Source organism: Nocardioides nanhaiensis (assembly GCF_039542785.1).
Taxonomy (GTDB): Bacteria; Actinomycetota; Actinomycetes; order Propionibacteriales; family Nocardioidaceae; genus Nocardioides; species Nocardioides nanhaiensis.
Map to the genome: position 1 here is coordinate 225092 of NZ_BAABIM010000005.1, position 47206 is coordinate 272297.

Here is a 47206-nt window from a genome sequence, read left to right on the forward strand (position 1 = left end):
GCCGCTCCGACGGCGACGATCTCGCCGACCGCCTCGTCGGCGTTGAGCAACCGTCCCTCGGGCGAGAGACGGGCGGGTGGGCAGACCGAGCCGTCGGGTGCGCGGACCTCGCACGGGGTACCCGGGCCGGGAACCCCCAGGGCACCGGGCGGCGTCTCGGCGGTGCGGCGGATGGAGCAGACACCCTCGGAGGAGCCGTAGGACTCCACGACGGGGCAGCCGTAGCGACGGGTGAACTCGCCCTGGTCGCGGGCCGAGGCCTCGGTGCCGAAGACGAAGCGCAGCCGGGTGGAGGCCTCGCGGGGGTCCTCGGGTTGCGCCAGCACGTAGGCCAGCGAGCGGCCGACGTAGTTGGCGTAGGTGGCGCCGGTGGAGAGCAGGTCCTCGAGGAACCCCGAGGCCGAGAAGCGGCGCCGCAGCGCCCAGGTGGCACCCGCAGGCAGGCACGGACCCCAGGACGCCATGAGCGCGTTGCCGTGGAACATCGGCATCGCGTTGTAGGCGACGTCGTCGCGCTCGAGACGCAGCGGGGTGAGCTGGCACAGGACCGCGAAGCGCCCCGTGGAGCACACCACGGCCTTGGGGGCGCCGGTCGAGCCCGAGGTGAACAGCAGCATCAGCGTGGTCGTGGGGTCGAGCGCCGCGGCCGACGGCGCGACGGGTGCGTGGGCGTGGGTGGCCAGGGCGGTGGCGTGCTCACCCTCCCCGGTCTCGCTGTCGTCGCCGTCCAACATCACCACTCGGCGCGCGCCGTGGTCGACGCCGTCCAGCGCCAGAGAGTGCGAGGGGTCGACCAGCAGCAGGTCGACGTCGGTGGCTCGCAGGTCCGCGGCCAGGCCGGCGCCCCTCCGCGTGGGGTTGACCCCGACGAGGGTGGCTCCGCTCAGGGCGGCGCCCACCAGCAGGAACAGGTACTCCGGCGTGTTGTCGCTCAGCACCCCGACGTGCCAGGGGCGTTCCGAGCGCGGTTCGGTGCGCTGGCGCTCGGCGGTGAGCCACGCGGCCCGCACCGCACCCTGGGCCACCACCTCGCGCCAGGACCAGGTGCGCTCCTCGAAGAGCAGACCGGGAGCGTCGTCCTCGGCGCGGGCGAGCAGCAACGACGCCGTCGTCGCGTGCTCGGGCGCTGGCGTGGTGGGCTGCGCGTCCATCGCCCCTGCCTACCACCCACGGACTGCCACCGACCAGGGGTGCAGGTGGCAGGATGCGCGGGTGGCGGAGCTGACCTTCTGGACCGGGAGCATGGACTCGGGCAAGTCGACGCTGGCCCTGCAGACCAACCACAACCACGCTGCACGCGGCCGCGTCGGTCGCATCTTCACTTCCCACGACCGCGCCGGCGAGGCCGTCGTCTCCTCCCGCCTGGGCCTGACCCACGACGCCGAGGAGGTGCACGACGGCCTGGACTTCTGGCGCTACGCCGTCGACGCCCTGACCCGCGGCGCCCGCATCGACTACCTGATCTGCGACGAGGCGCAGTTCTACACCGCCGAGCAGGTCGACCAGCTGGCCAAGGTGGTCGACGAGCTGCAGATCGACGTGTTCTGCTTCGGCATCCTCACCGACTTCCGCACCCGCCTGTTCCCCGGGTCGGCCCGGCTGGTGGAGCTCGCCGACCGCACCGAGGTGCTCCAGGTCGAGGCGCTGTGCTGGTGCGGCAAGCGTGCCACCCACAACGCGCGCACCGAGGACGGCGTCATGGTCACCGAGGGCGAGGTGATCGTGGTGGGCGATGTCGACGACCACGCAGGTCCGCCCGCCGAGGTGGCCTACGAGGTCCTGTGCCGCCAGCACCACCGGCGCAGGCTGACCGCCGCGCGGGCGCACGCCGTCAGCCTGGCGCCCGACCCGCTGCCCTTCGGCTGACGCCGGGTCGCTTGGCAGGATGGGGGCCATGGCCTCCCCGCTCATCTCCACCGCCGAGCTCGACGAGCTGCTCGGGCAGCGCGATGCCGTCACCGTGCTCGACGTGCGGTGGCGCATGGGCGGGCCCCCGGGAGCGGAGGCGCACGCGGCCGGTCACGTGCCGGGCGCTGCCTACGTCGACCTCGAGCGCGACCTGGCCGCCCCCGCCGCCTCACCGGTCGACGAGCGCGGGCGCCACCCGCTGCCGACCCTGGAGGCCTTCGGCGCCGCGATGCGCCGGGCCGGCGTGCGTGCCGACCGGCCGGTCGTGGTCTACGACGACTGGCAGGGCCGCGCGGCGGCGCGCGCCTGGTGGCTGCTGCGCCACCACGGGCACGACCGCGTGCGGGTGCTCGACGGCGGGTGGTCGGCGTGGGTGGCCGACGGCGGCGCGGTGCAGACCGGCGCGGTGCTGGTGCCGCCGGGCGACTTCGAGCCCGGACCGGGGCGTCTGCCCGTGGTCGATGCCCAGGCGGCCACCGCCGTCGACGTGCTGGTGGACGCCCGCGAGCCCGAGCGGTACCGCGGCGATCACGAGCCCGCGGACCCGGTGGCCGGTCGGGTGCCGGGTGCGGTCAACCTGCCCACCTCGGTGAACCTGCGCGCCGACGGCCGCTTCCGCAGCCCGGTCGAGCTGGCGGCGCTCTACGCCGTCGAGGGCGTGACCCCCGAGGAGTCCGTCGCCGCCTACTGCGGCTCCGGCGTCACCGCCACCCACGACCTGCTGGCCATGGAGCTGATCGGCGTCACCGCGGCCCTCTACGCGCCCAGCTTCAGCGGGTGGGTCTCCGATCCCGAGCGCCCGGTCGAGCGGGGCTGATCACCCGGTGAACGAGTCCCACTACCGGTGATCGAGTAGCGCCGTCCCGAGGAACGAGGGACGGGGCGTACCGAGATCCCTGTCGGCCGGGCGCCCTCCGGTGAGGGGCCTGCTCGGTCTTGTTCTCGCGCATGCGGGGGTCTCGGTACGCCGGGTCGCGGGTTCGTTCCTCACCCGCGCCGGCTACTCGACCTTCGCGAACGACGTGACGCCGCTCGTTCCTCGCGGCGTCACTGTTCGCTCACCAGTGGACGCCCTTGAAGAGCCGGGCGAGCATGATCTGCTCGCTCTCGCGCGCACCCGCCTCGCCGGAGCCGACGGCGCCCTTGGCGGCTGCGGAGTCGGGGAAGACGTGGTAGGCCATGTTGAGCACCCGGAAGGCTGCCTTGGGGGCCACCGTGTGGGCGATGGCGCCGGCGTTGCCCAGCAGGGTGTTGATCTCGTGCGGCTTGTCGACGATGCCGCGGATCACCGAGTCGGCGGCCTGCGCCGGTGAGATGGTGGGGAACTTGTCGTAGAGCTTGGTGGGCGCGATCATCGGCGTCCGCACCAGCGGCATGTGGATGTTGGTGAAGGTGATGCCGTTGCCGACGACCTCGGAGGCCACCACGTTGCTCCACGAGTCGAGTGCCGACTTGGAGGCCACGTAGGCCGAGAACCGGGGCGGGTTGGTCTGGACGCCGATCGAGGAGATGTTGACGATGTGGCCGGACTTCTGGCGGTGCATCGCGGGCATCAGCCCCATCACCAGCCGGATGGCGCCGAAGTAGTTGAGCTGCATCGTGCGCTCGAAGTCGTGGAAGCGGTCCTGCGAGAGCCGCAGCGAGCGCCGGATGGAGCGCCCGGCGTTGTTGACGACGACGTCGACCGAGGGCAGGTCGTGGGTCAGCTGCTCGCAGAGCGCGTCGATGGCCTCGAGGTCGGAGAGGTCGCAGGCGTAGACGTGCGCCCTGCCACCGCGCAGCTCGATCGTCGCCTTGGTCTCCTCCAGCTTGTCCTTGCCGCGCGCCACCAGCACGGGCACGCCGCCCGCCTGCGCCACCTTCAGGGCGGTGACCTGGCCGATGCCGGAGGAGGCTCCGGTGATGACGACGTGCTTGCCCGAGAGCGCTGCTCTGATCTTGGGGTCGCGACCGGTGCTCTCGTCGAGGTTCTCCTCCCAGTAGCCCCACAGCGTGCGGGCGTAGGACTCCAGGTCGGGCACGGCGACGCCGGAGCCGACCAGTGCCCGCTCGGTGCGTCGGGAGTCGAACACCGGGCGGAAACCGGTGTGGGCCAGCACCTCTGCGGGGATGCCGGCCCGGCCGACGGTCTGGTCGAGCAGCGCCTGCACGGCGCGGTTGCGCAGCAGACCCTGGGCGAGGTTGCCCGGGCGCAGCTGGCGCGGCAGCAGGGCCAGGGGGCCGCGTGAGCCGAGGTCCACGGGCACCGCGAAGCGAGGTGCGCCGGCAGCGGCGCAGAGCGCGTTGACGACGTCGACCGTGGGCTGGGGCTCGGGGTTGACGAGGTGGAAGGCCTCGCCGTCGCGGTTGGCCAGGTGCGCGATGTGGTCCATCGCTTGCACCACGTAGTCCACCGGCACCACGTTGGTCTGCCCCAGGTCGACCCCCACCAGCGGCAGCCACCCCGGCAGCACGTCGCGCATGGCCTTGAGCAGCGGAAAGAAGTAGTAGGGACCGTCGACCTTGTCCATGGCGCCGGTCTCGGAGTGCCCCACGACGATCGCGGGCCGGTAGACGCGCCACGGCACCTGCGTCTGGTCGCGGACCAGCTGCTCGGACTCGAACTTGGTGCGGTGGTAGGGCGAGGGCAGGGTCTGCCCCTCGTCGAACATCGACTCGTCGAACATCCCGCGGAACTCGCCTGCGACCGCCACCGAGGAGACGTGGTGCAGGATGCCCGCTCCCAGGGCACCGGCGAGGTCGATGGCGTGGCGGGTGCCCGCGACGTTCATCGCGTCGTTCGTGGCGTCGTCGGCCGTCATGTCGTAGACGGCGGCCACGTGGAAGAAGTGGTCGACCGACCCGGCGTGCTCGGAGACCCACGCGGGGTCGACGCCGAGCGCCGGCTCGGTGAGGTCGCCGGTGACCAGGTGCACCCGCTCGGCGTCCGCACCCCAGCGACGGCGCAGGGTCTCCATCCGACCTCGGGACCCCTCGCGGACGAGCACGTGCACCTCGCCGGTGCGCTCGGCCAGCAGGTGCTCGACGAGGTGGCGGCCGATGAAACCTGTGGCGCCGGTCACGAAGTAGGACATGGGCGGAGCCTACGGCGTCCGCGGCCTCCGCGGCAGGCTCAGCCGGGGCAGATCAGACAGGCAGGTCAGGCAGGTCAGCGGTCGCCGCCGCCGAACATGATCTCGTCCCAGCTCGGCACCGAGGCCCGCCCGCGCTTCTTCTGCACCGGACGGCGGGGCGGCTCCTCCGCCGCGGGCTCGTCCTCGGTGGCGTCGCGATCGTCGTCGCGGTCCGCGGTCGGGACGGGCTGACCGGCGGGTGTCGCGGCGCTGCCGGCCGGCCCGAGGTCGAGGGCCGGCTGCTCCTCGGCGTCGGCGTCGACGCGCTCCGGGGCTGGGTCGGGGTCGGCGAGGATCTCGAGCACGTCGTCGCCGAGCTCCTCACCGGGCGTGACGTCGCTGCCCAGCGGTACCTCGTCGGCGACGGCGGCGAGCCTGCGGCGTCGCGCCGAGAGGTCGTCGTGCGCGGGTGCGGTCGCGACGGCACCGGCGGGCTCGGTGACCGTCTCGCCCACGAGCCAGCGGGCGTCGTCGTCCTCGAGGGTGACGAAGTTGCCGGGGACGTCGTAGCTGAAGGTGGCGATGCCCTGGCGCTCCGGGGTGGCGTAGCCGCCGATGAGGGTCCACCGCCCGTCCTCGCGACGCCAGGCGTCCCAGTCGACACCGCCGGGGTCGACGTCGCGGGCACGCAGGTGCGCGGAGACGGCCTCGCCGAGGGTGCGGGCACCCTCGCCGCCGCGGCGCAGCGAGGAGGCCATGGCGCGCTGGGCGACGTGCTCGCGCTCCGCCAGGACCGGGCCCGCGTAGACCATGATCTTCTCCACCGACGAGCCCGCGGCCTGGGCGAGTGCCTCGGCCGACTCGCCGGCGCGGATGCGGGCCTGGATGTCGCGGGGGCGCAGTGCGCTGTCCATGGGGTGCTCCTGGGGGCCGGGACGTGACGACCCACCGGCGGGGACGCCGAGGGCTGAGCGCAGGGCAGGGGTGACCGGGAGCGTGTGCTCGCGGCCCTCCTCGTCGACCAGGCGGAGCTCGCGGCCGTCGTCGCTCGCCCCGGCGAGCGTGAGGTGGGCCATCGTGAGCTCTCTGCGGTCGGTTGGGTGCTGGAGGGTGGTGCCTGCGGTTCTGCCCGACCCTACGCCAGCCGCAGGCCGGGGGAGCGGCACCGCGCGGGGCGAGCCCGCGGACCCCGGGTCGCCGACCGCGGATAGCCTGCGGCGGTGCCCACGCTCCTGGTGACCCTCGACCTCGTGGGCATCTTCGTCTTCGCCGTGGCCGGCGCGCTCGTGGCGGTCCGCAAGGAGCTCGACCTCTTCGGCGTGCTGGTGCTCGCGGGCGTGACCGGCCTGGGCGGAGGGTTCCTGCGTGACGTGCTGATCGGCGCCGTGCCACCTGCCGCGCTCGCCGACTGGCGCTACCTGCTGGTGCCGGTGACCGCCGGGCTGCTCACCTTCGTCTTCCATCCCGCGGTAGGGCGACGCGAGCGCGCCATCGACGTGGCCGACGCCTTCGGGCTCTCGCTGTTCTGCGTCGTGGGGGCCCTGAAGGCGGTCGAGTACGGCCTGGGCCCGCTGCCGGCGGCGCTGCTGGGCATGATCACCGCGATCGGCGGGGGCATGACGCGCGACGTGCTCGTGGGCCGGGTGCCGGTGGTCTTCCGCGGCGAGCTGTACGCGACGCCGGCGCTGGCCGGTGCCGCCGTGGCCGTGCTGGCCGAGCGGGTGGACTCCGCGGCCACCGAGGGGGCGCTGGCGGGTGCCGCGGTGTGCCTGGTGTGGCGGCTGCTCGCGATCCGTCGCCAGTGGCGGGCGCCGATGCCGCGGGGCCCCGCCAGCGTGTGACCGGGCGGGTGTCGGGCGGGTGTCGGGCGGGGTCGTGCTGCCGGGTGCCCTCGGGGGGTACCTGACCGCCAGGCCGCCGCGTCACCACCCCCCTACGTGCGGGGCTGCCGCCGCTGGTGGAGTCCCCTCCGTCACCCCCCTGACGCGGAGGGGGCTCCCTGGGTGCCGGACGACGCGGCGCTCTCCTCGTCGAGGCGCAGCACCGCGGCGAGCTGGGCCAGCAGCTCCTTCTCGCGGGTGCGACGGTCGACGTGCCACGCCCCGGCGCGCCGGGTGGGCTCGGGCGGGGGGAGGGGGATACCCGGCGTCATGGGCTAACTCCAACGGCGAAGGCAGCGGGGGGGCAGGCGAGGGAGGGTGCGGCGGAGCGGGTGGAACGGGGGGACTGGGAGAGCGGTGGAGGCCTACCGGGAGTCCGATCGCGCTTCCCCCCTCGGCGCTCCGGACTCCCGGCGTGGATCGTAACGTTGCACAAACCCTCCACGTCACGAACGGCGCGAGCTGGACCAGACCGGTTCGTTGTGGTCGACCCGTCCTCAATAGACCCGACGGGCGCAGCCGGCCTGCTCGGCGCGCGGGCTCAGCGGGTGACGAGGGTCGGCGCCGGAGCCTCGGCGAGGCCGAGGTGCTCGCGCAGGGTCGTGCCCGCGTAGGACTCGCGGAACAGCCCGCGGCGGCGCAGCTCGGGCACCACCAGGTCGACGAAGTCGTTGAACGTGCCGGGCGACTGGGCGCAGGAGAGCATCCAGCCGTCCGCCTCGCCGCCCCGGAACCCGTCCTCGATCTGGTCGGCGACGTCGGAGGCGGTGCCCACGAACTGGGGGAGCATGACGCCCTGGGCGTACAGCTTGCCCACGTCGCGCAGGGTCAGGCTGTCGCGGTCCGAGAGTCGCTTGGCGAGGTCGAAGAGCCCCTGGCTGCCGCCGACGCTGACCTGCTCGAGCGGGATGTCGAGGTCGTACTGGGAGAAGTCGTGGTCGGTGTGCACCGAGAGCGTCATGAGTCCCGAGATCGGGTCGGCCAGCTCGTTGTGGAAGGCCTGCTTCTCGCGCGCGATCGAGGCGGTCTCGGCGACGAAGGGGACGAAGGCCGGCAGGATCTTCACGTGGTCGGGGTTGCGCCCGGCGTCGCTGGCGCGGCTCTTGACGTCGTCGTAGTAGGCGCGACGGCCCTCGGGCGTCGGGTCGATCTCGAAGATCGCCTCGGCCCAGCGGGCGGCGAAGTCCTTGCCCTTGCCCGAGGACCCCGCCTGGATGAAGACCGGTCGCCCTTGGGGGGAGCGCGGCGTCGGCAGCGGGCCGCGCGTCTTGTAGAAGAGCCCGTCGTGGTCCGCGGCGTGGATCTTGGCCGGGTCGGCGAACACCCCGGACTCCTTGTCCTGCACGAGCGCGTCGGCGTCCCAGCTGTCCCAGAGCTTGATGGCGGCCTCGACGAACTCCTGCGCACGGTCGTAGCGCAGGTCGTGGTCGAGGGCCTGCTCGAGCCCGAAGTTGCGCGCCTCGCCCGAGCTCAGGGAGGTGACGATGTTCCAGGCCACGCGCCCCTGGCTGAGGTGGTCGAGCGTCGCGAAGATGCGCGCGAGCTCGAAGGGATGGAAGTAGGTGGTGCTCTTGGTGATCGCGACGCCGAGGTTCCGCGTGACCGCCGCGATGCTGGTGGCGACCAGGCTCGGGTCCAGCGTCGCGCTGGCCTGGGTGCCGCGCCGGACGGCTTCCCGGTAGTCCCCGCCGTAGTTGGTGGGCACCGCCAGCAGGTCGGCGAAGAAGACGAAGTCGAAGGTGCCGCGCTCCAGGATGCGACCGATCCGGTGGTAGTACTCGGGCGCCAGGAAGTCGGGGTCGGAGGCGGGGTGGCGCCAGGCGGCGTGCGAGTGGGTCACCTGGCTGGCGATCATGAAGCCGCCGAGGTGGAGCTGTCGGGTCATGTGTTCCTCCTGCTGGGGAGTGGACTCTGTTAATCAGTAACTTGACCAAAGTACTACAGATAAGTCGCCACCGGGTCTGCGGACCGTCGGTGGCGCGTGGAACGATGCCCACCGTTCCGGGAGGGCACCGGAGCGCCGAGGCCGCAGTCCGGACGTCAGGGAGGGGTGTCGCGATGAGTGAGGTCGCCGGTGAGCTGGCGCGCGTCAAGGACGCCTTCGCCCAGCCCACCCTCACCCTCCTGCACCAGCGTCAGGCGCCGGTCGTGATCAGCGTCTTCCGGGCCGCCTTCGGGCGCAGCAACACCCCCATCCCCACCGCACGGCTGCACGCCCAGGTGGAGGACCACCTCGCGCAGGTGCGCCTGGCCGGTGAGCCCGAGGGCGACCTGCCCAGCGGCAGCGGGCGCGACCTGTGCCAGCGCTGGATGCGCGGCCAGTGGCTGGTCCGCTCGCTCGACGACGCCGGTCACGAGGTGTACGCGCTCACCTCGCACGCCCAGCAGGCGCTCGAGCTGGTCAAGAACCTCACCCGCGACCGCGCGACGCTCAGCGAGCACCGCATCGCCACGATCCTCTCCACCGTCCGGCGCTTCAACGCCGAGGCCAACCCCGACCGGTCGGCCCGGGTGGGCATCCTCAACGCCGAGATCGCCCGCCTGCAGGCCGAGCGCGACCGGCTGGTCGACGGCGCCGAGATGGTGAGCGCCACCGAGGACTACATGCTCGAGGGCTTCACCGAGCTGCTCTCCCTGATCTCGGCACTGCCCAGTGACTTCGCCCGGGTCGAGGAGCGCTTCGCCCAGATCCGCGCGGAGGTGCTGGCCTCCTTCCGGGCCGAGGACCGCCCCGCCGGCGAGGTGATCGACGACTACCTCGACCGCGCCGACGCGTTGCTGACCGCCACCCACGAGGGCCGCGCGTTCGAGGGTGCGTTCGCGCTGCTGCGCGACGACGGCCTGGTCACCCAGCTGCGCGAGGACCTCACGGCGCTGCTCGAGCACCCGGTCTCGGACCGGATCCTGGGCGAGGCCGACCGGGGTGAGCTGCGCGGCACCGTGCGCCTGGTGCGCGACGGCCTGGACCGGGTGCTCACCCAGCGCTCGCGGGTCACCGCCACGCTCAAGGAGTACATCGTCAGCCACGACGCCGTGCGCGACCGCGAGCTCGAGCAGGTGTTGCGCCAGGTCGAGTCCGAGCTGATGGCCTGGATGGCCACCACGGGTCCGCGCGCCACCCACGACGTCGCGCTGCTGCCGGCCCGCGTCGGCGTCGAGCACCTGCGCGAGCGGTTCCACGACCCGGCCGACGACACCCCGCCCGAGCCCATCGCGACGACCTCCGGCGAGGCCGCGCCGGGGCTCTCGCTCGCCGAGCTCAAGGCGCAGGGCGGCCCTCAGCTCACGCCGCTGCGGCGCCGGCTCGAGGAGGCGCTGCACTCCTTGCACCCGGCCGCCTCCCTGGGCGAGCTCTTCGAGAGACTCGAGCCCTCGCTGCGCCGTCCGGTGGAGATCTTCGGGCTGCTGCACCTGGCCGCGCAGCACGGCTGGGACGCCGCGGGCGAGGCCGAGCAGTGGCGCGCCGTGCGCCCCGACGGCTCGCGCCGCACCTTCGCGGTGCCGCGCACCGACCTGCCCGACCCCGACCTGGACCTGACCGGCCAGCACCACCCGGAGCACGCATGAGCACCGACACCGACCACACCGACCTGCTCGACGACGGGCTCGACGACGGGCTCGACGACGGGCTGGGCACGCACCCCGACGAGGACGACCTCGCCCCGCTCGACGAGCGCTCGGTCTCGCTGTTCGAGGGCGACGAGGGCGGGCTCGAGCACGCCCAGCGGGTCGCGCTGGTGGCGCTGCTCAAGCAACGCTTCATCTCCGCGCGCACCCACCCGCGGGACTGGCAGGTGCTGGTGGAGCACGAGCGGGTCCTGCGCTCACGCCTCAACGACCTCTTCCTCGAGCTGCAGGTCGACCGCGTCCGCGAGGTGGCCTGGAAGCGCCAGGCCACCTCCGAGACCGGCGCCCGGTTCCCGACGCTGCTCTACGACGCCGCGTGGTCGCGCGAGGAGACGCTCGTGCTCGTCCACCTGCGCGACCGGCTGCGCGCCGGGCTGGCCAGCGGCGACGCCCGCGTCTTCGTCGACCGCGACGACATCCTCGACCACGTGCAGAGCTTCCGCCCCGCGCACGCCACCGACGAGGCTGGCGACGAGAAGCGGGCGCGCAACGCGGTGGCCGGGGTCATCAAGGCGGGGTTGCTGATCGGTGCGCCGCAGGACGACCGCTACGAGATCAGCGAGGCCGTGGAGCCGCTGCTGCCGCTGGAGGTGCTCGCCGAGCTGCTCGAGGCGCTGCGCCGCGCCAACGGGGCCGAGCCCGCGGAGGCGGCGCCGGCGGCGGAGGCCGACCTGTTCGAGGAGCCCGCCGACCAGCCCGAGCCGCAGGAGGCCCGATGAGCATCGACCTCGAGACCGAGCTGGACGCCGAGACCGGCGAGGGTCTCTTCGACCGCGCCGAGGTCGCCACCCCGGCCGACGGCACCGTCCAGTGGCGCGCGAGCCTGATGCAGCTGGTCAACTGGGGCGGCTTCGGCGGTCTCACCGCGGTGCCGCTGGGTGGCGACGCCACGATGATCAGCGGTGCCTCCGGCGTCGGCAAGAGCACCATCCTCGATGCCTACACGGCGCTGATGATGCCCTCGGACACCAAGTTCAACGGCGCCTCCAACGACGCCGTCGCGGGCCGGGCTCGCGGCGTGGGGCAGCGCAACCTGCTCAGCTACCTGCGGGGTGCGGTCGACGTCGTCGACGACCCCCGCACCGGCCGCCCGGTCGAGAAGCTGCTGCGCGGCAAGGGCGCCGACACCTGGGGGGCGGTGGCGATGACCTTCGTCAACGACCTCGGCGGTCGCTTCACCGCGCTGCGCACCTACTACGTGCCGCGGCGGGCCGCCCGCTCCAGCGAGGTGCAGATGCAGCTGGTCACCCACGAGGGTGCCCTCGACCTGGCCGTCCTCGAGGTCGCGGTCCCCGAGCGCTTCCACGCCACGACGCTCAAGAAGCTCTTCCCGGGGGTGCGGGTGCATCGCACCTACGCCGAGTTCTCCGCGGTCCTGCACGCCCGACTGGGCATCGGTGCCAACGGCGACGGCGCCAAGGCGCTGCGACTGCTCGCACGCATCCAGGCCGGCAACCAGGTGCGCAGCGTCGACGAGCTGTACAAGGACATGGTCCTGGAGCGACCGGCCACCTACGGGGCCGCCGACCGCGCCATCGAGCACTTCGACGACCTCGACGCCGCCTACGCCGCGATGCGCACCGAGGAGGCCAAGCTGCAGCTGCTCGAGCCGATCACCGCGCTGCACGAGCGCCGCGTCCGTGCGGGGGACCGCCTGGCCGAGCTCGACGCGTTCGGCGTCACCGCCACCGGCGACACCCCGCTGCGGCTGTGGCTGCTGCGTCACCACCTGCGGCTGCTCGCCGCCGCCACCGAGCGCAACCGGCAGGGCCGGGCGGCGACCTCCGAGCAGCTGGTGGCGGCCCGGGCGGAGGAGACCCGCGGTGCCGCCGACCTCGAGGCCGCCAAGGAGGCGCACCGCGCGGCCGGCGGCGGCGACCTGCAGGCGCTCGCCGCCCAGGTCGAGCACGAGCGGGTGCGGCGCGAGCAGCGTGCCGCCCGCCTGGCCGAGCTGGAGGAGCGGGTCTACCCCATCGTCGGCCTCACCGAGACCGACGCTCCCGACCTGGAGTCGGCGCTGGAGTCCGCGGCGGCCTTCGCGCTGCTGCAGGAGACCGCCCGCGAGCGGCTGGCCGCGGGCGAGGCCGAGCAGGCCGCCCTGCGCACCGAGCGCGACGAGGTGCGCGACCGGCTGGTGCCGTTGAAGAACCGGCAGGGCGAGCTGCGCCGCGAGCGCGAGTCGCTCGAGCACCGCGCGGGCCGGGTGCCCGCGCACCTGCACGAGATGCGCGCCCTGGTCGCGCAGGCCAGCGGCCTCGGTGTCGAGGAGCTGCCGTTCGTGGCCGAGCTGATCGACCTGCCTCCCGCCGAGGCGCAGTGGCGCACCGCCGTGGAGACCGTTCTCGGCGCCACCGCCCGGGTGCTGCTGGTGCCGGCCCACCGGCTCGGTGAGTTCTCACGCGCCATCGACGGCCTGCGGCTGCCGGGGCGGATCACCTTCCAGGGAGCCGAGCTCGACCTGCCCGACGCCGGCGCGCAGGACCCCGACCGGGTGGCCGGCAAGCTGCTGCACCAGGAGTCCCCGTTCCGCGGCTGGGTGCAGCGGCACGTGGCCGAGTCCTCCCGCAACGCGCTCTGCGTGCCCGACGCCGCCGGCCTGGAGGGACCGGGCCTGCGCGTCACGCAGGCCGGCCAGACCCGGCACGGGCGGCGCGGCACCCACGGCCGCTCCGACCAGCGCAACATCATCGGCTTCTCCAACGAGGAGGCGATCGCCGAGATCGACGAGCAGCTGGTGGCCCTCGAGCAGCAGCTCCAGCAGGTCGACGCCGCCCTGGCCGAGCTGGACCGTCGCGCCCGGGTGGGCGACCTGCGCCGCCAGGCGCACGACGCCATCGCCCTGGTGCGCTTCGACGACGTCGACGTGGTGGGCAGTGACCGCCGCATCGCCGACCTCGAGCAGCGCCGCAGCGACATCCTCACCTCCGACGACCGGCTGCAGGCCCTGCAGGCCCAGATCGACGGTCTCGAGCAGCAGCTCGACGCCACACGGACTCGTCGGTTCGGGCTCGAGCAGGAGCAGCGCCGGCTGGGCCAGGAGCACCTCGAGCTCGTGGACTCCGAGGACCTCGTGCAGGACCGGCTGGAGGCGATGGAGCGCGCGGGCAGAGCAGTGCTCACACCCGAGCAGGACACCGCGCTGCGCGCCGAGCTGGCGGCTGCCGTTGAGCCGGCCGACCCCGACGACCTCGACCGCTTCACCGAGCACTCGCACCGGCTCGCCGAGCGCCTGCGCGGGGCCGTCGGCGAGGCCGAGGCCGAGATCCGTCGCGCCGAGGACGAGCTGGCCGGCATCTTCCGGATGTACAAGTTCCAGTGGGACTCGCCCAACCTGGGCGCCACCGCCGACTCCTACGCCGACTACGCCCGCATCCTGGAGGAGATCCGCGGCACCGGGCTGGCCGGGCGCCGCTCGGAGTGGCGGCGCCGCCTCACCGAGTGGAGCGGGCAGGACCTCGTGCCGCTGGTGGGCGCCATGGCCGCCTCGGTCGAGGAGATCGAGGACCGCCTGGAGCCGATCAACGCCATCCTGCGTCGTCTGGAGTTCGGCGCCACCGGCGACCGGCTCCGGATCCGCCTGCGGCGGCTCGCCCCGGCGCACGTGCAGGTGTTCATGCGCGACCTGCGCGCACTCTCCGCCGGCACCACCGCCGAGCTCGCCGAGGCCGAGCTGGAGCAGCGCTTCGAGCAGCTGAGCCGGTTCATGGCCCAGCTGCGCTCACCCGCCCAGGGTGGTGAGGCGCTCAGCGACCGCGACCGGCTGCTCGACGTGCGCCGGCACGTGGAGATCAGCGCCGAGCGCTACGACCACCTCACCGGTGAGCTGCGGGCCACCTACCGCACGCTCGGCGAGAAGAGCGGCGGAGAGAGCCAGGAGCTGGTGGCGTTCATCGTCGGCTCCGCGCTGCGGTTCCGCCTCGGCGACGAGATGCGCTCGCGGCCCCGCTTCGCCCCGGTCTTCCTCGACGAGGGCTTCGTCAAGGCCGACTCCGAGTTCGCGGGTCGTGCCGTGCAGGCCTGGCGGGGGCTGGGCTTCCAGCTGGTGGTGGGCGTGCCGCTCGACAAGGTGACCGGCCTCGAGCCGCACATGGACGAGCTGCTCGCCATCACCAAGGACGCCGCCACCCACCAGGCGTGGATCACGCCGATCCGCGACGCCGAGCCGGCGCGGGCAGCCGGGCCCGCCTGAACGGGACACCGCCGTGCTGAGCCCCGAGGAGGCCCGGGCGCAGGTGCGTCGTCGGCTGGAGGCGCGCTGGCACAGGCTGCTGACCAAGGCGGAGCCCTGGTCGCCGCAGGTGCCCCTGGGCTCCTCGGGCCTGCGGGGGCGCACGCTGGCCGCGCAGTGGCCACAGGTGCACGCCTGGGCCCTGCGCTGGGTCGACGCCGAGCGGGCGTTGCCGCCGGGTGTGCGCCTGGTGCGGCGCGAGGACGTCCGGGTGCACGGCACCGTCCAACCGCTCCCGGCGCTCCTGGAGGTGGCCGACCTCGACGCCGCCGCCGCGCTCGCGGGGGAGGAGTGGCCGGCACGGTTGCGGGCCGCGCAGGCACGGCTCGCCCTGCTGCGCGCACAGCTGCCCGCGTTGCGTGACCGCCCGTGCGAGCCCGCGGACCTGGCCTCGCTGCTGCGGGCGCTCGAGCGGCGCGACGACCTGCACGTGGCACGGCTGCTGCGCGCCGCGCACTGGCTGACCCTCCACCCCACCTCGGGGATCTCCGCGCGCCAGGTGCCGGTCGAGGGGCTGGGCACCAAGTGGCTCGAGCTGCACGCCGGCGACCTGCGGCGCCTGCTCGGCCGCGAGGAGCTCGGGCTGGTGCACACCCGGCCGCGTCGCGTGCACCTCACCTACCTCGACCCCGGGCACCGTGCGGCAGGGCGCCGCCGGCACGACGTCGTCACCGAAGGCGACGTCGAGACGCTCGCCTACCGGCCCCGGGTCGTGGTGGTGTGCGAGAACCGCGAGAACGCCCAGGGGTTCGCACCCGTGCCCGGTGGGGTGGCCGTGGAGGGTGACGGCAACGGCCCGGGCCTGCTCGCCGACCTGGCGTGGGTGCGCGAGGCTCGACCGCTCTGGTACTGGGGCGACCTGGACGCCCGCGGGTTCGAGATCCTGCACGGCTACCGTGCCGCCGGCCTGCCGGCACGGTCGTTGCTGATGGACCTCGCCACGTTCGAGCGCTGGCAGCACCTCGGGGTGAGCCACGACGAGCGCGGCGCCGAGATCCGGCCGCGCACCGCGCGTGACCTGCCTCTGCTCGAGACGCCCGAGCGCGGGCTGTACCGCGGGTTGTGCTCGCCCGACTGGAACCGGCCGCGGCGTCTGGAGCAGGAGTACGTGCAGGTCGCCGAAGCCGCGGCGCTCGTCCTCTCCTCACTCGACGCGCTGGAGCAGTAGCACCCCGTCGCGCACGTGGGCGGTGTGACCCGCGTGCTCGCCGTCGGGGGCGGCCGCCTCGCGCTCGCGCACCTCGTCGAGGACGACCCGCCACCGCGCGTCGTCGTCGAAGCCGAGGCCGGCGACGTCCTCCCGCGGCATGTGCGGGTGCTCGTGACCCTCGCGCCAGGCCCACGGCGGCACGTCGTCCTGGCTCTCCATGACGTGCGAGACCAGCAGCAGGTGCCCGCCGGGGCGCAGCCGTGCGGCGGCGCGCTGCAGCACCTCGGCTCTTGGGAACTCGAAGGGGGCGTGGAAGAACGAGGCGGTCACCAGGTCGAGGTCGGGGAGGTCGTCGGCGGTGGGCTGCCAGCGGGCGAGGTCGCGCGCCAGCCAGCGCACCCGATCCCCGACGCCGCGCGCCTGCGCCGCCGCAGCGCCGCGCTCGACGGCGGCCTCGGCGATGTCGACGGCGGTCACGCGCCATCCCCGCTCGGCCAGCCAGACGGCGTCGCCGCCCTCGCCGCAGCCCAGCTCCAGCACCTCGCCGGGCTCGAGCGTGGACACCACGGACGCCGTGGCGGCATTGACCCGCCCCGACCACACCTGCTCGTGGCGTGCGTAGTGCCCGTCCCAGAACTCGGTGGCCGCACGCTGCTGCGCGTCGTCGAGGTCCTCGCCGACCAGCGCGCCGTTGACGGCGGAGCCGGTGAGGACGCCGGCCGCGCTCGACATGGGCACGTTGGCCATCGGGTTGACGAGGTTGCCGATGCCCCACACGCGCGGGTGGCTGGTGCGCCCCATCTGGTCGACCTGCACGAACTCGCCCACCGGGGTGGCCGAGCGCTCGAGCCCCAGGTCGGCGAGGAAGCCGTCGTGGGGCTCCATCGGCGCACCGACGAAGAGCGCGTCGAGCGCCACCTCGGTGCCGTCGTCGAGCCGGACACCGCGCAGCTCCTCGTCGTCGCCCAGGACCTCGGACACCGGGGTGTCGACGACCTCGACGGCAGCAGCGCGCAGCCGTTGCTGCACCGCCGGCGCCAGCGGCCCGAGCGCGCCGGTGAAGACGGTGAGGCGCGGCGTCCACTGGGTCAGCAGCTCGGCCTGGTGCAGGCCGACCTCCAGCAGGAGCAGGAGCCCGAGACGCTGCTCGCGGACCTCCCAGCCGTGGCAGTAGGGGCAGTGCAGCACGTGCCGGCCCCAGTGCTGCTGCAGACCGGGCAGGTCAGGCAGCAGGTCGCGGGCGCCGGTGGCCGCCACGAGGTGCCGGGCGGACAGGCGCTCGCCGTCCTCGGTGCGCACCTCGACGGTGCGACCCGCGTCGGCCACCGAGGCCGCACGGGCGTGGCGCACCTCGACGCCGTAGCGCGCCACCTCCTCCAGGCCGCGCGTGCGCAGCTCGTGCGGCGGGATCCCGTCGTGGCCCAGGACGGTGTGCATGTGGGCGGCGAACCGGTTGCGGGGCGTGTCGTCGTCGAGGACGAGGACGCGACGGCGGGAGCGTCCCAGGGTGAGGGCCGCGCTCAGGCCGGCGGGGCCGCCGCCGGCGACGATGACGTCGTACGTGGTGTTCTCCATGCGTCCACTGTGCGCGTCGTTCGCTGATGTGGCAAACTATCTTGCGGAAATGGCAAACAGATGACGTGGAGGAGCGGCATGGACGAGCTCGACCAGGTGGGACCGCGACTGCGTGCGGCCCGCCACGCGCGCGGGATGACGCTGGAGCAGCTGGCCGAGCTGGCGCAGATCTCGCCGAGCACCCTCTCGCGGCTCGAGAGCGGCAAGCGCCAGGCCAGCCTGGAGCTGCTGGTGCCACTGACCCGCAGGCTCGGCATCCGCGTCGACGACCTGCTGCCGCAGGAGGTGCCGGACCCCCGCGTCCGGAGGCCGGTGATCCACCGCGACGGCATGGTGATCGTGCCGCTCGCGCCCGAGGGCGCCTCGGTCGGCACCTACAAGATCACCTACCCGCCGCGCAGCGAGGCGCCGGAGCCCCGCGTGCACGACGGCTTCGAGTGGCTCTACGTGCTCAGCGGCAAGCTGCGGCTGGTGCTGGGCGAGCGAGAGCTGGTGCTGACCCGCGGCGAGGCGGCGGAGTTCGACACCCGTACCCCGCACAGCCTCTCGGCCGCCGGCGGCAAGCCGGCCCAGGTGATCAGCATCTTCAACCACGAGGGTGCCCGCCTCCACGTGCACGAGGCCGAGTAGCAGCGCCCGGGGTAACGGGGAGGCATGGAGCTCGAGGGTGCACGCACGCTGGTCGTCGGCGCAGGTGGCGGGGTGGGGGCACCGCTGAGCCGGGCCCTGGTGGAGGCCGGTGCCCGCGTCGTCGGCACCGGCCGCGACCCCGGGTCGCTGGACGAGCGGGTGCCGGGACTCGAGGCGGTGCTGGCGCTCGACCTGCTCGACGTCACCGCCGCGCGTGCCGCGGTGGACGAGGCGGCAGAGCGTCTGGGCGGGCTCGACGTGGTCGTGGTCGCCAGCGGCATCGCCGGGTTCGGCGCCGTCGAGGAGCTCGACGACGCCGTGGCCGAGCAGCTGGTCGCCGTCGACCTGCTCGGACCGATGACGGTGTGCAGCGCCGCGCTGGCGCACCTGGCCGACCCCGGCCAGCTCGTCGTGCTCAGCGCGATCCTGGCCGACCAGCCGATGGCGGGCATGGCCGCCTACAGCGCCACCAAGGCGGGGCTGAGCGGCTTCCTCCAGGCGCTGCGCAAGGAGGTGCGGCGCCGCCACGTGGGCGTGCTCGACGTGCGGCCCCCGCACATGGAGACCGGTCTGGCCGACCGCGCGATCGCCGGTGAGCCGCCGCGGATGCCCGCTGGGTACGACGTCGACGCGTTCGTCGAGCTGGTGCTGCGCGGCATGCGGGAGGACTCCTCCGAGCTGGTCTGGGACCCGCGGGAGAAGGGGCTCGTCCTGCGCTGACCGTGCGCCGGGTGAGTCACCTCACGACGCTGGAGCCGCGTCGGCGGAACACCCGGCGTGCTCACGGTGCTGTGCCTCGTATGCGAGCCATCAGCTACGACCAGTACGGCACCCCCGACGACGTCCTCACCGTGGGCGAGCTCCCCGATCCCAAGGTGGGTCCGGGCGAGGCCCTCGTGGAGGTGCGCTCCGTCGGGATCAACCCCGTGGACTGGAAGCTCGTCGGTGGTGGGCTCGACCCGCTCATGGAGGTGCGCTTCCCGGTGGTCCCGGGGTGGGACGTCTCCGGCGTGGTGCGCGCCGTCGGGCCCGACACGCCGGAGGTGGCCGTCGGCGACGAGGTGCTGGCCTACGCGCGCAAGGACTGGGTGCAGGCGGGCACGCTCGCCGAGCTGGTCACGGTGCCGGCCAGGGCCCTGGCCCGCAAGCCCGCCGAGGTCGACTTCGACCGTGCCGCGGCGCTGCCCCTGGTGGGGCTGACCGCCGCCCGCACGCTGATCGACCACCTGCACGTGGGGGAGGGCGATGTCGTGCTGGTGCACAACGCCGCCGGCGGCGTCGGTCGCCTCGGCGTCCAGATCGCCCGCGAGCTGGGCGCCGCCCGGGTCATCGGCACGGCGTCCGAGGCCAACCACGACCGTCTGCGCGAGCTGGGTGCCGAGCCCGTCACCTACGGCGAGGGCCTCGCCGAGCGCGTGCGGGGGCTGGCGCCCGAGGGCGTCGACGCCGTCGCGGACTTCGTGGGTGGCGTCTGGGAGGTCACGCAGGCGGTGCTGCGCGAGGGCGGTCGTCACGCGTCGATCGCCGACCACGGCGAGCCCGCGGTCGCCGACCACATCGTGTGGGTGCGACCGGACGGCGAGCGCCTGGCGTGGCTGGCCGGGCTGGCGGCCGACGGCCGGCTGGAGATCGACGTCGCCGGCGTGCACGAGGGCCTGGAGTCGGTGCCCGCCGCCTTCGCCGAGAACGAGCGCGGGCACGGTGGCGGCAAGCTCGTGGTGCGGGTCAGCACCGACTGACAGCACCGACTGACCTGTCGCGGCGTCCGGGGCGCTGTGCCATCGTGACGACGTGACCGCGATCGAGCTGCGCGACGTCGTCAAGACCTTCGGCGCGGTGCGCGCCCTGGACGGGCTCGACCTGGTCGTGGAGCCCGGTGAGGTGCACGCGTTCCTCGGCCCGAACGGCGCGGGCAGGTCGACGACGATCCGGGTGCTGCCGGGGCGCGCTGCGCGCCGACTCCGGCAGCGCACGCCTGCTCGGCGGCGACCCGTGGCACCAGGCGCCCGAGCTGCACCGGCGGATGGCCTACGTGCCGGGTGACGTCGCGCTGTGGCCGAACCTCACCGGTGGCGAGGTGATCGACGTGCTGGGGAGGATGCGCGGAGGCCTGGATCCCGCACGCCGCACCGAGATGCTCGAGCGCTTCGAGCTCGACCCGCGCAAGCGCTCACGCACCTACTCCAAGGGCAACCGGCAGGAGGTCGCGCTCGTGGCCGCCCTCGCGGCCCGCGCGGAGCTCTACCTGTTCGACGAGCCCACCTCCGGCCTCGACCCCTTGATGGAGGCGGAGTTCCAACGGGCCGTGCAGGAGCTGCGGGCCGAGGGCGCCACCGTGCTCCTGAGCTCGCACATCCTGGCCGAGGCCGAGGCGCTCGCCGACCGGGTGAGCATCATCCGAGCCGGCCGGGTGGTGCAGACGGGCTCGCTGACCGACCTGCGACAGCTCATCCGCACCACGGTGGTGGCCGAGACCGACCGGCCGGCCGACAGGCTGCACGAGGTTCCCGGCGTCCACGACCCTCAGGTCGACGAGCGCCGGGTGGTCTTCGAGGTCGACTCCCACCACCTGCAGGCCGCTCTGACGGCGCTGACGGCGCTCGGGGTCCGCTCGCTGACCGCCCACCCGCCGACCCTGGAGGAGCTGTTCCTGCGCCACTACGGCGACCGCGTCGCGGACCCGGCGTCGTGAGCGGGCAGACCGGCGTGCTGACCGGCACGTGGCCGCTGCCGCGGCTCTCCCTGCGACGCGACCGGCTGAGCCTTCCCGCCTGGCTGGTGGGTCTGGGTGGGCTCATCGTGGCCAGCGCCACCGCCGTGCCCGCGGTCTACGACACCCCGGAGAAGATCGCCGGCTACGCGCGGTCGGTGGGCAGCAGCCCGGTCAGCTACCTGATGTCGGGGCGCCAGGCCGGGCTCGACACGCTCGGCGGCGTCGTCGCCAACGAGATCTCGCAGGTGGCGCAGCTCGGCGTCGCCCTGATGGTGGCCTTCCTCGTCGTGCGGCACACCCGGGCCGAGGAGGAGAGCGGACGCGCCGAGCTGCTCCGCTCCACCGCGCTCGGTCGCCACTCGGCCGCCGTGGTGGCGATCGTGCTGGCGAGCACGGCGGCCGTGCTGCTCGGTGCCGTGACGACGCTGGCCATGCTCGCCGTCGAGGTCGACGCCGTGGGTGCGCTCACCTACGGCACGGGCCTGGCGCTGCAGGGAGCGGTCTACGCTGCGGTGGCGCTGCTGGTCGCACAGCTGGCCTCCTCGGCCCGCGGTGCCCTGGGGCTGGCGGGCGCCGCCGTCGGCGTGGGGTACCTGGTGCGGGGTCTCGGCGCGCTGCAGGACACGGCGCTGGTCTGGTCCTCGCCCTTCGGGTGGGCGCAGGGGCTGGACGCGTTCGGCCGTGAGCGCTGGTGGCCGGCGCTGCTGCTGGTCGGTGCGACGGCGGGGCTGCTGGCCCTCGCGGGGTGGCTGACGGCGCACCGCGACCACGGTGGCGGCCTGCTGGCGGCGCGCCCCGGTCCCGAGCGCGCCGCCGATCGGCTGGGCAGCCCGCTCGGCCTGGCCCTGCGTGCGCAGCGCGGCCTGCTGCTGGGCTGGGGAGCAGGTCTGGCCACGCTGGGCCTGCTCTACGGCGCCGTCCTGCCGACGCTGCCCGACCTCGTCGCCTCCAACCCCGAGATCGCCGACGTGTTCGGCGGCGCCGCCGGCGCCGAGCAGGCGCTCGTGCTGGCGTTCCTGCGCTACGTCCACGTCTTCCTGGCGCTGCTGGTGGCGGCCGCCGCCGTCGCCTCCGCCCTGCGCCTGCGTGCCGAGGAGGAGTCGGGGCGGCTCGAGCTGCTGCTCGCCACCCCGGCCCGCCGTCCGCAGGTGCTGCTGGCGGCGGTCACGGTGGCGGCGCTGGCCGTCGTCGTGCTGAGCGCCCTGGCGGGGTTGGGCCTCGGTGTGGGCGAGCTGGCAGCCACTCCCGGAGCCGGGGTCGCCGACCTCGGCACCCGGGTGGTCGACCAGCTGGCCTACGGGCCGGCGGCGGCTGTGCTCGCCGGCCTCGCCGTCGCCGTCGTCGGGCTGCAGCCCCGCTGGTCGGTGCTCGCGTGGGCGGCGCTCGCGCTCGTGGGCACCCAGGTGCTGCTCGGCGAGACCCTGCGGCTGCCGGACTCGGTGTCGGCGGCCTCGCCATTCGAGCACCTGCCGGGTCTGCCGGTGGAGCCGTTCACGGTGGCGCCCGGCGCCGTCGAGCTCGGAGTGGCAGCCGCGCTGGTGGTGCTGGGGCTGGTCGGCCTGCGCCGTCGCGACGTCGGGGGCTGAACCCGTGCGGTGCCGGGTCGAGGTGTCTCAGCGAGGGAGCAGCAGGTGGAGGGGGTGGCCGTCGGGGTCGGCGAGGACCCGACGACCTGACGCCGCGCCGCCGTCGCGCGGGGACGCGCCGAGCCCGACGAGCCGCCGCACCTCGGCCTCGCCGTCTTCGCCGGGCACCAGCCGCAGGTCGTAGCGCACCCGGTCCGCAGGTCCGGCCGGCCCCAGGGGCGGACCGCCCCAGGTGAGCTTGGTGCCGCCGCCAGGGGACTGGATCGCGGTCTCCTCGTCCTGGTCCCACACCAGCGGCCAGCCGAGCGCGGCCGCCCAGAAGTACCCGCACGCCTGGGAGCCGTCACCCGCGACGGCGCCCACCGGCCCGCACCCGGCCAGGAAGCGGTTGCCGGGCTCGATGACGCACAGCTCGTTGCCCTCGGGGTCGGCCAGCACGACGTGGCCCTCCTCGCCGGTCTGGCCGACGTCGTGGTGCCGCCCGCCGAGGGCGAGCGCGCGCTCGACCCGCGCCTCCTGGTCCTCGAGGGAGGTGCTCGTGAGGTCGAGGTGCATCGGGTTGGGCAGGGTCCGCTCCGCCATCGAGGGTTCGAGGCGCAGGGCGAGCCCGGCCGGGTCCTCGCCACGCACGGTCACGCGGCCCTCGTCGTCGACCTCCCGGCCGCGCCACCCCAGCAGCCCGCCCCAGAAGTCCGCCAGTGCCTCGGGGTCGCGGGCGAGCAGCACCAGCGCGTCGAGCGTGCTGGCCATGGCGTCTCCCGTGGGTCGGTGTCGACCCCGGTCTACCAGGGGAGCGAGACCCGCCGCCAGCGGGTTCCCGTGCTCAGGTGGGCAGGGCCCGCTGCAGGTCGGCACGCAGGAGTCGGCGTCCGGCCACCAGCCGCAGCACCACGGCGGCGGTCACCGCCTGCGCGGCGAGCAGGCCCACCAGCACGAGCAGCTGGGCGGAGGCGGCGTCGGTGGCCGACCCGCCGCCCAGCAGGACGCCGACGAAGGCGCCCGGCAGGGTCACGAGACCCACGGTGCGGGTCTGGTCGAGTCCGGGCACCAGGCCCTCGGCGGCGTGGGGCTGGAGCACCAACCCGGTCGCCTCCGCGGGGGTCAGACCGACCGCCAGCGCCGCCTCGTACTGCGGGCGCTGCAGCTCCAGCTCCTGGGCGGCGCGTCGGCCGGTGAGGGTGGCGGCGGCCATCGCGCCACCGATGACGATGCCGGCGTAGGGCAGCACTCCGACGGGGTTCAGCGGGAGCACCCCCAGCGCGAGCGTCACCGCGAGCACCGGAGCGACCCCGGCAGCGATCGCGAGCACCGCCCACGGTGCCTGGGCCGTCGACACCCCCAGCCGTCGCGCCGAGGTCGCCGCCGCGACCAGCAGCATGACCAGCACGAACAGGCTGGCCAGGACCAGGGAGCGCAGGACGGCACCGACGACCAGCGCGACCACGGCCAGCTGCAGCGTCGCGCGCGCGGCCGCCGTCACCTGCGCGCGGGTGACGCCCAACCCGGCGAACGCCGAGACGCCCGCCGCGATCGCGGCCAGGACGACGAGCGCGACCGCGGTCGCGACGTCGAGCTGAGGGGCGACCGCCAGCAGGCGGACGGGTGCGGGGTCGGTCACGTGCTCATCGTGGCGCGCCTCGTGCCGCCGGGCGAGGAGCCTCGCCCGGCGGCACGCTGACCAGCTCAGCCGATGGCGGCGGCCATCTCGTTCGGCTCGTGGCCGAGGTCGACGCTCGCGGTGACCTCACCGGTGGTCAGGTCGACGGCGTGCACCTGCTGGCGCGCCGGGTCGGCGACGTAGGCGACCTCGCCCTGCACGCTCAGCGCGGGGTGCGGGTTCTGCCAGTCGTCCGGGCCCTCCCAGGGCTCGACGACGGGGAAGGACTCGCCCACCTCACCGTTGGCCGGGTCCATCACGTGGATCGCGCCGTCGGTGCCCAGCAGGTAGGCCAGGTCGTCGGGCCCGCGCACGACGCCGCGCCAGGTGTACTCCACGCCCTCGGGCAGCGACACCGGCTCGAAGGTGCCGGCCTCGGTGTCGATGAGCGCCACCTGGTCGAGCAGGTAGCCCTCGGCGTCGGGGTCGGTCTTGTAGTCGCCGACGACGAGCGGGCTGGTCTCGGAGACGTAGGCGTTGCCCATCCGGCCGAACTCGTCGGGGGCCTGCAGCTTCTGGAACTCGCCGTCGCGGTAGAGCAGCGCGCCGTCCTCGCAGCCGAAGACCACCGCCTCGCCTGCCGCCGTGCCCTCGCCGTGGATGCCGGGGCACTCCTCGTTGCGGGTGACCTCGGTCCACTCCTCGCCCTCGGCCCCGGGCTCCAGCGCCACTGCCCCGGAGCGGGTCTCCTCGTCGCCGAGGGTGGTCAGCAGGGTGCCGTCCTCGAGCACGATCGAGACGCCGTGGTGGGCCTCGGGGGCCGTCCAGGTGGTGCCCTCGGGGAGCTCGCCGTCGCTCTCGAGCAGCGCGTCGGTGTCGAGGATGGTGGTCTCGCTGGTGCCGTCGGCGTAGAGCACGGTCTGCCCGGCGTGGCGCACCACGTGGCCGGCGGCCTCGGCGTCCACGACGGTGTCGGTGAGCTCGGGCTCGGCGGTGTCGAGCACCTGGAAGCCCGCGGTGGTGGTGAGGAGCAGGTGGCGGCCGTCGCCCACGGCGTTGAGGCGGGTGAACTCCTCGGTGTCGAACTTCTCGAGCACCTCGAGGGTCTCGCCGTCGAGCACGGCGACGCCGTCCTCGTAGGTCACCGCCACCCGGGGGGTCTCCGGCGTCGCCGACGCCGCGGTGGTCTCCTCGGCGCTGCCGGACTCCTCGTCGGTGGAGCCGCCGCAGGCGCTGAGCACCAGGGCGAGCCCGGCCGCCGCCGTCGTGGCTCGGAGCGTGCGTGTGTGTCGTCGTTCCATGCTGTTCCTCTGTCCTTCTGTTGGGTGGCGCTCCTCCTCGCTAGGAGGAGAGGCCGCTGGTGATGCGCTCGGTGTTGACCCGCTGCATCTGCAGGTAGGTCTCGGCGCCGCCGCCGGAGGCGGTCAGCGACTCGGTGAACAGCGGCACGACGTCGACCTCGACGCCGGCCTCGTCGGCGAGCACCTGGATCAACCGGTCCGGCTGGGAGGACTCGGCGAAGATCACGGGCACTCCCGCGGAGCGGACGGCGCCGGCCAGGTCGTCGAGGTCCGCGGCGCTGGGGGAGGCCAGCGTGGTGCCACCGGGGATGACCGCGCCGACGACGCGGAAACCGAAGCGCTCGGCCAGGTAGCCGAACACGTGGTGGTTGGTCACGAGGCTGCGTCGGTCCTCGGGGATGTCGTCGAAGGCGGCCACCATCTCGGCGTCGAGCTGCTGGAGCTCGGCGCGGTAGCTCGCGGCCTGCTGCTGCACGACGTCGGCGTCGAGCCCCTCGACGCGTGCGAGGACCGGCGTGAGCGCGTCGACGACGTCGACGACCCGCACTGGGTCGGTCCAGAAGTGCGGGTCGGGAGCCCCACCCTGCTCGACGCCGTACTCCAGGACGTCGACGTGGTCGCCGGCCGCGAAGGTCTGGACGTCGGTGTCGGCCGCCGCGTCGAGGTGCTGCTGCAGTCCCTCCTCGAGCCCGAGGCCGTTGGAGACCACCAGGTCGGCCTGGCGCATCTCGGCCGCCTCGCGCGCGGAGATCTCGAAGGAGTGCGGGTCGGCGTCCGCGCGCATCAGCACCGTCACCTGTGCCTCCTCGCCCACGAGGTTGCGCACGACGTCGCCGAGGATGTTGGTGGTCACCACGACGTGGGGACGGTCGTCGTCGGCCGAGGCGGTGCAGCCGGTGAGGGCCAGCGCGACGCCGAGGGCCAGCGCGAGCACCGCCGCGGCACGGCGGCTCATCGGCCGGTCTCCGCGACGAAGGCCGGGCTGGTGGGCGTGGTCAGCTCGCGAGCCACGCGGGCGGAGTCGGCGTAGTCGATCTCGAGCACCACGCCCTCGGCAGGCGCGTTGACGTAGGCCCGGCCGTCGTCGACGACCAGGCTCACGCCGTCACGGTGCTCGGGATCGCGCAGGCTCGGTGCCAGCAGGGGTGGGGTCGCGGCGAGCTGGCGGCCGGCGGCGCCGTCGTGGACGCGCACCCGCCCGGTGCGGTCGAGGGCGACGACGTGCTGGTCCTCGTCGTCGACGGCCACGACCTGCAGCAGTGGCTCCTGCGTGCGGTGCAGCTGCCAGGAGCGCTCACGGGTGTCGAGCAGCCAGAAGCCCTCGCGCCCGGCCAGGGCCGCCACCGTCGGGCGGTGCTTGCGTCCGTCGAAGGCGGTGGCGGGGGGAGCAGAGGCGCCGTCGGGGTAGGGGATCTGCTCCACGGCGGGGTCGTCGCCGTCGTCCGCAGCGGCTGTCCAGAGCAGTGCTCCGTCGGCGCAGCCGACCACCAGGCCGACCGTCGTGGTGATGCTGCCGCTCGCGGCGGGGCACGGGGTGCGGGTGCCGTCGACCGTGCTGCCGTCGGCGTCCACGAGCTCGACGTGCGTCACCGCGCCCGAGGCGTCGGGCACCGTGACGACGGCGCCGTCGTCGAGCGGGGCCACCAGGCCGTCGTGGGGCGGCAGGGTGAGCCGGAAGCGCTCGACGAGCTCTCCGTCCGCGAGGGCGGTGTTGTCGAGGAGCACGGCTTCGCCGCTGCGCGGGAAGAGCACGCCGGTGCTGCCCGCGGTCGCGAGCGGGCCGGTCGCCACGGTGGCCGGTCCGTCGCCGGGCACGGTGCCCAGCAGCCGCGGCTCGGCGCGGTAGTAGTGGGAGTGGTCCCCGTGGTCCCAGGTCCACACGCCGCTGTCGACGACCTCGACGCCCTCGTCCACGGTCGCCAGCACGTAGCGACCGTCGGTCGCGATCGCAGACGGTGCGGCGAGATCGCCGAGGGTGGAGGTCTCCTCGCTCAGCAGGTCGAGGGTGCCGACGCCGCCGTCGGTGTCGATGCTGAGCAGGTGCAGCTGGGGCTCGGCGACCTCCTGGGCGCCTGCGACGGCGCCGTGGTCGTCTCCGGTGGGTTCGGATCCCGTGGGGGAGGGGCGGCGTTCCTCGGCGGTCGAGCACGCGCTCGCGAGCAGCAGCGTCGTGACGGCGAGGACGTAGGTGCGGGTGCGCATCAGGAGACTCCGGTGGTCGAGGGGAGGGGGCGTGCGTCGCGCTCGGGCACCGGCGTCCGGGCCGTGGCCGAGGCGGGCCGTCGCGCGCGGGCGACGACCCGGCTCAGCACGGCGGAGGCGGCGGCGAGCATCACGGCGGTGTAGGCGATCGAGGACCCGGCGGCGGTGCCGGCGTGCCACGAGACGAGCAGTCCGCCGTAGACGGCCAGCACTCCCAGCGCCGCCGCGAGCGCCATGGTGGTGGGGATGCGCGTCGTCCACTGGCCGGCGGCCACGGCCGGTGCGAGCAGCAGGCCGATCACCAGCAGGGAGCCGACCGCCTGGTAGGAGGCGATGACGGCGAGGGTCACGAGCCCGACCAGCACGGCCTGCGCCAGGCCCGGTCGCAGGCCGAGGGTCTGGGCGATGCGCGGGTCGAAGGCCGCGGCCACGAAGGCGCGGTGGAAGGCCACCGTGACCACCAGCGTCACCACGAGCGCCACCGCGAGCATCACGAGGTCACCGGCCTGCAGGGCGAGGACGTCGCCGAAGAGCATCACCGTGGCGTCGGTGGCGAAGCTGCCGGAGTGGGAGACGATGATGACGCCGAGCGAGAGCATGGCGACGAACAGCAGGCCGATCGCGGTGTCGTAGGAGAGCCGGCCGCGGCGGTGCAGCAGGCCGATCGTCGCGCTCATGACCACGGCGCTCGCGGCGCCGCCGAGCAGGACGGGCGCTCCGGTCAGCGTGGCGAGCGCGACGCCGGGCAGCATGCCGTGCCCGATCGCCTCGCCCAGGAACGCCATGCCGCGGATGACGACCCAGGTGCCGACCACGCCGCAGACGACGGCGACCAGCGATCCGCCCAGGAGGGCGCGCTGCATGAAGTCGACGGTGAAGGGATCCGAGAGGGAAGGCACGGCGAGGACCGTACGGGTAATTGAGAACGATTACCAATTGCTATAGTCGCCGGCATGTCCAGGAGCCCTGATGCCGTGCTGGCACGCCACGTCTGCTTCGCGCACGGTGCCCAGGACGTCCTGCACGACGTCTCGGCGTCGGTGCCGCAGGGTGCGGTGACGGCCGTCGTCGGGCCCAACGGCGCCGGCAAGTCCACGCTGGTGGAGATCCTGGCCGGCGTGCGCGAACCCCGGAGCGGCACGGTCGAGCGGCGCGGTCGCGTCGCCCTGGTGGTGCAGCGGCCCAGCGTCCCCGACACGTTGCCGGTCACCGTCGCCGACGTGGTGGCGATGGGCACGTGGCCGCGACGTCGTCCGCGCGCCGAGGTACGCCGCGCCGTCGCCGAGACCGTGGCCCGCGTCGGGCTCGCGGGCTTCGAGCGTCGTCCGTTCGCCGAGCTCTCCGGCGGTGAACGTCAGAGAGCACTGCTCGCGCAGGGTCTCGTGCAGCGCGCCGACGTGCTCCTGCTCGACGAGCCCGCCGCCGGGCTCGACGCCGTCAGTCGTGACACCACACGGCGTCTGCTGGCCGAGGAGGCGCGGCGCGGTGTCGCTGTCGCGTGCGTGACCCACGACGACGAGAGCCTGCGGGCCGCGGACCGGGTCATCCGGCTCGACGGCGGGCGGGTCGTCGGCTGACGATGACCGGAGCGGCTGGGCCCGCGCGGACGGGGAGCCGGTGACCGCACCCGCCGGCCCGCCGCTTGGAGACGACGATCTCGGGGGAGGCGTCGTCGACGAACTGGTGGTCCGGACCGTGCGCACGTGACGCTGAGCTCGTTGGGTGCGCGGGGCCGGGCCGTCGCCGTGCCATGCTGGCCCGGCCGGGCGGTCGTCGCGATCGTCATGTCCACCTCGCCCCCCCCCCCACGAAGGGATGGCCCGCATGGCCGAGCCGCATCCGGACCAGGAGACGCAGCCGACAGGGGCGAGTCGTCTGACGCGCACGGTGCGCGGGGTGGGAGGCGGCGTGGGCTGCCTGCTGTTCCTGGCGCTGGCGGCGGTCGCCGTCGTCGGCGCGCTGGGCGCCTTCCTCGACGAACCCGCTCTGTGGATCGCCTTCGTGGCGCTCGTCGTCGCGGTGGCGGCTCTCAGAGCCGGCAGGAGATGATCACCGCATGACCGATCTCTTCGGGGACGACACGTTGTTCCTGCAGCGCGAGGGGTCGAACTACGTCATCGAGGGTGACTCCGGGCTGGTCGCGCGTCTTGATGAGCGCCCTCTGGAGACGAAGCAGGGGTTCCGGCACGTGCTGCGCAGCCTGGCCAACCGGCAAGCCACACCGCATGCCGTGCTCCGGATCAGCGACGCGGACGGTGCTCACCGCTTCGACCTCGAGGCCGCGCCCGGCGACCGGACGAACGCGCACCTGACGGTCAGCCGGCCAGGAGGTGATCCGGTCGGCAGCGTCGTCGCCTCCGGGGGCATGTTCACGGTCTTCCCGGTATTCGTGCTTCGGGACCCGACAGGAGCACCTCTGGGACGCCTCACGACTCGGGGAGCGCCATGCGCCTACGACGTGGCGGAGCGGGAGATGGCCCGAGTCACCTTCGGCAGCACGAGGCCGGTGATGGGAAAGCTCGTCTGCGAGGTGGAATTCGTCGGTCCCGTGCCCGAGCTGTCGCGGGTGCTCGTCGTAGCCGCACTGATCGGCTGGGAGCGGTCCCGGTGAGCGCGATCGGCACGAGCGGAGCGGGACACGTGCGCGACGCCGTGATCGTCGGCGCGGGCTTCGGCGGCATGGGCGCTGCCATCCAGCTCCACCGGTCCGGTCTGCAGGACCTGGTGATCCTCGAGCGAGAGGACGACCTGGGTGGCACCTGGCACGTCAACCGCTATCCCGGGCTGGCCGTCGACATCCCGTCGTCGACGTACTCCTACTCCTTCGAGCCGAACCCGCACTGGACCCGACTCTTCGCACCCGGGTCCGAGCTGAAGCGGTACGCCGAGCACGTCGCCGACACCTACGACCTGCGCCGCCACATGCGCTTCGGCATCTCGGTCGAGCGGTCCAACTGGGACGAGCGGAACCGGTGCTGGGAGGTCGAGACCTCGGAGGGGGAGGTTGTCCGCGGGCGCTACCTCCTCACGGCCACGGGGTTCCTCTCGCAGCCGAAGATGCCGGACATCCCCGGCATCGAGACCTTCGCGGGCGAGGTCGTCCACACCACCGCGTGGGACGACGACGTCGACCTGACCGGCAGGCGCGCCGCCGTCATCGGGACCGGCGCCACGGCCGTGCAGCTCATCCCGACGATCGCCGACCGGCTGGCCGAGCTGACCGTCTACCAGCGCACGGCGATCTGGGTGGCACCCAAGCCGGACCTCCCGGTGCCGAGAGCGGTGCGCTCGGTCTTCGCCGCACTCCCACCCACGCAGCGGGCCGTCCGGCTCCTCGGCTCCGCGGTGCTCGAGGTGATGATGGTCGCCGGGGTCCTCCACTACGGCAGCCTGCGCGGCGCCAACCGCATCGGGGAGACCGTGTGCCGCCGGCACCTCCAGCGGTCGATCAAGGACCCCGAGCTGCGCGCGAGGCTGACCCCGGACTACTCGTTCGGGTGCAAGCGCCCGACGTTCTCCAACGACTACTACCCGACCTTCACCAAGCCGCACGTGCGCCTGGAGACCGAAACCATCGCGAGCATCGACGAGTCCGGCATCACCACCGCGGACGGTCGCCGCACCGAGGTCGACGTCCTGGTGCTGGCCACCGGGTTCAACCTCTGGGACACCAACTTCCCGGCGCTGCGGGTGATCGGCCGCGACGGTCGCGACCTCGGCCGCTTCTGGCGAGAGAGTCGATTCCAGGCCTACGAGGGCATCGCGGTGCCCGGCTTCCCGAACTTCTTCTCCCTCAACAGCCCCTACTCCTACTCGGGACTCTCGTACTTCACGACCATCGAGTCGCAGATGCGGCACATCGGGAGGTTGTTGGAAGAGGTCCGGCGAAGAGAGGCGACGACCTTCGAGGTGACCGAGGCCGCCAACGCGGAGTTCCTCGCGCGGATGACCGAGAAGCTCGGCGACTCGGTCTTCACCCTCGGGTCGTGCGCCACGGCCAACAGCTACTACTTCAACCAGCACGGGGAGGCCACGCTGCTGCGCCCCACGACCACGCTCAACGCCTTCCGCGAGGCCGCCTCGTTCCCGCTGGACGACTACGCGTACGGCTGAGGCGCGGAGTCGCCCTCGGCGCGCAGTCGTGACGTGCCCGGACACGGGCGAGGCCCCCACCGCGGTGCGATGGGGGCCTCGATGCCGCTGAGCCTGGACTCAGATGTCGTAGTACAGCTCGAACTCGTGCGGGTGCGGGCGCAGCTGCACGGGGGCGATCTCGTGCGTGCGCTTGTAGTCGACCCAGGTCTCGATCAGGTCGGGCGTGAACACGTTGCCCACGGTCAGGAACTCGTGGTCGGCCTCGAGGGCGTCGAGGACGGCACCCAGGCTGGTGGGCACCTGGTCGATCTCGGCCATCTCGTCCGGCGGGAGCTCGTAGATGTCCTTGTCGATCGGGGCGGGCGGCTCGGTCTTGTTCTTGATGCCGTCGACGCCGGCGAGCATCAGGGCCGAGAAGGCCAGGTAGGGGTTGGCCGAGGGGTCCGGGAAGCGGCACTCGACGCGCTTGGCCTTCGGGTTGGAGCCGGTGATCGGGATGCGGACCGAGGCCGAGCGGTTGCGGCTGGAGTACACGAGCGAGATCGGGGCCTCGAAGCCGGGGACCAGGCGGTGGTAGGAGTTCACCGAGGGGTTGGTGAAGGCCAGCAGCGCCGGGGCGTGCTTGAGGATGCCGCCGATGTACCAGCGCGCGGTGTCGGAGAGGCCGCCGTAGCCGGTCTCGTCGTAGAAGAGCGGCTCGCCGTCCTTCCAGAGCGAGCTGTGCACGTGCATGCCGGAGCCGTTGTCGCCGAAGATCGGCTTGGGCATGAAGGTGACCGAGCGGTTGTTGTTCCAGGCGGTGTTCTTGATGAGGTACTTGAACTTCATCACGTCGTCCGCGGCTTTGAGCAGCGTGTCGAAGCGGTAGTTGATCTCCGCCTGGCCGGCGGTGCCGACCTCGTGGTGGGCGCGCTCGACGAGCAGGCCGGAGGCCTCGAGGTTCTTGACCATCTCGTCGCGCAGGTCGCCGTAGTGGTCGTAGGGCGCGACGGGGAAGTAGCCGCCCTTGAAGCGGGTCTTGTAGCCGAGGTTGTCGCCCTCCTTGCCGGAGTTCCACCAGCCCTCGACCGAGTCGATGTGGTAGTAGCCCTCGTTGGCCGAGGTGGAGTACCGCACGCTGTCGAAGATGTAGAACTCGGCCTCGGGGGCGAAGAACGCGGTGTCCGCGATGCCGGTGGTGTTCAGGTAGGCCAGCGCCTTGCGGGCGATGTTGCGCGGGTCGCGCGAGTAGGCCTCACCGGTGATCGGGTCGTGGATGAAGAACCCGAGGTTCAGCGTCTTGGCCGTGCGGAACGGGTCGAGGTAGGCCGTCGTGGGGTCCGGGAAGAGCGCCATGTCGGACTCGTTGATGGCCTGGAAGCCCCGGATCGAGGAGCCGTCGAAGGCCAGGCCGTCGTCGAAGACGGACTGGTCGAACGAGGACACAGGGACGGTGAAGTGCTGCTCGATGCCGGGCAGGTCGACGAAGCGCACGTCGATCATCTCGACGCCCTCGTCCTTGATGTACTTGAGCAGCTCTTCGCTGTTCTGGAACATTCGTCCTCCTTGGGCGCCGCCCGTGGCGGGGAGCGACCCGTGCTGATGACCGGGGAACCCACCGGGCGACGCTGCTCCGGTGAGTGACCGCCAAGTTATGGAGAGGCGGTTTCTCGACCGTATCGCCTTTGTTTCCTGCGTGTAACAGGTGTCCGGATGGGTTCGGCTTCAGGGCGCCTCCTAGCCTGGGAGCGTGAGCACCGCACCGCCGTTCGAGACCGCCTCCTGGGCGCGCCGGTTCCTGGCGCTGATCGTGGACTGGCTGGTGAGCACGCTCGTGGTGGTCGCCGTCGTCGGGTGGGCCGACTACAGCGCGGTCGGCAGTACCGCCCAGCTGTGGGTGCTGCCCGTCTACGCGGTGCAGGCAGCGCTGTTCACCTACCTGCTCGGCGGCTCCTTCGGCAAGATGGCCACCCGCTTGCGCACGGTGCCCGCCGACGGGCTGATGCGCCCGGTCAACCCGCTGCTCCTGCTGGTGCGCCAGGCGCTGGTGCTGCTCGTCATCCCGCCGCTGGTCTTCCGCCCCGACGGGCGCGGCCTGCACGACCTGGTGGCCGGCACGGCCACCGTCACGCTGCCGACCTACCAGGCGCTGATCGCGAAGGCCTACCCCCAGCGCTCCTGAGGACCCGGCGCCGAGCCGGGCTCAGCGGCCGCGGAGGTTGCCGCGCAGACCCTTCATGCTGGTGGGGACCGGACCCTTGGGGATCGGGATGTTCGAGCGCTGGGCGTCGAGGGCCTTGAGGCGGTTGAGGATGTCGGTCATCTCGGCGGGCTTGACCTGGCGGCCGAGCTTCTGCACGTGCTTGACCAGCTTGGGCAGCGGCACCTCGCCCTCGCCGCGACCGCAGACGACGTCGTGGATCGGCACCTCGGAGGCGACGCGCTCGTGCTTGCGGCGCTCGCTGGTCATCAGGTGGCGCAGCCGGGCGCCGTTGCCCTCGCCCACCAGGATGATGCCCGGAGGGCCCACCACGCGGTGCACGACGTCCTGCTGCTTGGTGAAGGCGACGGCGACGTCGGTCTTCCAGCCGCGGCGCAGCATCCGCAGGGCGGCCGCGGCGGCACCGGGCTGGCCCTCCATCTGCCCGTAGGCGGCCTTCTGGGCGCGCCTGCCGAAGACGATCATCGTGGCGAGCGTGCCGAAGAGCAGGGCGCCGACGATCGAGATGACGGTGCTGAGGGCGCCGTCGCCGGGGAGGACCACGAAGAAGAGCAGGAAGCCCAGGGTGGCGGCGACCACGAAGACGCCGACCAGCCACAGCGGCAGCCTGGTGTCGGTGCGCCGGGCCATCTTGTAGGTCTCGGCGAACTGCTGACGACGCCCCATCTTCGAGGGGTCGTTGGCCGCAGCGGCCTTGGCGGCCTTCTTCTCGGCGCGCGTCTGCTTGGGCTGCTTGCTGGGCTTGGCTGGGGGCTTGGTGGCCACGCTCGTGCTCTCGCTGCTCTCGTGCTCGTGGACCGGCCGGCTCAGGCCGGGGCGCCCTGGCGGGCGTCCATCGCCTGACGGTACAGGCGACCCGCCCGGTAGGACGAACGCACCAGCGGGCCGGAGAGGACACCCGAGAAGCCGATCTCCTCGGCCTCGGCAGCCAGCTCGACGAACTCCTGGGGCTTGACCCAGCGCTCGACGGGGTGGTGGCGCGCGGAGGGGCGCAGGTACTGGGTGATCGTGATCAGCTCGCAACCGGCGTCGTGCAGGTCGCGCAGCGCCTGCGAGACCTCTTCGCGGGTCTCGCCCATGCCGAGGATGAGGTTGGACTTGGTGACGAGCCCGAAGTCGCGGGCGGCGGTGAGCACGCCCAGCGAGCGGTCGTAGCGGAACGCGGGGCGGATCCGCTTGAAGATCCGCGGCACGGTCTCGACGTTGTGGGCGAGCACCTCGGGCCGGGACTCGAAGACCTCGGCCAGCAGGTCGGGCTTGCCGTTGAAGTCGGGGATGAGGTTCTCGACGCCGGTGTCGGGGTTGAGCTCGTGGATCATCCGCACGGTCTCGGCGTAGAGCCAGGCACCGCCGTCGGGCAGGTCGTCGCGGGCGACGCCGGTGATGGTGGAGTAGCGCAGCTCCATGGAGCGCACCGACTCCGCCACGCGGCGCGGCTCGTCGCGGTCGAGCTCCTGCGGCTTGCCGGTGTCGATCTGGCAGAAGTCGCAGCGGCGGGTGCACTGGTCACCGCCGATGAGGAAGGTGGCCTCGCGATCCTCCCAGCACTCGAAGATGTTGGGGCAGCCGGCCGACTGGCACACGGTGTGCAGCCCCTCGGACTTCACCAGGTTCTGCAGGTGCTTGTACTCCGGCCCCATCGTGGCCTTGGTCTTGATCCACTCAGGCTTGCGCTCGATGGGGGTCTCGGCGTTGCGCACCTCGAGGCGCAGCAGCTTGCGGCCGGCAGGGTCAGAAGGAGAGCCACTCACACGCTCGACTGTACGCCGCTACCCGTGGGTCACCAGACTCGGCGGAACGCCTGTTCGCTCACGGCGTGAGCAGCTGGATCCGCGGCGCCCGACCGGGCTCGGGGCGGGGCTCGTAATCGGGGGTCGGGGTGTACGGCTCCCACGCCAGGTAGTGGCGCAGGTGCCGCTCCACCACGGGGATCGCCTCCTCGACGCCGACGCGGCGGTCCAGCTCGGCGGAGAGCGTCGTGACGCCCGCGTCCGCGATGCCGCAGGGCACGAAGCGGTCGTACCAGCCGAGGTCGACGTCGCAGTTGAGCGAGAAGCCGTGCATGGTGACCCCGCGGCTGACCCGGATGCCCAGGGCGGCGACCTTGCGTTCGGGGCCGCGGTGGTCGGCGCGCAGCCAGACGCCGCTGCGGCCCGGCACGCGGGCGGTGGTGACGCCGAGCTCGGCGCACGCCTGGATCAGGGCCTCCTCGACGCGGCGCACGTAGTCGACGACGCGCACGTGCTCGGGCAGCCGCACGATCGGGTAGCCCACCAGCTGGCCGGGGCCGTGGAAGGTGATCTTGCCGCCGCGGTCTACGTCGACGACGGCTGCGCCACCCGGGTCGGCGGGCCGCTCGTGCGGGTCGGTGCGCTTGCCGGCGGTGTACACGGGCGGGTGCTCGAGCAGCAGCACGGTGCCCGGCCGGGAGCCCTCGACGACGCCGGCGTGCACCTCGCGCTGGAGGTCCCACGCGGCCAGGTACTCCACGGCGTCCTCGCCCAGGCCGGCGGTGCGGAACTCGAGCTCGCTCACGCGCTCCACACTACGCCGCCGTGGCGGGTGGGAGGTGCTCGCCGAGGAAGGCCAGCTCGCCGGGCAGCACCCGGCGGCGGTAGCCGGGGTCGTGGCCGCCGGGCTCGAAGGAGCTGACCACCTCGACGTCGTCGGGGAAGCCCTCGAGGTAGTCCTGCGTCGGGAAGTAGAAGGGGTCGGCGGTGCCGCAGTCGACCCGGACGGCGATGCCGGCCAGCCGCTCCTGCTGGCCCATGACGCTCGCCCCGGCGGCGCCCGCCGCGTCGACGGCGGCCGAGACCGCGCACACCGCCGCGACCCGGTCGGGGCCCAGCAGGCCACTCAGGTGCAGGGCGCCGTAGCCGCCCATCGACCACCCCAGCAGGCCGAACCGGTCCCGCGGGCCGCACGCCAGACCGCGCTCGGCGAGCAGCGGCAGCAGCTCCTGGGCGACCATCGCGCCGGCGTCCTCGCCGTCGGGCTGCTCGCGCCAGTAGGTGCGCCCACCGTCGGCGGCCGCGAGCGCGAACGGCGCGACGCCGTCGGCCACCGCCGCGGCGAGGAAGCGGGGCAGGTCGTACTCGGGCCCGCGCAGCAGCGCGGAGTCGCCGCCGGCGCCGTGCAGCGCCACCACCACGGGCAGCCCCGCGGGGTCGACGCCCGGGGGAGTCGTGACCCACCACGGCACCTCGACGCCGAGCCGCGCGGCGGAGGTGAAGGTGCCCTGCTCGACCGGGCCGGGCTCGACGTCGGGCACCACGCCGTCCTCGCCGTTGAGCCCCAGCCGCTCCCAGACGAACGGGCGGCCGGGCAGCACGCCCTCGACCACGCCGACGCCACCGGCGACGCCCGCGACCCCCACCCCGGCTCCGCCCAGCAGCAGGGCGCGACGACTCAGCACGGCAGCAGGGTAGGCGCCCGCGCCCCGCCGCCTGTGGATGAGCGCCGACGCCGTCGCCCGGATCGGGGTAGGAACGAGCCATGTCCCGGCACGCGCGCCGCCGCACCCGCCTGCGAGGGACGGGTATGCCGCTGCTGCCCGTCGTCACCCTGGCGCTGGCGATGCTCGGCAGCCTGGCGGCGCTCGTGGTGGGGGTGCTGGGCCCGGCGCCTCCAGGAGGCTCTCCCGAGCCAGCGCCGGCAGCGGCCCCCGGCCCGGCGCCCGACCTGGCCTCCGACATGGCGTCCGACGCCGTCCTCGTGCGCGAGGCCACCTCGGCGCTGCGCACCTGGGACCGGGCCCGGGCGCGTGCCTGGGCCAGCGCCGACCTCGCCGCCCTGCGCGGGCTCTACGCCGACGGCTCCGACGCAGGCGCGGTCGACGTGGCGATGCTGCGCCAGTGGCGCCGACGCGGCCTCGCGGTCGAAGGACTGCGCACCCAGGTGATCGCGGTCCGGGTGCTGGAGGTGGCGGCGCCCGGGGCCGACGGCCGCCCCGACCAGCTGGTGCTCGCCGTCACCGACCGGCTGGCCGGCGGGCACGCCGTGCCGGTGGCAGCCACCGGACGCCGGGCCGCCGCCGTCCCGCTGCCGACGGGAGACCAGCCGACCGACCGCGCGGTGACCCTGCGCAGTGACGACGGCGGGGTGTGGCGCGTGGTGGAGGTGCGGCCGCTCGGCCCCGAGGCCGACGAGCGGATCAGGCGGGGTCCGCGGGCTCCAGGGCCGCGCGGATGACGGCGTGCACGTCGCGGTCGGAGAAGTCGTAGCCGGAACCCTCGAGCATCGCGGGGCGGGTGTTGAGCGAGTTGAGCAGCTCCGGGGCCATGGCGCCGGCGGCCTTGTCGAGGACGACGCGGGGCACGGTGGCGACGGCGGGGCGGTGCAGTGCCTTGGCCAGCGCCTTGGTGAACTCGGCGTTGGTGGGGGTCACCGGGCAGCACAGGTTGGCCGGGCCGGAGGCGGTCGGGTGCTCGGCCAGGTGCACGACGGCGCCCACCCAGTCGCGCAGCGAGATCTGCGGCATGTACTGCTGCCCGTTGCCCAGCTTGCCGCCGCCGCCGACCTTGAAGAGCAGCCGCAGCTGCTGCAGCGGTGCGGCGCGGCGGTCCATCACCGGCGCGGTCCGCAGCACCACCAGGCGCGCACCGGCCTCGGCGGCCGGCTCGGCGACGGCCTGCCAGTCGCGGGTCACCGAGGTGAGCAACGCGTCGCCGCGTGAGTCGGCGCTCTCGGGCAACGGCTGGTCGCCGTGGTCGCCGTAGTAGGAGATGCCGTTGCCGGCCAGGAACGCCGGCTTGCGATCGGAGGAGGCGATGGCCGAGGCCAGCACCCGGGTGGTGGTCACGCGGGACTCGCGCAGCTCGCGGGCCCACTTCTGCGAGTGCGGGTTGCCCAGCGTCGGTGCGCCCGCGAGGTTGACGACGACGTCGGCGGTCTCGATCACCGTGCGGTCATAGACGCCGGCGTAGGGGTCCCACGTGGACTGCCCGGGGCCGGCGTCGGGAGTGCGGACGAGTGCCGTCACGCGGTGGCCGCGGGCACCGAGGGCGGAGCGCAGGTGGGTGCCGAGGAAGCCCGAGGAGCCGGCGACGACGACGTGCAGCGAGGTCATGCCAGGAGCCTACGGACACGTCCCGAGCGACGGCTCGGAGCGAGGCGGCCGGCGGCCGGGGGTATGAGGCGACCCTCCGGTGGGAACCGAGTCCGGAACGACCGGATGGGGAAGGCACGTCGAGACATGTGGGACTACCTGCAGCAGCAGCGCCAGGACATCGCGTTCAACACCTACCAGCACCTGTTGATCGTGGTGCAGGCGGTCACCCTGGCCACCCTGCTCGCCATCGCGGTGGCCGTGCTCGTCACGCGGGTGCGACGGCTCGAGCCCTTCGCCAACACCTTCAGCGCGATCGGGCTGACGCTGCCCTCCTTCGCCCTGGTCGGCCTGTGCCTCCCGATCTTCGGCATCAAGCCCTACACGGCCTTCACGGTCGTCACCTTCTTCGCGATCCTCCCGGTGCTGCGCAACGCGGTGGTGGCGTTCGACGGCGTCGACAAGACGCTCGTGGAGTCCGCCCGCGGGATGGGGATGGGGCCGGCGCGCGTGCTGCTGCGCGTGCAGCTGCCGCTGGCGTGGCCGGTGGTGCTGGCCGGGGTGCGCACCTCCACCCAGATGTCGATGGGGGTGGCGGCGATCGCCGCGATCGCGCTGGGCCCCGGTCTCGGCACCTACATCTACTCCGGACTCGCCCAGTACGGCGGGGCCAACGCGCTCAACAGCGCGCTGGTGGGCACGGTGGGCGTGGTGCTGCTGGCCCTCGCCGTCGACGCCGTGCTCGTCCTGGTCGGCCGTCTCACCATCTCGAAGGGCATCCGCGCATGAGCACATCCGAGGTCAGCGGCGATGTCAGCGGCGAGGTCAGCGGTGTCGAGATCGAGCTGGTCGACGTCGTCAAGCGCTACCCGGGCCAGGAGCGTGCGGCGGTCGAGGGCCTGAACCTGACGATCCCCGCCGGCGAGACCGTGATGTTCGTGGGTCCCTCGGGCTGCGGCAAGACGACCTCGCTGAAGATGATCAACCGGTTGATCGAGCCCACCTCGGGCACGATCACGATCGGGGGCAAGGACGTGCGCCGCCAGGACGCCGACGAGCTGCGGCGTGGCATCGGCTACGTCATCCAGGGCGGCAGCCTGTTCCCGCACATGACGGTCGCGGCCAACATCGCGCTGGTCCCGAAGATGCTGGGCTGGAGCAGCGCCCGGGTCGAGGAGCGTGTCGACGAGCTGCTGGACCTGGTGAGCCTGGACGCCGGCCAGTACCGCGACCGCTACCCCCGCGAGCTCTCCGGCGGCCAGCAGCAGCGGGTCGGCGTCGCGCGCGGCCTGGCGGCGGACCCGCCGGTGATCCTGATGGACGAGCCGTTCGGCGCCGTCGACCCGATCACCCGACAGCGGCTGCAGGACGAGCTGATGAGCATCCAGGCCGAGCTGCGCAAGACGATCGTGTGCGTCACCCACGACATCGACGAGGCGGTGAAGCTGGGCGACCGCATCCTGATCCTGCGCGAGGGCGCGCACGTGGCGCAGTACGACACCCCCGAGAACATCCTCGCCGCGCCGGCCAACCGGTTCGTGGAGGACTTCGTGGGGGCGGGCTCCGCGCTCAAGCAGCTCACGCTGACCCGGGTCTCGGAGGTGGAGATGCGCCCCACCACCACCGCCGTGGTGGGGGAGCCCAGCGCGGAGGTGCTGCGCCGCGCCGAGCAGGCCGGCGACACGGCGGTGGTCGTGCTCGACGAGCGACGCCGGCCCCGCGACTGGGTGTGGCTGCGCGACATCGCCGACCACGACCGCGTGCCGCCGCCGCGCACCGAGGAGATCCTGGGCGTCGACCGGCGGGCCACGCTCAACGACGCCCTCGACGACATGCTCACCTCCAGCCACGGCGGCGCCATCGTCACCGGGCAGCGCGAGGAGTACCTGGGCGTCGTGGACTTCGCCGCGGTGACCGCGCAGATCCAGCGACAGACCGAGCAGGCCGAGGCGGCCACCCGGTGACCGCGCTCGACGCCGAGCGCGAGCCCACCACGGCCACCGCGCCCGCGGCGGGGCCGGTCGGGCGTGCGGGCGGGAACGGACGGCGCGTCAGCCGCGAGCAGCTCGTGCTGCTGGTGACCATCCCCGCGCTGGTGGCCGTGGTGCTGGGCGGCTGGGTCGCGTGGCGGCTGACGGCGGAGCTCGACGCCGTCGAGGCCCGCCAGCTGGCCTGGGGCGCGATCTGGCGCCTGACCCGGGAGCACGTGCTGATCAGCGTGGTGACCACCCTGGTGGTGCTGGTGATCGCGTTGCCGCTCGGGGTGGCGCTGACCCGCAAGCCGCTGCGCCGCGCGGCGCCCCTGGTGGTGGGCATCGCCAACGCCGGGCAGGCGGCACCCGCAATCGGGCTGATCGTGCTGTTCGCGATCTGGCTCGGGTTCGGGTTCACCACTGGCGTCGTGGCGCTGACGCTCTACGGGCTGCTGCCGGTGCTGCGCAACACCATCGTGGGTCTGGAGGGCGTCGACGCGACGCTGGTGGAGGCGGGCCGCGGCATGGGCATGTCGGCCGCGGCGGTGCTCTTCCGCGTCGAGCTGCCCCTGGCCGCCCCCGTGATCATGGCCGGTGTGCGCACCGCCCTGGTGCTGGTCGTCGGCACGGCCACCTTCGCCACCTTCATCGACGCCGGAGGTCTGGGCGCGCTCATCCAGACCGGCATCACGCTCTACCGCACCTCGATCGTGGTCAGCGGGGCGCTGCTGGTGGCCTCGCTGGCGCTGCTCATCGACTGGCTGGGCCGGATCCTGGAGTCCGTCGTCCGGCCGAAGGGGGTGTGAGCAGTGCTCCCTTCCACGCACACCCGAGCTCCGCGGCGCTGGCGTCGAGCGGCCGCAGCGATCGCCGCGGGCACGAGCCTGGCCCTGGCCGGCTGCGGCCTGGCCACCTCCAACGGCTTCACCCCCACCGAGCAGCTGGCCGGCGACGTCGCCGACGTCGACCTGCAGGGTCTCAGCACCTCGGTGGGCTCCAAGAACTTCACCGAGCAGCTGATCCTCGGCAAGATCGCCGTGCTGCTGCTCAAGGCGGCGGGCGCCGAGGTCACGGATCTGACCAACATCCCCGGCAGCGACGCCTCGCGCCAGGCACAGGAGCAGGGCGACATCGACCTGGGGTGGGAGTACACCGGCACCGCGTGGACCTCCTACTTCGCGCAGACCGAGATCATCGAGGACGAGCAGGAGCAGTACGAGGCCGTGCGTGACCTCGACGCCGAGGAGAACGACCTGCGCTGGCTGCCCCCGGCGCCGATGAACAACTCCTACGGCTTCGCCACCACCCGTGAGGTCGCCGAGCGGCTCGGCATCGAGCGGCTCTCGCAGCTGGCCGACATCCCGCCGCAGGAGCGGACCTTCTGCGTGGAGTCGGAGTTCGCCAACCGCGAGGACGGCTTCGAGCCGATGCTCGAGACCTACGACGTCCCGCTGGGCGAGGGTGTCGACCCCGGCAACGTGCGCACGCTGCAGACCGGCGCCATCTACGCCGCCACCGCCAACGGGGACTGCAACTTCGGCGAGGTCTTCACCACCGACGGGCGCCTGCTGGCGCTCGACCTGGTGCTGCTCGAGGACGACGCCCCGTTCTTCCCCAAGTACAACGTGAGCCTGGTGGTGCGCGGCGAGGTGCTCGACGCCTACCCGCAGGTCGAGGACCTGTTCGCCGGTGTCACCGAGCAGCTCGACGACGAGACGCTGATCGAGCTCAACGCCCGGGTCGACGTCGACGGCGAGCGCCCGGTCGACGTCGCCCTGGACTTCCTGCGCGACGGCGGCTACCTCGAGTAGCGCGGGGTGGTGCGCGCAGCGGCGTCGCGGGTACCGGTCCGGCGTCCCCCGCGTGACGTGGGCGGTGAACGACAACGGCTATCGACTAGGTTGACTTCATGCGCGCGCGGTACTCCTCGGCCCTGCTCCTGGGCCTCGTCCTGGTGCTCCAGGTGCTCCTCGGTGCCGGGTCGGCGCAGGCCGACGAGAGTGGCGGGGCCGGTGGCGGGGCCGGTGACGGCGCCGGTGGCGGGCAGCTGGTGCGGGTCGGCACCGAGGGCACCTACCCGCCCTTCACGTTCCGCGACCCCGAGACCAACGAGCTGACCGGGTACGACATCGAGGTCGCCGAGGCGGTGGCCGCGGAGGCGGGGTGGCGCCTGGAGTTCGTGGAAGGCCCCTTCGACGCCCTCTTCCCGGCGCTCGACTCCGGGCGCGTCGACATGATCGCCAACCAGATCACCATCAACCCCGAGCGCGAGGCGCTCTACCTGTTCTCCACGCCCTACACCTACTCGCGCGGCGTCATCGTCACCGCTGCCGGCAACCCCGAGGGCGTCGAGTCGCTGGAGGACATCCGCGGGCTCACCGCGGCGCAGTCCGAGACCAGCAACTGGGCGCAGGTGGCCCGTGACGCCGGTGCGGAGGTGCGCTCGATCGAGGGCCTGGCGCAGGCGGCCGAGCTGCTGGCGCAGGGCCGGGTCGACGTCATCGTCAACGACAACATCGCGATCCTCGACTACCTGGCCTCCACCGGCTCGACCGACATCGAGATCGTGGGCGACGCAGGCGAGGAGGTCGGCGCCCAGGCGCTCACCTTCCGCCAGGACGACCCCGCGCTGCAGCAGCAGGCCGACGCCGCGCTGCAGCGCCTCACCGCCGACGGCACGCTGGCGGAGATCTCGGAGCGCTACTTCGGCGCCGACGTCTCGGTGGAGGGCGGCGCCGAGGTGACCGACGTCGAGGGGTCCGACACCCGCTCCACCGGCGAGGTCGTGGCCGACACCGCGTGGCCCATGCTGCGCGGTCTGCTCGTCTACACGATCCCGCTCGCTGCGGCCTCCTTCGCCATCGGGCTGCTGCTGGCACTGGGCACCGCGCTGGCGCGACTCTCGAGCAACCCGCTGCTGCGCTGGCCCGCGCGGTTCTACATCTCCGTGATCCGCGGCACGCCGCTGCTGGTGCAGCTGTTCATCGTGTTCTACGGGCTGGGCCAGATCGGGCTGAAGATACCGCCGGTCCCTGCCGCGATCCTGGCGCTCAGCCTCAACGTGGGCGGCTACGCCGCCGAAGTCATCCGCGCCTCGATCCTCTCCGTGCCGCGTGGGCAGTACGAGGCCGCCACCACCATCGGCATGGGGTACGCGCAGCTGATGAGGCGCATCGTGCTGCCGCAGGCCGCGCGCATCGCCGTGCCGCCGCTCTCCAACACGCTGCTCTCGCTGATCAAGGACACCTCGCTGGCCTCGGTGATCCTGGTGCCCGAGCTGCTGCGCCAGGCCACCAACGCCGCCTCCTCGAGCGGCCAGTTCCTGCCGCTGTACGCGTTCGCGGCCCTCTACTACTGGGTGGTGTGCTGGCTGGTCTCGCTGGCGCAGGATCCGCTGGAACGACGACTCGGGAGGTACGCGACGTGAGCGAGGAGCCGAGGACCAGCGCGCCGCTGGTGGAGGTGCGCGGCCTGCACAAGGCCTTCGACGAGCACGAGGTGCTGCGCGGCGTCGACCTGACCGCGCGCGTGGGCACCGCCACCGCGCTCATCGGCCCCTCGGGGTCCGGCAAGACGACGGTGCTGCGCTCGCTCAACGTGCTCGAGACCCCCGACGCCGGGACCGTGCGCATCGCCGACGCGGAGGTCGACTTCGGTGCCTCCGTCCCGAAGGTCCAGCGTCGTCGTGAGGTCGCGGCACTGCGGGCGCGCAGCGGCATGGTGTTCCAGTCGCACCACCTCTTCCCGCACAAGACGGTGCTGGGCAACCTGCTGGAGGGGCCGGTGCAGGTGCAGGGCCACGACCCCGACGAGGCGACGGCCGAGGCCCGCAGCCTGCTCGAGCAGGTGGGTCTGCGCGGCGTCGAGGACAGCTACCCGGCGCAGCTCTCGGGCGGGCAGCAGCAGCGCGTCGGCATCGCCCGGGCGCTGGCCCTGCACCCGCAGGTGCTGCTGCTCGACGAGCCGACCTCCTCCCTGGACCCCGAGCTGGTCGGCGAGGTGCTCGCCGTGGTGCGCGACCTGGCCGCGCAGGGCTGGACGCTGGTGATCGTCACCCACGAGATCCGCTTCGCCCGCGAGGTGGCCGACCAGGTGCTGTTCCTCGACGGCGGCGTGATCGCCGAGCAGGGTGGCGCGGAGGTGCTCACCGACCCGACCCACGAGCGCACGCGCCAGTTCCTGAGCCGGGTGCTCGAGGCGCGCTGACCCTGCCGGTCGCCGTCGGTGCCGTGCCTTACGGTGGCGGGGTGAGGAACCCATGAGCAAGGAAGCGGCCCAGCGGGCCATGCGCGAGGCCAACTACGCCCGTCGCAACGCACGCCCCGGCACGCCGGCACGCCGTCCGGTCGCGGCTCCGGCGCCCACGGCGGAGTCGACGTCGGAGCCCACGAAGGCCGCGAAGACCACCACGACGACGCCGACACCGGACGCCGTCCCGGCCGCCGAGCCCGGCCTGTGCGGGCACCGGTCGATGAACGGGCGCACCTGCACCCGCGAGGCGGGCCACGCCGCGAAGAGCCACCGCTACTCCTGACACCCGCCCGGCGCCCGGACGCACCACCGGCCCCGACCCGCGAGCTCGTCGCGGGGCGGGGCCGGTGGCGTCGTGCCGGACCGGTGCGGCTCAGACCTCGAACTGACCGGCCTCCAGGCGTGCCTTGACCTCCTGCAGGAAGCGGCCGGCGTCGGCGCCGTCGACCAGCTGGTGGTCGTAGGTCAGCGCCAGGTAGACCATGTGGCGCACCGCGATGGTCTCGCCGAGGTTGGCGTCGTCGATCACGACCGCACGCTTGACGACGGCGCCCGGGCCGAGGATCGCCACCTGGGGCTTGTTGAGGATCGGGGTGTCCCACAGGGCCCCGACGCTGCCCAGGTTGGTGATGGTGAAGGTGCCGCCGGAGAGCTCGTCCGGACCGATCTTGTTGGTGCGGGTGCGCTCCGCGACGTCGGCGATCTTCTTGGCCAGCCCGGCGATCGAGAGGTCGCCGGCGTCCTTGACCACCGGGGTGATCAGGCCCTTCTCGGTGTCGACGGCCAGCGCCAGGTGCTCGCGGTCGTAGTAGGTGATCTCGCCGGCCTCGGTGTCGATCGCCGCGTTGAGCGAGGGGTGCGACTTCAGCGAGTCGATCGCCGCCTTGGCGAAGAACGGCAGGTAGGAGAGCTTGACGCCCTCCCGCTCGAGGAACTCCGCCTTCACGCTGTCGCGCAGCCGCGCGATGTTGGTGACGTCGACCTCCACGACCTGGGTGAGCTGCGCCGAGGTCTGCAGCGACTCGACCATCCGCGAGGCGATGATCTTGCGCAGGCGCGAGATCTTCTCCGTGGTGCCGCGCTTGGGCGAGGGCGTGGAGCTGACGGCGGGGGAGCGCTGGGCGCTGCTGCTGGCGGCCGGTGCGGAGGAGGCGGCCGGCTGCGCGGCCGACTGCTGCTTCTCCTGCTGGGCCTTCGCAGCGTCGAGCACGTCCTGCTTGCGGATCCGCCCACCGACGCCGGACCCCTGCACGGTGGAGAGGTCGACGTCGTTCTGCGCGGCGAGCTTGCGCACCAGCGGCGTCACGTACCCGCCGCCGTCGCTCGCGGCACCGCCCTTGCCCGACGGTGCCGAGTCCGACGAGCCGCGGTCGGCGGGGCCGGTGCTGGTCTCGGCCTTGGGCTCGGACGGCTCGTCGCCGGTCGTGGTCGCCTTCGGCGCGGGCTTCTCCTCGGCCTTCGGCTCCGGCTTCTTCTCCGGCTCGGGCTCCGGCTCGGGCTCGGGCTCGGGCTCCGGCTCCGGCTCGGGCTCCGGCTCCGGCTCGGGCTCGGAGGAGCCGGACGAGGCGGGCTCACCGGAACCGATGACGGCCAGCTCGGCGCCGACCTCGACGGTCTCGTCCTCCTCGGCCTTGATCTCCAGCAGGGTGCCGGCGACGGGGGAGGGGATCTCGGTGTCGACCTTGTCGGTGGAGACCTCGAGCAGCGGCTCGTCGACCGCGACCTCGTCGCCGACCTGCTTGAGCCAGCGGGTGACCGTGCCCTCGGTGACCGACTCGCCCAGCTCGGGCAGCGTCACCGACGTGCCCTCGCCACCGCTCGACCCACCCGACCCGCCGGACCCGCCGGACGCCGCGGGAGCGTCCTCCTTCTCCTTCTCGGGGGTCTCGTCGCCGTCGGGCAGCTCGCCCTTCTCCTGGGCGATCTCCTCCTCCTGCTCGGCCTTCTTCTCCGCCTCCTGCTCGTCGGCGGGCTCGGCCTCGGGCGTCGCGGAGTCCTCGGCGTCACCGCCGCCCTCGCCCTCCTCGCCGATCATGGCGAGCACGGCGCCGACCTCGACGGTGTCGTCCTCCTCGGCCTTGATCTCCAGCAGGGTGCCGGCGACGGGGGAGGGGATCTCGGTGTCGACCTTGTCGGTGGAGACCTCGAGCAGCGGCTCGTCGACCGCGACCTCGTCGCCGACCTGCTTGA

General features: G+C 73.4%; 43 protein-coding genes and 1 pseudogene (1 of these 44 only partly in view). 25 read left to right on the forward strand and 19 right to left on the reverse strand.

Features of this window, described 5'->3' with window-relative positions:
• Positions 1-1151, reverse strand: partial view of an AMP-binding protein gene (locus ABD948_RS20775; RefSeq protein ID WP_345271793.1) — the 5' portion only. 586 nt of this gene lie to the left of the window's left edge; 1151 of the gene's 1737 nt are visible here — the first part of the coding sequence; the start codon lies at positions 1149-1151; its stop codon lies off the left edge, out of view.
• Between the two features lie 61 nt (positions 1152-1212).
• On the opposite strand from ABD948_RS20775, the gene ABD948_RS20780 reads away from it, so the two are divergent.
• Complete coding sequence (locus ABD948_RS20780) at positions 1213-1866, forward strand: thymidine kinase (protein WP_345271794.1); 654 nt, start codon at positions 1213-1215, stop codon at positions 1864-1866.
• A 28-nt stretch (positions 1867-1894) separates the two neighbouring features.
• Positions 1895-2725 (forward strand): sulfurtransferase, encoded by an 831-nt coding sequence (locus tag ABD948_RS20785; protein ID WP_345271795.1) that lies wholly within the window; start codon positions 1895-1897, stop codon positions 2723-2725.
• Positions 2726-2966: 241 nt separating this feature from the next.
• On the opposite strand, the gene ABD948_RS20790 is transcribed toward ABD948_RS20785, so the two are convergent.
• Together ABD948_RS20790 and sepH are read right to left on the reverse strand one after the other, a co-directional pair.
• On the reverse strand, positions 2967-4982 hold the full coding sequence (locus ABD948_RS20790) for an SDR family oxidoreductase (protein ID WP_345271796.1): 2016 nt from the start codon (positions 4980-4982) through the stop codon (positions 2967-2969).
• A gap of 74 nt (positions 4983-5056) precedes the next feature.
• Entirely contained in the window at positions 5057-6037 is a 981-nt protein-coding gene (sepH, locus tag ABD948_RS20795) for a septation protein SepH (protein WP_345271797.1), read from the reverse strand.
• Positions 6038-6181: 144 nt separating this feature from the next.
• Here sepH and ABD948_RS20800 point away from each other — a divergent pair, with 144 nt between their 5' ends.
• A complete protein-coding gene (locus tag ABD948_RS20800; protein ID WP_345271798.1) occupies positions 6182-6802 on the forward strand; it encodes a trimeric intracellular cation channel family protein in 621 nt (206 codons plus the stop codon).
• A gap of 131 nt (positions 6803-6933) precedes the next feature.
• On the opposite strand, the gene ABD948_RS20805 is transcribed toward ABD948_RS20800, so the two are convergent.
• Both ABD948_RS20805 and ABD948_RS20810 read right to left on the reverse strand, forming a co-directional pair.
• A complete protein-coding gene (locus tag ABD948_RS20805) occupies positions 6934-7113 on the reverse strand; it encodes a hypothetical protein (RefSeq protein WP_345271799.1) in 180 nt (59 codons plus the stop codon).
• A gap of 269 nt (positions 7114-7382) precedes the next feature.
• On the reverse strand, positions 7383-8726 hold the full coding sequence (locus ABD948_RS20810; RefSeq protein WP_345271800.1) for an LLM class flavin-dependent oxidoreductase: 1344 nt from the start codon (positions 8724-8726) through the stop codon (positions 7383-7385).
• Between the two features lie 173 nt (positions 8727-8899).
• On the opposite strand from ABD948_RS20810, the gene ABD948_RS20815 reads away from it, so the two are divergent.
• Genes ABD948_RS20815 through ABD948_RS20830 form a run of 4 tightly spaced genes read left to right on the forward strand, consistent with a single transcriptional unit; the run spans position 8900 to position 15864 of the window.
• Positions 8900-10408, forward strand: coding sequence for a DUF3375 domain-containing protein (locus ABD948_RS20815; RefSeq protein WP_345271801.1), 1509 nt, complete (start codon positions 8900-8902; stop codon positions 10406-10408).
• Positions 10405-11187, forward strand: coding sequence for a DUF4194 domain-containing protein (locus tag ABD948_RS20820; RefSeq protein ID WP_345271802.1), 783 nt, complete (start codon positions 10405-10407; stop codon positions 11185-11187). The genes ABD948_RS20815 and ABD948_RS20820 overlap by 4 nt, the downstream gene beginning before the upstream one ends.
• A complete protein-coding gene (locus ABD948_RS20825; protein WP_345271803.1) occupies positions 11184-14657 on the forward strand; it encodes an ATP-binding protein in 3474 nt (1157 codons plus the stop codon). Before ABD948_RS20820 ends, ABD948_RS20825 begins: the two co-directional genes overlap by 4 nt.
• 13 nt (positions 14658-14670) lie before the next feature.
• Positions 14671-15864, forward strand: a complete 1194-nt coding sequence (locus ABD948_RS20830) for a Wadjet anti-phage system protein JetD domain-containing protein (protein WP_345271804.1) — start codon at positions 14671-14673, stop codon at positions 15862-15864.
• On the opposite strand, the gene ABD948_RS20835 is transcribed toward ABD948_RS20830, so the two are convergent.
• The gene (locus tag ABD948_RS20835) at positions 15841-17421 is read right to left on the reverse strand and encodes an FAD-dependent oxidoreductase (protein ID WP_345271805.1); all 1581 of its coding nucleotides are present in this window, start codon (positions 17419-17421) and stop codon (positions 15841-15843) included. The genes ABD948_RS20830 and ABD948_RS20835 overlap by 24 nt on opposite strands.
• Positions 17422-17499: 78 nt before the next feature.
• Here ABD948_RS20835 and ABD948_RS20840 point away from each other — a divergent pair, with 78 nt between their 5' ends.
• From ABD948_RS20840 to ABD948_RS20860, 5 genes and pseudogenes are all read left to right on the forward strand, one after another.
• On the forward strand, positions 17500-18051 hold the full coding sequence (locus ABD948_RS20840) for a helix-turn-helix domain-containing protein (RefSeq protein WP_345271806.1): 552 nt from the start codon (positions 17500-17502) through the stop codon (positions 18049-18051).
• Between the two features lie 24 nt (positions 18052-18075).
• Positions 18076-18771 carry an SDR family NAD(P)-dependent oxidoreductase gene (locus tag ABD948_RS20845; protein ID WP_345271807.1) on the forward strand — a complete coding sequence of 232 codons (696 nt, stop codon included), beginning with the start codon at positions 18076-18078 and terminating at the stop codon, positions 18769-18771.
• An 80-nt stretch (positions 18772-18851) separates the two neighbouring features.
• Complete coding sequence (locus ABD948_RS20850) at positions 18852-19790, forward strand: NADP-dependent oxidoreductase (protein ID WP_345271808.1); 939 nt, start codon at positions 18852-18854, stop codon at positions 19788-19790.
• A 52-nt stretch (positions 19791-19842) separates the two neighbouring features.
• A pseudogene (locus ABD948_RS20855) lies at positions 19843-20743 on the forward strand (ABC transporter ATP-binding protein).
• On the forward strand, positions 20740-22350 hold the full coding sequence (locus tag ABD948_RS20860; protein ID WP_345271809.1) for an ABC transporter permease: 1611 nt from the start codon (positions 20740-20742) through the stop codon (positions 22348-22350). Before ABD948_RS20855 ends, ABD948_RS20860 begins: the two are co-directional and overlap by 4 nt.
• A gap of 27 nt (positions 22351-22377) precedes the next feature.
• Here ABD948_RS20860 and ABD948_RS20865 read toward each other — a convergent pair whose 3' ends face one another.
• The 6 genes from ABD948_RS20865 to aztB form a co-directional block, all read right to left on the reverse strand.
• Entirely contained in the window at positions 22378-23100 is a 723-nt protein-coding gene (locus ABD948_RS20865; RefSeq protein WP_345271810.1) for a VOC family protein, read from the reverse strand.
• Between the two features lie 73 nt (positions 23101-23173).
• Positions 23174-23968: an ABC transporter permease gene (locus ABD948_RS20870; protein WP_345271811.1), complete on the reverse strand. Its 795-nt coding sequence runs from the start codon at positions 23966-23968 to the stop codon at positions 23174-23176.
• 65 nt (positions 23969-24033) lie between these two features.
• Complete coding sequence (aztD, locus tag ABD948_RS20875; protein ID WP_345271812.1) at positions 24034-25248, reverse strand: zinc metallochaperone AztD; 1215 nt, start codon at positions 25246-25248, stop codon at positions 24034-24036.
• A gap of 40 nt (positions 25249-25288) precedes the next feature.
• A complete protein-coding gene (gene aztC, locus ABD948_RS20880) occupies positions 25289-26203 on the reverse strand; it encodes a zinc ABC transporter substrate-binding protein AztC (protein ID WP_345271813.1) in 915 nt (304 codons plus the stop codon).
• Positions 26200-27450, reverse strand: a complete 1251-nt coding sequence (locus ABD948_RS20885; protein ID WP_345271814.1) for an ABC transporter — start codon at positions 27448-27450, stop codon at positions 26200-26202. The genes aztC and ABD948_RS20885 overlap by 4 nt, the downstream gene beginning before the upstream one ends.
• Positions 27450-28349 (reverse strand): zinc ABC transporter permease AztB, encoded by a 900-nt coding sequence (gene aztB, locus ABD948_RS20890; protein WP_345271816.1) that lies wholly within the window; start codon positions 28347-28349, stop codon positions 27450-27452. Before aztB ends, ABD948_RS20885 begins: the two co-directional genes overlap by 1 nt.
• Before the next feature lie 54 nt (positions 28350-28403).
• On the opposite strand from aztB, the gene aztA reads away from it, so the two are divergent.
• The 4 genes from aztA (at position 28404) to ABD948_RS20910 (ending at position 31563) form a co-directional block, all read left to right on the forward strand.
• Entirely contained in the window at positions 28404-29027 is a 624-nt protein-coding gene (aztA, locus tag ABD948_RS20895) for a zinc ABC transporter ATP-binding protein AztA (protein ID WP_345271823.1), read from the forward strand.
• A 247-nt stretch (positions 29028-29274) separates the two neighbouring features.
• On the forward strand, positions 29275-29499 hold the full coding sequence (locus ABD948_RS20900) for a hypothetical protein (RefSeq protein WP_345271829.1): 225 nt from the start codon (positions 29275-29277) through the stop codon (positions 29497-29499).
• Between the two features lie 7 nt (positions 29500-29506).
• Positions 29507-30061, forward strand: a complete 555-nt coding sequence (locus tag ABD948_RS20905) for a hypothetical protein (RefSeq protein WP_345271833.1) — start codon at positions 29507-29509, stop codon at positions 30059-30061.
• Complete coding sequence (locus tag ABD948_RS20910) at positions 30058-31563, forward strand: flavin-containing monooxygenase (protein ID WP_345271836.1); 1506 nt, start codon at positions 30058-30060, stop codon at positions 31561-31563. Before ABD948_RS20905 ends, ABD948_RS20910 begins: the two co-directional genes overlap by 4 nt.
• 99 nt (positions 31564-31662) lie before the next feature.
• Here the strand turns inward: ABD948_RS20910 and glnA are convergent, their stop codons facing one another.
• Positions 31663-33081 carry a type I glutamate--ammonia ligase gene (gene glnA / locus ABD948_RS20915; protein ID WP_345271844.1) on the reverse strand — a complete coding sequence of 473 codons (1419 nt, stop codon included), beginning with the start codon at positions 33079-33081 and terminating at the stop codon, positions 31663-31665.
• A 193-nt stretch (positions 33082-33274) separates the two neighbouring features.
• Here glnA and ABD948_RS20920 point away from each other — a divergent pair, with 193 nt between their 5' ends.
• Positions 33275-33706 carry an RDD family protein gene (locus ABD948_RS20920; protein ID WP_345271850.1) on the forward strand — a complete coding sequence of 144 codons (432 nt, stop codon included), beginning with the start codon at positions 33275-33277 and terminating at the stop codon, positions 33704-33706.
• A gap of 21 nt (positions 33707-33727) precedes the next feature.
• On the opposite strand, the gene ABD948_RS20925 is transcribed toward ABD948_RS20920, so the two are convergent.
• From ABD948_RS20925 to ABD948_RS20940, 4 genes are read right to left on the reverse strand one after another with little or no spacing between them, the layout of a single operon-like run.
• On the reverse strand, positions 33728-34510 hold the full coding sequence (locus ABD948_RS20925) for a DUF4191 domain-containing protein (RefSeq protein ID WP_345271854.1): 783 nt from the start codon (positions 34508-34510) through the stop codon (positions 33728-33730).
• 41 nt (positions 34511-34551) lie between these two features.
• Entirely contained in the window at positions 34552-35496 is a 945-nt protein-coding gene (lipA, locus tag ABD948_RS20930) for a lipoyl synthase (protein WP_345271861.1), read from the reverse strand.
• A gap of 58 nt (positions 35497-35554) precedes the next feature.
• The gene (gene lipB, locus ABD948_RS20935; protein ID WP_345271866.1) at positions 35555-36280 is read right to left on the reverse strand and encodes a lipoyl(octanoyl) transferase LipB; all 726 of its coding nucleotides are present in this window, start codon (positions 36278-36280) and stop codon (positions 35555-35557) included.
• A gap of 10 nt (positions 36281-36290) precedes the next feature.
• Complete coding sequence (locus ABD948_RS20940) at positions 36291-37160, reverse strand: alpha/beta hydrolase (protein ID WP_345271872.1); 870 nt, start codon at positions 37158-37160, stop codon at positions 36291-36293.
• Positions 37161-37240: 80 nt separating this feature from the next.
• Here ABD948_RS20940 and ABD948_RS20945 point away from each other — a divergent pair, with 80 nt between their 5' ends.
• Positions 37241-37936, forward strand: a complete 696-nt coding sequence (locus tag ABD948_RS20945; RefSeq protein WP_345271878.1) for a hypothetical protein — start codon at positions 37241-37243, stop codon at positions 37934-37936.
• Here the strand turns inward: ABD948_RS20945 and ABD948_RS20950 are convergent.
• The gene (locus tag ABD948_RS20950; protein ID WP_345271881.1) at positions 37899-38813 is read right to left on the reverse strand and encodes a TIGR01777 family oxidoreductase; all 915 of its coding nucleotides are present in this window, start codon (positions 38811-38813) and stop codon (positions 37899-37901) included. The genes ABD948_RS20945 and ABD948_RS20950 overlap by 38 nt on opposite strands.
• Before the next feature lie 126 nt (positions 38814-38939).
• On the opposite strand from ABD948_RS20950, the gene ABD948_RS20955 reads away from it, so the two are divergent.
• The 7 genes from ABD948_RS20955 (at position 38940) to ABD948_RS20985 (ending at position 45299) form a co-directional block, all read left to right on the forward strand.
• The gene (locus ABD948_RS20955; protein WP_345271886.1) at positions 38940-39581 is read left to right on the forward strand and encodes an ABC transporter permease; all 642 of its coding nucleotides are present in this window, start codon (positions 38940-38942) and stop codon (positions 39579-39581) included.
• The gene (locus ABD948_RS20960; RefSeq protein WP_345271894.1) at positions 39578-40756 is read left to right on the forward strand and encodes an ABC transporter ATP-binding protein; all 1179 of its coding nucleotides are present in this window, start codon (positions 39578-39580) and stop codon (positions 40754-40756) included. The genes ABD948_RS20955 and ABD948_RS20960 overlap by 4 nt, the downstream gene beginning before the upstream one ends.
• Positions 40753-41571, forward strand: a complete 819-nt coding sequence (locus tag ABD948_RS20965; RefSeq protein ID WP_345271901.1) for an ABC transporter permease — start codon at positions 40753-40755, stop codon at positions 41569-41571. The genes ABD948_RS20960 and ABD948_RS20965 overlap by 4 nt, the downstream gene beginning before the upstream one ends.
• 3 nt (positions 41572-41574) lie before the next feature.
• Positions 41575-42576: a glycine betaine ABC transporter substrate-binding protein gene (locus ABD948_RS20970; RefSeq protein WP_345271906.1), complete on the forward strand. Its 1002-nt coding sequence runs from the start codon at positions 41575-41577 to the stop codon at positions 42574-42576.
• Between the two features lie 98 nt (positions 42577-42674).
• Positions 42675-44192 carry an ABC transporter substrate-binding protein/permease gene (locus ABD948_RS20975; RefSeq protein ID WP_345271910.1) on the forward strand — a complete coding sequence of 506 codons (1518 nt, stop codon included), beginning with the start codon at positions 42675-42677 and terminating at the stop codon, positions 44190-44192.
• Positions 44189-44971 carry an amino acid ABC transporter ATP-binding protein gene (locus ABD948_RS20980; protein ID WP_425576659.1) on the forward strand — a complete coding sequence of 261 codons (783 nt, stop codon included), beginning with the start codon at positions 44189-44191 and terminating at the stop codon, positions 44969-44971. The genes ABD948_RS20975 and ABD948_RS20980 overlap by 4 nt, the downstream gene beginning before the upstream one ends.
• A 52-nt stretch (positions 44972-45023) precedes the next feature.
• The gene (locus ABD948_RS20985) at positions 45024-45299 is read left to right on the forward strand and encodes a hypothetical protein (protein WP_345271913.1); all 276 of its coding nucleotides are present in this window, start codon (positions 45024-45026) and stop codon (positions 45297-45299) included.
• 90 nt (positions 45300-45389) lie between these two features.
• Here ABD948_RS20985 and sucB read toward each other — a convergent pair.
• On the reverse strand, positions 45390-47206 hold a 1817-nt coding region (gene sucB / locus ABD948_RS20990; protein WP_345271919.1), incomplete at its 5' end, for a 2-oxoglutarate dehydrogenase, E2 component, dihydrolipoamide succinyltransferase.

Coding starts and splice junctions, on each gene's coding strand:
- ABD948_RS20785 (WP_345271795.1), top strand. CDS start 1,895: ATGGCCTCCCCGCTCATCTCCACCGCCGAGCTCGACGAGCTGCTCGGG.
- ABD948_RS20790 (WP_345271796.1), bottom strand. CDS start 4,982: ATGTCCTACTTCGTGACCGGCGCCACAGGTTTCATCGGCCGCCACCTC.
- sepH (WP_345271797.1), bottom strand. CDS start 6,037: ATGGCCCACCTCACGCTCGCCGGGGCGAGCGACGACGGCCGCGAGCTC.
- ABD948_RS20805 (WP_345271799.1), bottom strand. CDS start 7,113: ATGACGCCGGGTATCCCCCTCCCCCCGCCCGAGCCCACCCGGCGCGCC.
- ABD948_RS20810 (WP_345271800.1), bottom strand. CDS start 8,726: ATGACCCGACAGCTCCACCTCGGCGGCTTCATGATCGCCAGCCAGGTG.
- ABD948_RS20815 (WP_345271801.1), top strand. CDS start 8,900: ATGAGTGAGGTCGCCGGTGAGCTGGCGCGCGTCAAGGACGCCTTCGCC.
- ABD948_RS20820 (WP_345271802.1), top strand. CDS start 10,405: ATGAGCACCGACACCGACCACACCGACCTGCTCGACGACGGGCTCGAC.
- ABD948_RS20825 (WP_345271803.1), top strand. CDS start 11,184: ATGAGCATCGACCTCGAGACCGAGCTGGACGCCGAGACCGGCGAGGGT.
- ABD948_RS20835 (WP_345271805.1), bottom strand. CDS start 17,421: ATGGAGAACACCACGTACGACGTCATCGTCGCCGGCGGCGGCCCCGCC.
- ABD948_RS20840 (WP_345271806.1), top strand. CDS start 17,500: ATGGACGAGCTCGACCAGGTGGGACCGCGACTGCGTGCGGCCCGCCAC.
- ABD948_RS20845 (WP_345271807.1), top strand. CDS start 18,076: ATGGAGCTCGAGGGTGCACGCACGCTGGTCGTCGGCGCAGGTGGCGGG.
- ABD948_RS20850 (WP_345271808.1), top strand. CDS start 18,852: ATGCGAGCCATCAGCTACGACCAGTACGGCACCCCCGACGACGTCCTC.
- ABD948_RS20865 (WP_345271810.1), bottom strand. CDS start 23,100: ATGGCCAGCACGCTCGACGCGCTGGTGCTGCTCGCCCGCGACCCCGAG.
- aztD (WP_345271812.1), bottom strand. CDS start 25,248: ATGGAACGACGACACACACGCACGCTCCGAGCCACGACGGCGGCGGCC.
- aztC (WP_345271813.1), bottom strand. CDS start 26,203: ATGAGCCGCCGTGCCGCGGCGGTGCTCGCGCTGGCCCTCGGCGTCGCG.
- ABD948_RS20885 (WP_345271814.1), bottom strand. CDS start 27,450: ATGCGCACCCGCACCTACGTCCTCGCCGTCACGACGCTGCTGCTCGCG.
- aztA (WP_345271823.1), top strand. CDS start 28,404: ATGTCCAGGAGCCCTGATGCCGTGCTGGCACGCCACGTCTGCTTCGCG.
- ABD948_RS20900 (WP_345271829.1), top strand. CDS start 29,275: ATGGCCGAGCCGCATCCGGACCAGGAGACGCAGCCGACAGGGGCGAGT.
- ABD948_RS20905 (WP_345271833.1), top strand. CDS start 29,507: ATGACCGATCTCTTCGGGGACGACACGTTGTTCCTGCAGCGCGAGGGG.
- glnA (WP_345271844.1), bottom strand. CDS start 33,081: ATGTTCCAGAACAGCGAAGAGCTGCTCAAGTACATCAAGGACGAGGGC.
- ABD948_RS20945 (WP_345271878.1), top strand. CDS start 37,241: ATGTCCCGGCACGCGCGCCGCCGCACCCGCCTGCGAGGGACGGGTATG.
- ABD948_RS20950 (WP_345271881.1), bottom strand. CDS start 38,813: ATGACCTCGCTGCACGTCGTCGTCGCCGGCTCCTCGGGCTTCCTCGGC.
- ABD948_RS20955 (WP_345271886.1), top strand. CDS start 38,940: ATGTGGGACTACCTGCAGCAGCAGCGCCAGGACATCGCGTTCAACACC.
- ABD948_RS20960 (WP_345271894.1), top strand. CDS start 39,578: ATGAGCACATCCGAGGTCAGCGGCGATGTCAGCGGCGAGGTCAGCGGT.
- ABD948_RS20975 (WP_345271910.1), top strand. CDS start 42,675: ATGCGCGCGCGGTACTCCTCGGCCCTGCTCCTGGGCCTCGTCCTGGTG.
- ABD948_RS20985 (WP_345271913.1), top strand. CDS start 45,024: ATGAGCAAGGAAGCGGCCCAGCGGGCCATGCGCGAGGCCAACTACGCC.